Source organism: Streptomyces sp. NPDC048211 (assembly GCF_043202315.1).
Classification (GTDB): Bacteria; Actinomycetota; Actinomycetes; order Streptomycetales; family Streptomycetaceae; genus Streptomyces.
In genome coordinates this window covers 1209896-1267429 of the sequence record NZ_JBIDAD010000001.1, presented here as the reverse complement: position 1 = coordinate 1267429, position 57534 = coordinate 1209896, and the positions used below count along the sequence as shown (strand labels likewise).

The following is a 57534-nucleotide window of genomic DNA, read 5'->3' as shown; positions in this document are numbered from 1 at the left end:
CGTTCTCCAGCAACAAGCAGATCCTCGGCATCGCGGGCGCCGACCACCCGTTCAACGCCTACCGCCGCTACGGCGTCCCCGTGGTGCTGGCCACCGACGACCCGGGCGTCTCACGGATCGACATCAGCCACGAGTACCAGTACGCCGCCCAGACGTACGACCTCGGCTACACCACGCTGAAGGACCTGGCCCGCGCCTCACTGGAGTACGTCTTCCGTGACGGCCGCAGCCTGTGGGCCGCCGGTTCCGCGGCCTCCGGCTACCGCCCGGTCGCGGCATGCGCCGGCAGCCGCCCCGGCAGCGTCCGCCCGGGCGCGCGTTGCGCCGCCTACCTCGCGGACAACCCGAAGGCCGCGACGCAGTGGCGCCAGGAGACGGCCTTCGCCTCCTTCGAGCGCACCCACGGCGGCCGGGCCTGAACCTCGCACCCGGCCGGCGGCCGCCACCCGGCTCTCCGGGCGGTGGCCGCCGGCCCGTGTTCAGCGCGGGCGCGGGATCAGCCAGGAGGGCAGCAGGGCCGTGGCGGCGGACACGAACAGGCGCCGCTCACGCGGGGCGGGAAGCGAGAGCCACGCCTCGACGATGCCCACCTCGCCGTGCGCCATGAACCGGCTGGCGGCCTCGACGCGCCAGGCGAGCGGGCCCTCCTGGCCGGGGACGGCTTCCGGATCGCGCTCCAGCAGGGTGGAGACGGACGCGGTGAAGTGCTCGACCAGCAGGTGATGGAGGGCTGCGCTGCGGTGGCCCACCAGGCCGACGGTGTACAGCGCGTCGTGGTGCTCCAGGTGGTCGAGCAGGGCACCGGAGGCCCGCTCCCAGATCTCGTGCACCGGCAGTTCGGCCGCCAGGACGTCGGAGATCCACACGGCGCGGACCCCGTCGAGCTCCTCGTACAGCACCTGCTCCAGGACCGCCGCCGGGCTGCCGGCGTGCTTGTAGAAGGTGGTCCGGTTGACGCCCGCCTCGCGCACCAGGTCCGCCACCGCGATGTTCTCCACCGGCTGCTCGGAGGCCAGCCGCAGGACGGCCTCCCGCAGACGGTTGCGGGTGCGCCGGACGCGCACGTCGAGCGCGGGCTCACCGCTCGGCGCGCCCGTCGGCGCGCGGCCGTCGGACGCCGGGGAAAGTGGGTGGTCCTGCGGGTCTCCTGACACGGCCGAAGTCTAACGCACCCCCTCCCACATGCTCTGATCAACAGGTGTCTCTTTTCTTTCGGACGATTCGGTGCTTCAATCGGAAACGTGGCAGAGCGGCCCGATATCCCATGAACCGGGCGTGCCACGACCGTGCCCGGACCGGCCCGCTCACCGAGCCCACCGGACCCCGCGCGGCCTTCTCCTCGGCATCGCCGCACCCGGCGGCGCCGATGGTTCGGACGAAAGAAGCAGCATCATGAAGGCATCTGTCACCAAGGGCCTGGGCCAGGGTTTCGTCGTGGAGGACATCGACCTCGCCGACCCGATCGGACACGAGGTCCGCATCCAGGTGCAGGCGTCCGGCCTGTGCCACTCGGACCTGAGCGTCGCCACGTTCATCGGCGGTGAGTTCCCCGTCGTCCTGGGCCACGAGGTAGCCGGCGTGGTCACCGAGACCGGCCCGCAGGTCACCCAGGTCAAGGTCGGCGACCATGTCGTCGGCAGCCTCATCCAGTACTGCGGCTCCTGCGTGAACTGCCTCAGCGGCAGCACCCACATCTGCCTGCGCCCCGAGGCCACGCTGCGGACGCCGGAGCAGCCCTCCCGGCTGAGCTGGAACGGCGCACCGGTGGCGCAGGGGATGGGCCTGGGCGGCTTCGCCCACGAGGCCCTCATCCACGAGAACCAGCTCGCGGTCGTCCCCCAGGACATGCCGTGGGCCCCGGCCGCGCTCATCGGCTGCGGCGTGCTCACCGGCGCCGGCGCCGTGCTCAACAGCGCAAACGTCCGGCAGGGCGACACGGTCGTCGTCATGGGGGCCGGCGGCGTCGGGATGAACGCGGTCAGCGGCGCCCGGATAGCCGGTGCCGGCACGATCATCGTGACCGACATCGAGGACGGGAAGCTGGAGCGCGCCAAGGCCTTCGGCGCCACCCACGTCGTCAACTCCCGCTCGGTCGACCCGGTCGAGGCCGTCCGCGACATCACGGGCAACGGCGCGGACCACGTCTTCGACTTCGTCGGCGTGCGCCCCGTCACCGCCCAGGGCATGCAGATGCTCGGCAAGGGCGCGGGGCTCTACCTGATCGGCGTCGGCGGCAACGACGCGGGCGTCGACGTGTCCGCGATCGCCGCGCTGACCAACTCGCAGAAGGTGCAGGGCGTCTACATGGGCTCCTCGAACCTGAAGCGGGACATCCCCTTCTACGCCTCGATGTACCTCCAGGGCCGGATGAACCTCGACGACCTGGTCTCCAAGGAGATCGGCCTCGCCGACATCGAGGAGGGCTACGAGGCCCTGAAGGACGGCACGACCGCGCGCGTCGTCATCACCGACCTCTCCTGACCGCCGCGCGCCCCAGGGGCCGTACGGAGCCGCTCCCCCGGAGTGGCTCCGTACGGCCCCCGGCCTCCGGTCCGCGACTGCGGGGTCAGGCCTTCGCCACCGGCCGGTACGTGCACACCTGCACGCCCGCGTCACTCGTGGCGTGCGAGACGAGTTCCAGCGTGCGCAGCCCGCCGTCCGCGGGGAAGATCGATTTTCCGCCGCCGAGCAGCACCGGCATGATCACCAGCCGGAGTTCGTCGACGAGGCCCTCGGCCAGGAGACCGCGTACGAGGGTGGGGCTGCCCATGACCAGCAGGTCGCCGCCGTCCTTCTCCCGCAGGTCCCGGATGCGCCCCGCGCATTCCTCGCCGGGGATGCGCTCGGTGTTGTTCCACGTCAGGTCGTCGTCGCCCAGGGTGTCGGTCACGACGTACTTCCCGATCGCGTTCATCCGGTCGGCGAACGGGTCGCCGGCCCGCCCGGGCCATGCCGCGGCCATCGTCTGCCAGGTGCGGCGGCCGAACAGCAGGGCTTCAGCACCCTTCATCGAGGCGTCGAACGAGCCGCCCACCACCTCCGGGTCGAAGAAGGGGTGCGACCAGCCGCCGTGGGCGAAGCCGCCGTCCGTGTCCTCCTCCGCACCGCCCGGCGCCTGCACGACGCCGTCCAGGCTGATGAACTCGCTGATGACGATGCGCATGTGACTGTCTCCTCGTAGACCGTGGTTCAGGTGTACAGGCAATGAGACTTCGGCGCCGCCCGGAAGTCATCGCGAGACACGGGATGATCGGGCGGCGCGCGGAAACCGCCCGGCCGGACGCCTGACGAACCCTGCCTGCTCACAGGCCCGGACGCCGCCACCGGCTTCAGCAACAGGGGTGCGCCCGGCAACAATTGACGGCCGTTCCTGCCGGTCGGTCGCTTTGATCCGGGTGGGCAATACATGGATCATTCCTGCCGACGGACAACCCTTACTCCGGAGGCACTTCGATGAGACCGACCCGCGCCGCCCTGCTGATAGCCGCGACCGCTCTGACGCCCGCTCTCCTCTTCACCGCACCGGCCTTCGCCACCGCCGCGTCCGCGCCGGCCGCGACCGTTGCGTTCACCACGCCCGTCACCACCACGCCGGCCACGGCCTGCCCGGCCGTCCCGTCCGACACCGGCACTCCGGTCGACGAGATGACGGAGGACGAACTCCGGGCCGCGATCCAGGACATCCTCGCGGACGAGAACGCCGGCAAGGGCGTCCGGCGCGAGGCCGACGCGGCCCTCGGCGGCACGGTGGACGCCCTGCGCGCCTTCCTGAAGACAGGCTGCCCAGCGGCCCAGGCCGAGGACGACACCGTCACGGTCTTCCGCATCCTCAACGTGGCGACGCAGAACGGCGACAAGAGGGTGATCAAGGAGGTAAACGACCTCCTCGACAACCGCACCCCCGAAGCGCTGCGTGCGTTCCTCGAGACGGGATACGCGCAGGCCCAGGCCGAGGACGATTCCTTCGCTGTCGTCCGCATCCTTTACGTCGCCACGCAGAACGGCGACAAGAGGGTGATCCGGGAGGCCAACGCCACCCTCGACGACAGCAGCCCCGAGGTGGTGAGCTACTTCCGGTGGACCGGGTACCGGCTCGCCCAGGCCGAGGACGACTCCGTGTACATCGTCCGCATGCTCACGAACCCGGACATCAGCGACGCCATGTACGACGCGATCCAGGCGGTCCTCGACGACAGCAGCCCCGAGGCCCTGCGGTACTTCCGGACGGTCGGCCAGTACGAGATCGACGGCTGATCGCAGCCGCGGGGAGCCCTCGCCGAGACTGACGCCGTGCGGGGCACCCGGGCGGATCCGCGGATCCGCCCGGGCTTGTCCTCGCGCCGCTTCCCCGCGTCCTCAGAAACCGCCGCCCCCGAAGTCCCCGCCCCCGCCGAAGCCCCCGCCGTCGCCGAACCCGCCGCCTCCCCCGTCACCGAAGCCGCCCCCGCCGAAGCCGGACGAGTCGAAGTCGGAGCCGGAGAAGTCGCCGCCGGAGAAGTCACCACCGCCGAAGTCGCCGCCGCCGTACTCCGCCGCGTAGGCCGGGGTGGAGAGCATCGAGCCGAGCATCGTGCCGACCAGCAGACCCGGGAGCAGGCCGCCGCCGAAGTAGCCGCCCGCCCAGGGGCCGTAGGCCGGGCCGGCCTCCCAGTACGGGCGCCTGCTGCCGTCGCCCATGTCGACGGTCCGGCTCATCGGGTCCTCGCCGCTCCGCAGCCGTACCTCGTCGGCGCCGCAGACCGGGACCTCGCGGGCCGTGCCGCCCGACGGGGTCCAGCGGACGTCGGCGACCGAGGGGCCGTGGCGCGGGTCGAAGAAGCAGGGCGGCCGCCGGGCGGGAAGCTCGGCGCCGGTGCGGCGCGCGTCCAGGACGGCCAGCGAGTAGCGCCCGTCCTCCAGGGCCTGGGTCACCCCGCGCACGTCGGAGGGGTGCCGGGCCTGTTCCATGCGGGATTTCGCGCTCTCGTAGGAGTCGAGGGCGCGTTCGTAGTCGGCGCGCATCGTGTCGTCGGCGCCGGGCTCCGAGGGCTGGAAGTCGAGCCGCTCCAGGGTCTCTCCGTACGCCGTGATGTCCTCGTCGACGACGACCCGGAGCTTGTCCAGGGCGGCCTGTTCCTCGGCCTCCTTGCGCCTGCGGTTGCGGCGCACGATCGTGTACGCCCCCGCGCCGCCGATGACCACCACCGCGCCGACCGCGATCAGTCCGGCGGTGGCCGAGCCGCCGCGGGAGGAGGAGGCGCCGCCCCAGGAGCCGGGAGCGCTGCCGCGGGCCTGCTCCACGGCCCGGTCGACGAAGGAGTTCAGCTGGGCCGCGGCGGACGTGTCCGCACCGGGCGCCTTCACGGCCGCGGTGAGGTTCTGGACCGCCTGCTGCGACATCACCTGCGGGTCGGCGCCCGCGTTGAAACCGTCACCGAGGCGGATCGCGTAGACGCCGGTGATCCCGGTGTCGGTGCGCAGGGTGCGGAGCACGCTGTCCTCGGGGAAGGCGGGGCTCTGCGGCAGCACGGCCACGAAGACGGGCTTGTCCGCGTCCTTGATCTTCTTCGTCAGCGCGTCGGCCTGGCTCCGTGAGAGCTGTCCGGCCGCGGCCGGATCGACGTACACCGGGCCCTTGCGCAGGGCCTGGGCGACCTCGTCGACGGTGGACGCCGTCGAGGCACCGGGCGCCGCCGGTGCGGCGGGGGCCAGGAGCAGCGCGACCGCCGACAGCAGGAGGAGAAGCCCCGCCAGGAGTGCCGGGACCGTGAAAGAGGGGAACGGCCTGTTCCGCATGGTTCAAAGCTAACCCGAATGAGCGAAAAGTGCGGGCGGGCGGCCGCCGCCGCCCGCCCGCACCGGCTCAGGCGGCCCGGTACGCCGCCCGCAGCTTCGCCACCGCGCCGGTCAGGTCACCGGTGAGCAGCAGGTGGTCGGCGTCGGCGAACGGCTTGGACACCGCTTCCGTCACCTTCCCGCCGATCTTCTGCTGGACCAGCAGCCGGGCCTGGCCGACGATGGTCCGGCCCACGTCGGTCCGGCCGAGGCCGGTCTTCTCCGCGACCTGGGCGGCCAGCGCGAGTGCGCCGAGCGTGAGCTCGCCGCCGGCCGGGGGCTTCTTCAGGGTGGTGAGGCCCCAGCCGTACGGGAACTGCGGGTCGTACGCCGCGTCGCCCACGTTGATCGGCAGCTGCGCCTCGGACTTCGGCCAGGTCACCGGAAGCTGCCCGGTGAAGGCGCGCTTGCCGAAGAGCACGTCGGCCACGCCGTCGCCCTCGGTGCCCGGCAGCCAGGAGGCCACCAGGGCGTCGATGCCGTCGAGCCGGTCGCCGATGAGCTGCGGGCGGCCCGAGACGACCAGGACGGCGCACTTCATCGCGGCGCAGACCTTGTCGACCGCGGCCTTGTCGGCGGCGGACAGCTCCAGGTCGTGGCCGTTGCCGACGTCGCCGACGCCTTCCGCGTACGGGGTCTCGCCGACGACCACGACACCGACGTCGTAACCGTCCGTGGCCGCCGACGCGTCCTTGGAGTACGTGACCGAGGCGGCGTCCTTCTTCATGGCCGACAGGATCGTGGTGCCCGGAGTGATGTTGCCGGACGAGCCCTGCCAGCTGACGGTCCAGCCGCCGGCCTGGTTGCCGATGTCGTCGGCGTTGGAGCCGGCGACGTACACCTTCTGCGTGGACTTCAGCGGCAGCACGCCGCCGTCGTTCTTCAGCAGCACCTGGGACTCGGCCGCGGCCTCACGGGCCACGGCGCGGTGCTCGGCCGAGCCGACCTTGTCGAGGTTGGACGTGTCGGCGTAGGGCTTCTCGAACAGGCCCAGCCTGAACTTCTGCGTGAGGATGCGGGAGACCGCGTCATCGATCCGGGCCTGGGCGATGCGGCCCGCGGTGACCTCGTCCTGGAGCGTCTTCGTGAAGTCCTTGTACGCCGTCGGGACCATGATCATGTCGAGACCGGCGTTGACCGAGGTGCGGACGTCGCTCGCGTAGTCGCCGGGGATCTGGTCGATCGCCTGCCAGTCGCTGATGACGAAGCCGTCGAAGCCCATCCGGTCCTTGAGCACGCCGTTGATCATCGCGGCGTTGGCGTGCATCTTCACCGGGCCCTCGTCGTCCCCGAGGATGTCGAGCGAGGAGTACGACGGCATGACCGTGCCGACCCCGCGCTTGACGGCCTCGTCGAACGGGGCGAGGTGGACGGCTTCGAGCTCCTGCCGGGTGACCTTGGTGACGCCCTGGTCGATGGGGTACGAACCGGTGGTGGAGGAGCCGTACTCCGTACCTCCGTCGCCCACGTAGTGCTTGGCGGTGGCCAGCACCTTGTCGTTGCGGTCCAGGTCCTTGCCGGAGGCCGCTCCCTGCATGCCCTGGATCACCGTCTCCAGGGACTCGACGAGTGCCGGGTCCTCGCCGTACGCCTCGTAGGCGCGGCCCCAGCGGTCGTCGCGCGAGACGCAGAGGCAGGGGGCGAAGTCCCACGGGATGCCGGTGGCGCGCACCTCGTTGGCTGTGACGGCGCCGGTCTTCTCGACGGTCTTCGGGTCGCGGGTCGCGCCGAGGCCGACGTTGTGCGGCATGATCGTCGAGCCGATCACGTTGTTGTGGCCGTGCACCGCGTCCACGCCGTAGATCAGCGGGATCTGGAAGCGGGTCGCCTGGGCGCGCAGCTGGTAGGAGTCGACCATCTTCGCCCACGCCGCGGGGGTGTTGGGCGTGGGTACGGAGCCGCCGCCGGAGAGCAGCGAGCCGAGGTCGTACGTGGCGATGTCGCCCTGCGAGGAGAGCGCGTTGCGCTCGGCCTGCGTCATCTGGCCGGCCTTCTCGGCGGGCGACATCCGGGCGAGCAGGTCGGCGACGCGCTGCTTCACGGGCAGCTTCGCGTTCTGGTAGGGCAGCCCGTGGGCGTCGATGACGACCTGCGGGTTCTCCTTCGGCGGCCTGGCGCCGGTGACGGTGAGTTCGAGCGGGACCGTCTTCGCGGAGGCGGCGCCGGTGATCTTCTTCGTGGTGACGGAGACCCGGTGCGTGGTGCCGGACGCGGTACCCGCAGGGAAGGTGTACGTACCGCTGACCGGCGCGTAGTCGGTGCCGGATGCGGCGCTGCCGCCCTTGGTCTCGTACGCGACGGTGACGGGCTCGTCCAGCGGGAGCGATCCGGTGGTGGCGACGGAGAGGTCGATGCCGGCGGTCTCGCCCTGCTTGACGGGGTGCACGGCCGCGTCGGTGACGACGCTCGCCTTCAGCGCGGCGTCGGCCTTGCCGTACAGCTCCACACCGTCCATGGCGAACTTGCCGGGAGCCCCGGGCGGCAGGGTGAGGGCGTAGCCCCACATCTCGTTCAGGCCGAGGACCTGGTCGATCCCTCCGACGGGCTGGTAGTCGCCGCGGTAGGTGAAGTCGGCGAACGGGATCTCGACCTGGTGCCAGCCCTCCCAGTCGTCGGTGAAGGAGGTGGTCCAGAGCTCGGAGGCCTCGCCGTTGGCGCCGCCGTCCTTGATCTCGAAGCTGATCTTCTTGCCCGAACCCGGCGGCAGGGGCGCGGTGTTCTGTCCGTACCACCAGAACCGGATGCCCTTGTGGGCGGACCAGTCGTGGGCGGGCTGGTCGGCGGCGTAGTCGTGGCTGAGGCCGCCGTAACCGCTGATGTCGAAGGTGCCTTCGAGGACCTTGGCGCCCTCGGGGGCGTCCGCGCGCTCCTTCAGCGCCAGGGTGGGCGGGTCGTCGGCGTCGCCGCCCCAGGTGAAGATGCCCTCGGCGGGCTGGTTCGCGAAGGGGACCTCGCCCTCGAACCGGTCGACGGCGACGGGTGCCGGTTCGTCCGCCGCGGCGGGCGCCGCCGCGCTGGGGACGGCCCCGGCGAGCAGGCCGGCCAGGACGGTGGCGGCGGCCAGTGCGGCCGTCGCGGGTCTCGCCCGGTGACGGGTGCGTGGTGGCATGTGCGGCTCCTCGGTGCGGTGACCGCGCGCGGCACAGCGGGGTGCGGATGCCGTGCCGCGCGCGGGGTGCGGGTGTGACCGGAGTGCGGGGGGTGGTGGTCCGGATGGGGCCCTGGGGTGCGGGGCCTGTTACTTCTTCTGCTCGACGCGGACCCAGTCGATCTCCGCCTGGACGCCGCCCTGGGCGACGCGGTCGACGCTGGACTGCGGAAGGCCCCAGTAGGGCGTGGTGACCTTGTTCCAGCCGGCGGGATACGCCCCGCCGAGGGCCAGGTTGAGGATCACGTACTGGTTGTGGTCGAAGACCCACTGACCGCGGGTGGATTCCAGCTTCTGGCGCGAGGTCGTCTGGACGACCCGGTCGTCGACGGTGAACGTCATGCCCTCGGGCGTCCACTCGACGCCGTAGGTGTGCCAGGCGTCGGCACGGCCGCCGTTCGGGTAGGTCTGCTGCTTGCCGATGTTGCCGTCGGCCGAGTAGCCGGGGCCGTGCAGGGCCGAGCTGGTCCAGTCGCCGTAGCCGATGTTCTCCATGATGTCCGTCTCGCCCGAGCCGGGCCACGAGACGGAGGGGTCGTCCACGTTGCTGCCGAGCATCCAGAAGGCGGGCCAGAAGCCGTCGCCGACCGGCAGCTTCATACGGGCGCTGACCTTGCCGTAGGTGAAGTCGAACTTGGTGTTGGTGTCGATCCGGCCGGAGGTGAAGTCGAAGGTGCCGTTGGGTGTGGGGGTGCAGCCCTTGCAGTACTTCGCCTTCAGGACGAGGGCGCCGTTCTCGGTGCGGATGTTGTCCGTCGAGTCGACGTAGGCCTGTGACTCGCCGTTGACGGGGCCCATCTCCGTCCCCGTGCGCACCACGCGCCACTTGGAGCGGTCCAGGCCCGAGCCGGTGAAGTCGTCGAAGAACGTGGTGCTGTACGCACCGCCCGGGTTCTTGGGCAGGGCCGGGTAGGCGGCGTTGGCGCTGCCGCCGGTGCCCCATACCTGGAACTCGTAGAGGGAGTAGCCGAACTGGGCGGTGGACGGTGCCGGGTTGTAGAACGAGCGGCGTTCCACGCCGAGCATCCGGACGTAGCGGCCGGTCGCCGGGGTGGGCAGGTTGACGGTGTCGTGGCGTCCGGCGGCCTCGCCCGGCGCCTTCACATCGGCGCGGCGGGCGGCGACGTCGGCGGCGGAGGGCTGGTAGACGGTGCGCCAGGTGCGGTTGTCGTCGGAGACCTGGATCCGGTAGTCGACGGCGTACGCCGCCTCCCAGTACAGGTCGACGGTGGAGATGGTGGAGGTGGCGCCGAGGTCGACGCCGACCCAGCGGTTCGCGTTCCAGTCGCTCGACCAGCGCGACTGGTCCGCCTTGAGGTCGGCCGGCCAGCCGCCGTCGGTGACGTACGCCGGAGAGTTGCCCGCGTGCTGGTAGAGGTCGCCGTACGCGGGGTGGTTCAGGGCGAGGTTGGTGCGGGTCGTGGAGGCGGGGGCCTGCTCCCCTCCGTACACCTTGAAGGAGTAGAGGGAGTAGCCCCAGGCGGTGGCGCGCTGGATGCCGCGCATCCGGACGTAGCGGCCGGTGACCTCCTGCGGGTAGGTGTGCGCGGTGACGCTGCCGCCGGTGCCGTCGTCCTCGGTGTAGAAGGTGGTCCAGTCGGTGCCGTTCTTCGACACCTCCAGGACGTACTTCTTGCCGTAGGCGGCCTCCCAGTCCAGGGTGACCTGGCTGATCCGGAGGGTGGAGCCGAGGTCGACCCGGATCCAGGCGTCGTCGGCGAAGTTGCTCGCCCATCGGGTGGTGCCGTTGCCGTCGGCGGCGCCCCCGGGTCCGGTGGCGCCGTTCTCGCTGCCGGACGCGGTGACGGCGCCGGGGTCGGCGGTGTAGGCGGCGGCCGCCCGGTCGGTGTCCCAGGCCGCGGCCTGCGCCGCCGGCCGTGGGGCCGGGGCCGGGGCGGCGAAGGCCATGGGGGCGGCGAGGGCGATCAGAGCGGCGGTGGTGGCTGCCAGAGTCGTACGAGAGGGCACGGTGGGGCTCCCGTTCGTATCCGTGGAGGCGCGGCTGCGCGCGCGGGCGCAGCTACGCGTTGCGGGTGAGGCGGATGGTGTCGCGATACCACTTGGCGCTGTCCTTGAGCGTCCGCACCTGTGTGTCGTAGTCGACGCGGACGATGCCGAATCGCTTGTCGTAGCCGTAGGACCACTCGAAGTTGTCCATCAGCGACCAGGCGAAGTACCCCCGGACGTCGGCCCCTTGTGCGCGGGCGGCGGCGACGGCGGCGATGTGGTCGGCGAGATAGGTGGTGCGGTCGGCGTCGTGGATCCCACCGTCCGCGGAGACGGTGTCGTCGAAGGCGGCGCCGTTCTCGGTGATGACCGTCGGGAGTCCGTAGTCCTTCTCCAGACGGACGAGCAGGTCGGTGAGGGCGGTGGGGGTGATCTCCCAGTCCATGGCGGTACGGGGCAGGTCACGCTCCACGACCCGGGTGACGGGCAGTCCTTCGGCGTCGGCCGTCGCACCGTTCTCGGTCACGCCGGAGAACAGCGTGCCGCGGTAGAAGTTGACGCCGAGGACGTCCAGCGGGGTGGAGATGATCTCCAGGTCGCCGTCCTGGACGGGGAGTTCGATGCCCTGGGCGGCGAGGTCGGTGACGATGTCCTCGGGGTAGGCGCCCTTGACGACGGGGTCGAGGTAGAGCCGGGCGCCGAGCCCGTCGGCGCGGCGGGCGGCCTCGGCGTCCTCGTGGCTGTCCGTCTCGGGGGTGGCGGTGCCGAGGTTGAGGGTGATGCCGAGTTCCAGCTCGTTGCCGCGGGCCGCGGACTGTTCCCGCAGGTACTGCGAGGCGAGGCCGTGGCCGAGCAGGAGGTGGTGGACGGCGTGGATCGCCTCGCCGAAGTTCTTCCGGCCGGGGGCCTGGTTGCCGTACGCGTAACCGAGCATCGCCGAGCACCACGGCTCGTTCAGCGTGGTCCAGTGCTTCACCCGGTCGCCCAGCGCGTCGTAGGCGAGGGCGGCGTACTCGGCGAAGCGGTAGGCGGTGTCGCGGGCCGGCCAGCCGCCGGCGTCCTCCAGCTCCTGCGGCAGGTCCCAGTGGTAGAGCGTGATCCACGGGGTGACGCCCTTGGCCTCCAGCTCGTCGACCAGGCGCTTGTAGAAGTCCAGGCCCTTCGCGTTTGCGGGGCCGCGGCCGCCGGGCTGGATGCGGGGCCAGGCCAGGGAGAAGCGGTATGTGTCGACGCCCAGGTCGGCGATCAGCGAGACGTCCTCGGGCATCCGGTGGTAGTGGTCACAGGCCACGTCGCCGTTCTCGCCGCGGACGACCATGCCCGGCACCCTGCAGTACGTGTCCCAGATCGACGGCGTTCTGCCGTCCTCGGCCGCCGCTCCCTCGATCTGGTAGGCGGCTGTGGCGACGCCCCAGCGGAAGTCGGCGGGCAGACCGGGCACGGCCTGGGCGGCGATCTCGCGGGCGTATGCCTGAGGGGTGACGAGGTTCATGGTTCTCCTGTGGTGTGCGGTGCGTAGGTCGCTACGGGCGGGCGACCGCGGGGGCCGGGGCTTCCTGGTGCAGCCAGCAGGCCACGGAGCGGGAGCCGTCCCCGCCCGGTGCGGCGAGCACCGGGACGTGGGTGTCGCAGCCCGCGACCTTCTTGGCGCAGCGGGGGTGGAAGGCGCAGCCGGCCGGCATCGCGGACAGGTGCGGGGGCGAGCCGGGGATGCCGCTGAGCTCGCGGCGGGGGCCGTGGAGCGCGGGGAAGGAGTGCAGCAGTCCGTCGCTGTAGGGGTGGCGGGGGTCGCGGTAGATGTCGGACGCGCCGGCCTCCTCGACGATCCGTCCGCCGTACATGATCGCGATCCGGTCGGAGAACTCGATGAGGAGGGAGATGTCGTGCGTGATGAAGACGACGGAGAAGCCGAGCTCCTCGCGGAGCCTGACCAGCTGGCGCAGGATCTGGCGCTGCATGACGACGTCGAGCGCCGTCGTGGGCTCGTCCATGATGACGATCTCGGGCTCCAGCGCGAGGGCCATCGCGATCATCACGCGCTGGCGCATGCCGCCGGAGAGCTGGTGCGGGTAGGCGCCGAGCCGGTCGGCGGAGATGCCGACCAGGCTGAGCAGTTCCTGCGCCCGCGCGGTGCGTTCGCTCTTCTTCATCTCCGGTCGGTGTGCCTGGAGTACGTCGGTGAGCTGGCTGTGGACCGTGTGCACCGGGTTGAGGGAGTTCATCGCGCCCTGGAAGACGATCGACAGCTCCGACCAGCGGAAGGCCCTCAGCTCGGCGGCCGACAGGGTCAGCAGGTCGAGGGCCTCGCCGTCGCGCTGGTGGTAGTGCACCTCGCCGCCGGTGATCACACCGGGCGGCGAGAGCAGCCGGGTGACGGCGTAGGCCAGGGTGGACTTGCCGGAGCCCGACTCGCCTGCCAGGCCGAGGACTTCGCCGCGGTGCAGGGTGAGGTCGATGTCGCGCAGCGCGTGCACGGCGGCCGCGCCGGTCCCGTAGTCCACGTTGAGGCCGCTGATGGTGAGGACGGGCTCGCTCATGAGCGGGGCTCCTTCTTGGACGTGCCGGTACGGGCCACGGGGGTGAAGCCGACGCGCATGCGGACCTTCCGGGAGCCGCCGGTCTCGGTGCGCAGACGCGGGTTGACGAACTCGTCGATGCCGAAGTTGATGAGGGCGAGCGACATGCCGAGCAGGGCGATGCAGAGCCCGGCCGGGACGAACCACCACCACGCGCCCTGGGCGAGGGCCTGGTTGGACTGCGCCCAGAACAGGACGGTCCCCCAGTTCCAGTTGGAGATGTCGGCGACGCCGATGAAGGCGAGCGTGATCTCGGAGAGGATCGCGAAGATGACGGTGCCGACGAAGCCGGAGGCGATGACGGCGGTCAGGTTGGGCATCACCTCGAAGAAGATGATCCGCCAGGTGGACTCGCCGGTGGCGCGGGCCGCCTCGACGTAGTCGCGGCGGCGCAGCGACAGCGTCTGGGCGCGCAGCACCCGGGCGCCCCAGGCCCATGAGGTCACGGCGATGACGAAGGCGATCAGCAGGTCGCCGGTGTCGGACACGAAGCTGGCGATGATGATGATCAGCGGCAGTCCGGGGATGACCAGGAAGACGTTGGACAGCAGCGAGAGCACTTCGTCGGCGGTGCCGCCGAGGAAGCCGGCGCTGACGCCGATCAGCACGGACAGGATCGTGGCGATGATCCCGGCGATGAAGCCGACGACGAGGACGCCGCGGGTGCCGACGAGGATCTGCGAGAGCACGTCCTGGCCGGTCTGCGTGGTGCCGAACCAGTGGGAGCCGGACGGCGGCTGGAGCAGTTCGTTGCTCATCGTGTCGGGGTCGTACGGGGCGATCCACGGTCCGATGACGGCGATCAGCACGAAGAAGAGCAGGATGCCGAGTCCGATGACGGTCTTGCGGCCGCGCAGGAAACGGAACTTGCGCTTGCTCGCTGCCGGGGTCTCGGTCGCGTCGAGGACGGCGACCTCGGTGGCGGTGACGGCCATGGGCCCTACGCCTCCCTTCGGGTACGGGGGTCGAGGAGCATGTAGAGCACGTCGGCGAGGAGGTTCGCCGCGAGGACGGAGAGCGTGATGATCAGGAAGACGCCCTGCATGAGGGGGTAGTCCTTGGCGCCCACGCCCTGGAAGAGCTGGTAGCCGATGCCCGGGTAGGAGAAGACCATCTCCACCAGGAGCGTGCCGCCGACGATGAAGCCGAGGGAGAGGGCGAAGCCGGAGATGTTGGGCAGGATCGCGTTGCGTGCCGCGTAGCCGAACATCACCCGGCGCTCGGAGAGCCCCTTGGCCTGGGCGACCATCACGTAGTCCTCGCTGGACACCGTCACCATCATGTTGCGCATGCCGAGGATCCAGCCGGCCACCGCGCTGAGCACGATCGTGAGGCCGGGCAGCACCCCGTGGTAGAGCGCGCTGGAGATGAACGGCCAGTCGAAGGCGGGCACCAGCGAGTTGTCGTAGCCACCGTCGGCCGGGAAGAGCGGCCACTTCACGGCGAACAGCGAGATCGCGATGAGCCCGAGCCAGAAGTACGGGATGGCGGAGATGAACGTGGTGACGGGCAGCAGGCTGTCCATCCAGGAGCCGCGCCGCCAGCCGGTGAAGACCCCGATGCCGGTGCCGAGCACGAAGCTGATCAGTGTGGTGATGCCGACGAGCGCGAGCGTCCACGGCAGCGACTGGGCGATGACCTCGCTCACCGGGGTGGGGAAGAAGGTGAAGGAGAGCCCGAGGTCGCCGTGGAACAGGTGCGACCAGTAGTCGGTGTACTGCTCCCAGATCGACTGCTTCTTGTCGAGGCCGAACAGGGCCTTCAGCGAGGCGATGGCGCTGGTGTCCAGCTGGCCCTGGAAGCGGGCGATGAGCGACTGGACGGGGTCACCGGGCATCATGCGCGGGATGAGGAAGTTGATCGTGATGGCGGCCCAGGCCGTGACCAGGTAGAAGGCGAGCCGTTGCAGCAGAAACTTCACTTCGCAGCCTCCTTCTCGTGGTCGTCGGTGGGGGCTGTGCCGGTTCCCTCGTACAGCCAGCAGGCGGCCCACTGGCCGTCGGCCAGGTCGAAGCGCGGCGGCAGCTCGGTGCGGCAGCGCTCCATCGCCTTGGGGCAACGGGGGTGGAAGCGGCAGCCGGCCGGCGGGGCGATGAGCGACGGCGGCTCGCCGCTGCCGGCCTCCTCCTGCTCCTCCCCCGCGACCACCCGGTCCGGGTCGGGCGCCGAGGCGATCAGCAGCTGGGTGTAGGGGTGGGCGGGGTGCTGGGTGACGGTCTCGCTGTCCCCGCCCTCGACGATCCGGCCCGCGTACATCACCAGCGTGGTGTCCGCGAAGTAGCGGGCGGAGGCGATGTCGTGGGTGATGTAGAGGATCGCGAGGTGGAGGCGGTCCTTGAGGTCCTTGAGCAGGTTCAGGACCCCGAGCCGGATCGAGACGTCCAGCATCGAGACGGGTTCGTCGGCCAGCAGGACCTGGGGGTCTGCGCCGAGCGCGCGGGCGATGGCCACGCGCTGGCGCTGACCTCCCGACAGCTCGTGCGGGAACTTGTCCAGATACTGATGAGGAGGAGTCAGCTGGACACGGTTCAGCAGAGCGGTCAGGTTCTCTTCGAGCTCCGCCTCGCCGCTGCCCGCCCGGCCGTGGATCTTCAGCGACCGGGTGAGGTGGTAGCGCACGGTGTGCACCGGGTTCAGCGAGGCGAACGGGTCCTGGAAGATGAGCTGGACCCGGCGTACGTAACTGCGGAAGGACCGGCCACGTCCGGCCTTCACCGGCTGCCCGCCCAGGTGGATCTCGCCCGAGGTGAGCGGATACAGCTGCGCGAGCAGTCTGGCGACGGTGGACTTCCCGGAGCCCGACTCCCCCACCAGGGCCGTGACGGTGCCGCGCCGCAGCTCCAGCGAGGCGTCGTCGACGGCGTGGACGGTACGGCGCTTGCCCGCGAGGAGATCGCGGCCGGTGCGCCGCACGGCGAAGTGCTTGGTGACTCCGCGTGCTTCGAGCACGACTTGGTTCTTTTCGAACTGTTCAGACATGGCCGGTACCTGGATCCCTGCGTCCTACTTGGCGGGCTTGAGCTTCAGCACGATCTCCAGCGACGAGCGCTGGGTGTGCTGCGGGTCGGCGTACGGGTCGGCCTCGGTGGGCCAGCCCACCCAGTTCTTCGTGGAGTACTCCGCACCGACGGGCGCGGCCGCGGTCGGGATCATCGGCGCCTGCTCGACCATGATCTTCTGCAGGGTGTCCATCGCCGCGGTGCGCGCGGTGTTCGTGGTGGACTGGGCGAAGTCCTTCAGCGCCTCGGTCGCCTCGGTGCTCTTGAAGCGGCCGAAGTTGCCGGACTGGGAGGGCTTGCCGATGGGCTGGAGCAGCGCGCCGTCCATGATGTTCTGGTACATGTCGTACGGGGTGGCGCCGCTGTTGGTCCAGTGCAGCGTGGCGTCGAAGTTGCCGTTGGCGACGTCCGCGCCCCAGGCGTCCGCGGTCTGCGTCTTGACCTTGGCTTCGATGCCGATCTTCTTGATGTTGTCCTTGATGATCGACAGGCCGGTGATGTAGTCGTTCCAGCCGGCCGGGTCGGTGAAGGTGAGCTTCACGGGCTTGCCGCTCGGGTCCTTGAGGACACCGCCGCTGAGGGTGAAGCCGGCCTCCTCCAGAACCTTCTTGGCACCCTCGACGTCGGGCTTGGTGGTGGCGTTCTTGTAGGCGGAGGAGATGAAGGACTCACCGGCCGGCAGCGGGATGCCGGTGGGGTTGGTGATCTCCGGGTAGAGCGTCGCCTCGGCCTGGGTGTAGATCGCGTTGCGGTCGACGACCATCGCCATGGCCTTGCGCAGCGCCGGGTTGTCGAACGGCTTGCGGGCGGTGTTGAACCACAGGCCGTGGATGCCGAGGCCGGAGGGGAACCACAGCTTGTGGTTCTTCGGGTCCTTGGCGATGAACAGCTTCTTGTAGTCCGGCATGAAGACGAACGACCACTCGAGCTTGCCGCTGGCCAGCGCGGTGGTGGCGGCGTTGTTGTCGTTGTACGTGCTGTAGCGCAGCTCCTTGACCTTCGTCGACCCCTTCCAGTAGGTCGGCGTGGCGGTCAGTGTGGTGGTCTGCGGGGTGAAGGTCTTCAGCTTGTACGGGCCCGAGCCGACGGGCGTGCGGTTGGGCCAGGTCTCAGGGTTCTTGACCTTCTCCCAGATGTGCTTGGGCACGATGTACTGCTGGATGATCTTGTTCTGGTTGACGTACTGCGAGTCATCGAAGGTCAGGACGACCTTCTTGTCCCTGACCTCGACGCCGCCCCACGCGATGCCGTCGGCGTTGAGCGCCGGGTGCTTCTTCAGCAGGTTGAAGGTGAACGCCACGTCCTCGGCGGTCAGGGGCTTGCCGTCGGCCCACTTCGCCCTGGAGTCGAGGGTGAAGGTGACCTTGGTGAAGTTGAGGTCCCACTTCCAGTCGGTCGCCAGCCACGGGTCGGCCTTGTCGGCGGGCCGGATCTGGCTCACCATCGCCAGCGGCTCGTAGATCATCCAGCGGTAGCCGAGGGTGGCGCCCGCCGAGGTGTTCAGGAACGGGTTGCTGTTGTTCGTCTGCGGGCCGTCCGGCTTGCCGATGTTCAGGACACCCGAAGCGCCGCTGCCACCGCCCTTGTTGTGATTCGAGTTGGCTGACGAGCATCCGGCGGCGAGCGCGACCACCGCGGTGGCGAGCGCGGCCGCTCTGAGCGTGTGACGGCGTGCGGACATAACGACTCCAGGAGGGACTGGCGGGTCTGGGAGATCCGGAAACGGGCAGCGCTCGACGCGCCTGGTGAACGGGCGTTTGTGTTGCGGGCGTTGCGGGTGCGGTGGCGGGCCTTGGGGGTGCCCTGTCCGCTAGGGCGCCGAGTGGCGCACGACCAGTTCGGTGGGCAGCACGACCGGTGCGTCGGGTACGGGCGTGCCGCCGAGGTGGGAGAGCAGCATCCGTGCGGCCGTCTCACCCATCTGCCGGGTGGGCTGGCGCACGGTGGTCAGGGGTGGTTCGGTGTGCTCGGCCATCGGGATGTCGTCGAATCCGACCACCGCGATGTCGCCGGGCACGGTCCGCCCCGCGGCGCGCAGCGCCCGCAGCACGCCTGCCGCGGTGATGTCGTTGTGCGCGAACACCGAGTCGAACTCGACGCCGGAGGCGATGAGCTGTTCCACGGCCAGCCGGCCGCAGCGCTCGGTGAAGTCTCCGCGGACGACGAGGTCGGTGGGCAGGACGGAGACGAATCCCTCCAGCCGGTCGCGGACGCAGCCGAAGTCCTGCGGGCCGGTGATGACCAGGGGCCTGGTGCGGCCGGCAGCCCGCAGATGGCGGGCGGCCGACGCGCCTCCTTCGTGGTTGGTGGTCACGACGGAGGGGAACTCGGGGTGATGGCCGCGATCGTCGATCAGCACGATCGGCAGGCCGTCTCGGTGCAGTGCGGTGAGGTGGTCGAGGGTGTTCTCCGGTTCCACCACGACCAGTCCGTCGAAGGCGCGCGCCGACACCTGGCTGGTGAAGCGCTCCACGGACTCGGCCCCGCGGTTGCAGGTGAAGAGCAGCAGCCCGTAGTCGGCGGCCTCGACGGTGTCGACGACGCCCTGGAGCACCTCGCCCATCCACGGCCAGGTCAGCGAGGGCACCAGCATGCCGACCGTACGGCTGCTGCCGCGGGCCAGGCCGACGGCACCCGAGCTGGGTACGTAACCGAGCTGTGCAATCACTTCACGAACACGGGCTGCCGTCGAACCGTCCACTTCGCCCTTGGTGTTGATGACCCGGGAGACGGTCGTCTTGCTGACGCCGGCCTCGCGGGCGACATCAGCGATGGTGACACGCATCGGGGGCCTCCAGGACACAACAGGACAGAGCGAACGACCGGCTGCGGAACCGGTACCGCAACCGGTTCCGGAACCGGTACCGGCGTTGGTGGCGTGAGTTAACCCCGCTGGAACAGAGCCGTCAATACTTCACGTCGAGATTGGTCCGTACCCATCTTCCGAGCAGCTGGAAAGGCGCTTGTGTTCAAGTCCTGAACGCGCTTCCTCTTGACGTGGGCACGTAAGAGCAGTTCACTCCCGTGTCGTCCGACGGCACGTCCCCCACGCTCCCGCCGAGGAAGGCATCAGCCATGATCCGATCAGGAAGGGCGACCAGGGCGCTGCTCGCCGCCGTGCTCGCCACCGCCGGCCTCACCGGGCTCTCGTCCGGTACCGCGCAGGCCGCGGGCGAGACGGTGAACATCGCCCTGACCACCACCGATGACTCCGGTGGCCGTCATGTCACCCGGGGCCTGGAGGCGCAGACCCCGGTCGCGTTCGGTGCCGGCAACGGGGGCGGCGGTACGAACATCACGGTCGACGAGAACACCCGCTACCAGACCTTCACCGGCGGCGGCGCCTCGTTCACCGACACGGCGGCGTACCTGATGAAGAGCAGCGGGGCGCTGAGCCAGGCGACCCGGGACGCCACGATGAAGAAGCTCTTCTCCCCCACGGAGGGCATCGGGCTGTCGTTCGTACGCAATCCGATGGGCGGCTCGGACCTGGCGCGGTACGGCTACACGTACGACGACATGCCCGCCGGCCAGAGCGACCCGTCCCTCGCGAACTTCTCGATCGCACACGATCTGGAGGATGTGCTGCCCCTGACGAAACAGGCCAGGCAGCTCAACCCGGCCCTGACGACGGTGGCTTCCCCGTGGACCGCGCCGGCGTGGATGAAGGACAGCGGGCAGCTGAACGGCGGCTGGCTGAAGGCGGAGAACTACGGCGCCTACGCCGACTACTTCGTGAAGTACCTCCGGGCCTACCGGGACCAGGGCGTGCCGGTCGACTACGTCACCGCGCAGAACGAGCCGACGTGCTGCGGCGGCTATCCCTCGATGAGCTGGAACGGCTCCGGGCTCGCCTACTTCACCAAGAGCGAGCTGCTGCCGAAGCTGGCCTCCGCGGGCCTGGCCACCAAGGTGCTGGCGCACGACTGGAACTGGGACACCTACGACGCGTACGCCGCGGCCACCGTGGACGACGCGGCCGTGCGCAACCACCCCAACTTCGGCGGGGTCGCGTGGCACGGGTACGGCGGTGACATCGCCAAGCAGACGACGGTGCACAACCAGTACCCGACGATGGACGCGTTCCAGACCGAGCACTCGGGCGGCACCTGGATCGCCGACCAGCAGCGCGAAGACATGATGAACATCATCGATTACACCCGCAACTGGGCGAAGTCGGTGACCAAGTGGTCCCTGGCCGTGGACCAGAACCGCGGCCCGCACAACGGTGGCTGCGGCACCTGCGACGGGCTGATCACCGTGCACAACGGGGACGGCAGGAGCGGCCAGGTCGACTACAACATCGAGTACTACACCATGGGGCACCTGACCAAGTTCGTCCGCCCGGGAGCCTCCCGGATCTCCTCCACGGGCAGCTCCACCGTGCCCAACGTCGCCTGGCGCAACCCGGACGGCTCGAAGGCGCTGATCGCGTACAACGGCGGCGGCTCCGCCCAGCAGCTGACCGTCAACTGGGGCGGCAGCAAGTTCACTTACTCCCTGCCGGCCCGCACATCGGCGACCTTCACCTGGTCCGGGACGCAGTCGGGCGCACAGGCCGCCTCGGGAGCCCTGTCCGGCCCCGGCGGCAAGTGCCTGGACGCGACGGGCAACACCGGCGCCGACGGCACGCCCGCCCAGCTCTGGGACTGCACGGGCGGCGCCAACCAGCGCTGGACGGTCCAGGCCGACGGCTCCATCCGTACGCTCGGTGCCTGCCTGGACGTGACCTCGGGCTCGACGGCGAACGGCGCGAAGGTCCAGCTGTACACCTGCAACGGCTCGGCGGCGCAGCGCTGGACGTACAACGCTTCAACGGGCGACGTCGTGAACACGGCCGCGGACAAGTGCCTGGACGTGACCGACCAGTCGACGGCGAACGGGGCCCGCACCCAGATCTGGACGTGCACGGGGGCGGCCAACCAGAAGTGGCACCTCGGGTAGCCGACGCGTGCACGGCGGCCGCGGACCGGGTCCCGGTCCGCGGCCGTCGTGCGCCCGCCCTACTCCGTCGGCTCGATCCCGGCGCGCAGCAGCCCGAAGGTGTACGCGTCCTCCAGGGCCTGCCAGGACGCGGCGATGATGTTCTCGGCGACGCCCACCGTCGACCAGTCGGCGGTGCCGTCACCGGTCGTGATCAGGACCCGGGTGGTGGAGTCCGTTCCGGTGCGGCCCTCCAGGATGCGGACCTTGTAGTCCACCAGCTCCAGCTTGGCGAGCTGCGGGTAGATCCGTTCCAGGGCGACGCGCAGGGCCCGGTCGAGCGCGTTGACCGGGCCGTTGCCCTCGGCGGTGGCGACGATGCGCTCGCCCTTGGCCCACAGCTTCACGGTCGCCTCGTTGGCGTGGGTGCCGTCGGGGCGGTCCTCGACGATCGCGCGCCAGGACTCGATGCGGAAGTACCGGCGTACCCGGCCCTCGGCCTCGGCGCGCAGCAGCAGTTCGAACGAGGCGTCGGCCGCCTCGTAGGTGTAGCCGCCGAGTTCGCGCTCCTTGACCCGCTCGACGACCCGGCCGATGAGCTCGCGGTCGCCGCCGAGGTCGACGCCGAGCTCCTGGCTCTTGAGCTCGATGGAGGCGCGGCCCGCCATGTCGGAGACGAGCATCCGCATGGTGTTGCCGACCAGCGTGGGGTCGATGTGCTGGTAGAGGTCGGGGTCGACCTTGATCGCGGAGGCGTGCAGTCCGGCCTTGTGCGCGAAGGCCGAGACGCCGACGTAGGGCTGGTGGGTGGAGGGCGTGAGGTTGACGACCTCGGCGATGGCGTGCGAGATGCGGGTCATGTCGGCGAGCGCGCCCTCGGGCAGGACGGTCTTGCCGTACTTGAGCTCCAGCGCGGCGACGACGGGGAACAGGTTGGCGTTGCCGACCCGCTCGCCGTAGCCGTTGGCGGTGCACTGGACGTGCGTGGCGCCCGCGTCGACGGCGGCCAGGGTGTTGGCGACGGCGCAGCCGGTGTCGTCCTGGGCGTGGATGCCGAGGCGGGCGCCGGTGTCGGCCAGGACGGTGGCGACGACGGCCTGGACCTGGGCCGGCAGCATCCCGCCGTTGGTGTCGCAGAGGATCACTACGTCGGCGCCGGCCTCGGACGCGGCCTTGACGACGGACTTGGCGTACTCGGCGTTGGCGCGGTATCCGTCGAAGAAGTGCTCGCAGTCGACGAAGACCCGGCGGCCCTGGCCCACCAGGTGGGAGACGGTGTCGCGCACCATCTCCAGGTTCTCCTCCAGGGTGGTGCGCAGGGCGAGTTCCACATGGCGGTCGTGCGACTTGGCGACCAGGGTGATCACCGGGGCGCCCGACTCCAGCAGCGCCTTGACCTGCGGGTCCTCGGCCGCCTTGCCGCCGGCCCGGCGGGTCGCGCCGAAGGCGACGAGTTCGGCGTTCCTGAAGTCGATCTCCTGGCGCGCACGGGCGAAGAACTCGGTGTCGCGGGGGTTGGCTCCCGGCCAGCCGCCCTCGATGAAACCGACGCCGAAATCGTCCAGGTGCCGGGCGATGGTCAGCTTGTCCGCGACCGTCAGGTTGATGCCTTCACGCTGGGCACCGTCGCGCAGCGTGGTGTCGAAGACATGGAAACTGTCGTCGGTGGGCTTGGCCTTGGTGGTCATGCTGGTCTGACTCCTGTCGGATGAGTGGATCCGGACGATCTGACTCCACTTGCCCCCATCATCCCGCGCGCCTCGCCCCGGCCGGTGGTGAGGGCCGGAAAACAAAAAACCTCTCGCGGGTGCGAGAGGTCTGCGCGCGGGTCTGGGGCACGGTGGCCGCGCCGTACGTGGTGGTACGGGACGATCACTGCGGACCGGCGCGCCTGTTGCCAATAATCATGACGAACGAGGACACGGAAGCAGTCTGGCACAGGACCGCCTCCGTGCCCCGCCCCGTCTCAGGATGCGGGCGTGACGCTCGTCGCTCCGGCAGGCCGGGCCTGCTCCCCCGTCTGCCCCGCGGCGACCCGGTTCAGGTCGATGTCGCGGGTCTCCCGCATGGTCAGGTAGACGACCAGGGAGACCGCGGCGCAGCCGGCCACGTACCAGTAGAAGCCGGACTCGGCACCGGCGTTCTTGAACCACAGCGCCACGTATTCGGCGGTGCCGCCGAAGAGCGCGTTGGCGACGGCGTACGAGAGACCGACGCCCAGGGCGCGGATGCCGGTCGGGAAGAGCTCGGCCTTCACGCAGGCGTTGATCGAGGTGTAGCCGGTGATCACGAGCAGCGCGAGGAGCGCGAGTCCGAGGGCCGGCCAGAAGGTGTCGGCGTGCTTGAGCATCGTCATGATCGGCACGGTCAGGAAGGTCGAGCCGACGGCGAACGTGATCAGCAGCGGACGACGGCCGATCCGGTCGGACAGCATGCCGGCCAGCGGCTGGACGCACATGAAGACGAACAGCGCGCAGAAGCTGACGAGCGAGGCGGTGGACTTCTCCATGCCGGCGCTCTTGGAGAGGAACTTCGTGAGATAGGTCGTGTACGTGTAGTAGGCGACGGTGCCGCCCATGGTCAGCGCCATCACCAGGAACGCCTCGCGCCGGTGCTGCCACAGCACCTTCAGCGTGCCGCGGTCCTGCTGCTCGGCGGCGCCGGAGTCGGCGTACACCTCGGTCTCCAGCATGGAGCGGCGCAGGTAGAAGACGATGCCCGCGCCGAGCGCGCCGACGACGAACGGGATGCGCCAGCCCCAGCTGTGCAGCGCCGCCTCGGACATGTTCCGTTGCAGGAGGATCTGGAGGCCGAGGCCCACGAGCTGCCCGGCGGTCATGGACACGTACTGGAAGCTGGAGGCGAAGCCGCGCTTCTCGGGTGCGGACGCCTCGGTGAGGTACGTGGCGCTGGCCGCGTACTCACCGCCGACGGAGAGCCCCTGGAGCAGCCGGGCCACCATCAGCACGGCGACGCCGCCGTACCCGGCGACGTCGTAGGTCGGCGCGATCGCGATGAGGACCGCGGAGGCCGACATGAGGGTGACGGTCAGGGTGAGCGCGGCCTTGCGGCCCCTGCGGTCACCGATCCGGCCGAGCAGCCAGCCGCCGACCGGCCGCATGAAGAAGCCGACGGCGAAGATGCCCATCGTGTTCATGAGGTTGGCGGTCTCGTTGCCCTCGGGGAAGAACGAGTCCGCGAAGTACACCGCGAAGGTCGCGTACACGAACCAGTCGAACCACTCGACCATGTTGCCGGCGGAGCCGACCCAGATTTTCTTCCACTGCTCTCGTCCCATGGTTGGCACCGTGCCCGAACCGGTGGAAGTCCAACAAGGGTGCAGGGCGCAACGATCGCGCGTACTTACGTGCGTTTCGTTCACGACCGGGTGAGTGGGCCTCCGGCGGCCAGCGTCTCCTCGACGAACTCGGCCACGCGGGCCAGGGCCCGGTCCCGGCCGGTGCCGGGAAGGCCGACCGCCACATGGACGCTGAAGCCGTCGAGGAGGGCGCGCAGCCGCGTGGCGACGCGTTCGGCGTCGACCCGGCGCAGCTCCCCGCACGACCCTCCCTCGGCGAGCAGTGCCACCAGGTCACGGTGCCAGGCACCCTCGATGGCGGCCTGCCGGGCCCGCGCGTCGTCGTCGGCGTCGCGCGAGCGGTTCCAGACCTCCAGCCAGAGCGTCCAGTGCGGGTCGCGGTGGCCGTCGGGGAGGTAGAGGCCGATGTACGCGTCGAGCCGCTCCCGGACCGTCCCGGGCCCGGACAGCAGCCGGCGCCGCTCGGCCCCGAGCCGGTTCTCGCTCCACTCCAGGGTCTGGAGCAGCAGTTCGTCCTTAGTACGGAAGTAGTAGAGGAGGTGACCGCTGCTCATGCCGACCTCACGGCCGAGCCCGGCCATCGTGAGGCCGTCGAGGCCGCGTCCGGCGACGGTGGCCATGACGGCGGCGAGCACGTCCTCGCGGGGCGGGGCGGTGTTGCGGCGGCGCGGGGCGGTGGGCACGGTTCAGACCTTCGGCTGCTGCTGGGTGATGCAGTGGATGCCGCCGCCCCCGGCGAAGATCGCGCGGGCGTCGACGAGTGTCACCGTACGGCCGGGGAAGAGCCGGCGGAAAATCCCGGCGGCGAGCTCGTCGCGCGGGTCGCCGAAGGCGCAGAGGACGACGCCGCCGTTGCAGAGGTAGTGGTTGATGTAGGAGTAGTCGACCCATTCCCCGCCGGCCCGCAGCACGGTGGGCGCCAGGACCTCCACGACCTCCAGCGGCCGCCCCTTCGCGTCGGTGGCGGCGCGCAGGATGCGGACGGTCTCCCGGGTGATCCCGTGGTCCGGGTGGGCCGGGTCCGGCTGGACGTGGGCGACGACCGTGCCGGGCCGGGCGAAGGCGGCGACGATGTCGACATGGCCGAGTGTGCCGTACGTGCCGTAGTCGCCGGACAGCCCCCGGGGCAGCCAGATGGCCTTCTCGGTGCCCAGGCGGGCGTGGATCTCGGCCTCGACCTCCTCGCGGGTGCGGCCGGGGTTGCGTTCCTTGCCGAGCTGGACGGTCTCCGTGAGCAGGACGGTGCCCTCGCCGTCGACGTGGATCGCGCCGCCCTCGTTGACCAGGGGCGAGCCGTGCACGGGGGCCCCGGCGAGCTCGGCGACGGAGCGCGCGATGTGGCGGTCGTGCTCCCAGCGGGCCCAGCCCTGGGCTCCCCAGCCGTTGAACGTCCAGTCGACGGCCGCCAGTTCATCGCCGTCGGTGACGAAGGTGGGGCCGATGTCGCGCATCCAGGCATCGTCGAGCGGGCGCACCGCCAGCTCGATGTCCGGGCCGAGCAGGGCGCGGGCGCCGGCCTCCTGGCCGGGGCCGACGACCATCGTGACGGGTTCGAAGCGGCGCACGGCGTGGGCGACGGCGGCCCAGGCGCGGCGGGCCTCGTCGAGTTCGGCGGCGGAGGCGAAGGTGGGGTTGGGGCCGGGCCAGGCCATCCAGGTGCGTTCGTGCGGGGCCCATTCGGGGGGCATGCGGAAGGTCACGGAGCGGGGGTCCTTACAGGAAGTAGAGCCGGTTGAGGGAGACCGAGTCGGCGGGTTCGGAACTGAGCGGGTCTCCGTCCAGGGTGACCAGACCGCTGCGTCCGTCCACGTCGACCGTTCCGGTACGGGAGTTGAGGCGCAGGTCGGCGGGGCCGATGCCGCGTGTGCCCCGGACGCCGACACGTCGTCTGCGCGTCGGCATGGCGTCCGCTCCCAGCTGGGTGGCGGCCTGCGAGACGAAGGCGACCGAGAGATCGGCGGCGGTCGCCCCGTACGCGCCGAACTGCGGTCCGAGGACGAGGGGTTCGCAGGTGTCCGTGGCGGCGTTGGGGTCGCCGGTGACGCCGTAGGCGGGGAAGCCGGACTTCAGGACCAGTTGCGGTTTCGCGCCGAAGAACTCGGGCCGCCACAGCACGATGTCGGCCAGCTTCCCGGTCTCGATGGAGCCGATCTCGTGCGCGAGGCCGTGGGCGATGGCCGGGTTGATGGTGAGCTTGGCGATGTAGCGCAGCACCCGGGCGTTGTCGTCGCCCGGCCCGTCGCCCTCCATCGGGCCGAGCTCGGCCTTCATCTTCCCGGCCATGGCGAAGGTGCGGCGGACCGTCTCACCGGCCCGGCCCATGCCCTGGGCGTCGGACGAGGTGATCCCGATGGCGCCGAGGTCGTGCAGCACGTCCTCGGCCCCCATCGTCCCGGCCCTGATCCGGTCGCGGGCCATGGCGGCGTCGCCGGGCAGGTCCGTCTTCAGGTCGTGAACGGAGACGATCATCCCGTAGTGCTCGGCGACCGCGTCCCGGCCGAAGGGCAGGGTGGGGTTGGTGGAGGAGCCGATGACGTTCGGCACGCCCGCCATCTTCAGGACGTTGGGTACGTGGCCGCCGCCGCAGCCCTCGATGTGGAAGGCGTGGATGGTCCGGCCCTCCAGGACGCGCAGGGTGTCCTCGACCGACAGGCACTCGTTCAGCCCGTCGCTGTGCAGGGCCACCTGGACGTCGTACTCCTCGGCGACGCGCAGCGCGGTGTCCAGGGCGCGGGTGTGGGCTCCCATGTCCTCGTGGACCTTGAACCCGCAGGCCCCGCCCTCGGCGAGCGCCTCGACGAGCGGCGCCCGGTGGGAGGAGGAGCCGCGGCCCAGGAAGCCGATGTTGACCGGCCAGGCGTCGAAGGCGTTGAAGGCGTGGCGCAGGGCCCACGGCGAGTTGACGCCGACACCCCAGACCGGGCCGAACTCCTGGCCGATGACCGTGGTGACGCCGGAGGCGAGCGAGGCCTCCATGATGCGCGGCGAGAGCAGATGGACATGGGTGTCGACGGCGCCGGCCGTGGCGATCATGCCCTCGCCGGACACGATGGACGTACCGGTGCCGACGACGACGTCCACCCCGTCGAGGGTGTCCGGGTTCCCGGCCCTGCCGATCGAGGAGATCCGGCCCTCGCGGATGCCGATGGACACCTTCCGGATGCCCTGCACGGCGTCGATGACCAGCACGTTGCTGATCACGACGTCGCAGGTCTCCCGGACGGCGGCGGCCTTGAGGTGGAGGCCGTCGCGGGCGGTCTTGCCGAATCCGGCGAGGAACTCGTCGCCGGGCTTCTGGGCGTCGGACTCGACCCTGACGGTCAGCCCGGAGTCGCCGAGCCTGACCCGGTCACCGGCGCGCGGGCCGTGCACGGAGGCGTACTCGTACGGGTCGATGCTCATCGCGCGGCCCCCAGGTAGCCGCAGGCCACGGCGCGCCGCAGCGCCTCCTCGCGGGCGCCGGGCGCGTCGAGGGGGCCGTCGACCAGCCCGGCGAACCCGATCGCGACGCGCTCGCCGCCGATGGGCACCAGCCCCACCCCGACGCGCTCTCCCGGTCCGAAACGGACCGAGGATCCCGCGGGCACGGCCAGACGCATCCCGTACGCCGCCGCGCGGTCGAAGTCGAGCCGCGGATTGGCCTCGAAGAAGTGGAAGTGCGAGGTGACGGAGACCGGGACGGTCGCGGTGTTGTGGACGGTCAGCCGCAGCGCGGGCTCCGGCTCGGGCGCCGCCGGTCCGGGGACGACGGCGCCGGGCGCCTCGTCGCCGAGGCCCTCGCCCAGCGGCCGCGCGACCACGGCGAGCCGCGAACCGTCGTCGAAGACGGCCTCCACATGGACCTCGGTGACGACATCGGCGACCCCGGGCAGCACGTCGTCCGGGCCCAGCACCCGGCGCGCGGCCTCGATCGCCTCGGCGAGCCGGCGCCCGTCGCGGGCCGCCTCGCAGACGGTGTCCGCGATCAGGGCGGTGGCCTCGGGGACGTTGAGCTTCAGTCCGCGGGCCCGGCGGGCCCGGGCCAGCTCGGCGGCGCCGAAGAGCAGCAGCCTGTCACGTTCGGTCGGCGTCAGTCGCACGTCGTCGCACCTCCTGGTTAGAGCAGCACTCTAACCAGCAGGCTGGAGAAAATGAAACCCTTAGCAGGTAGGTTCGAGCATCGCTCCAAATCCTGGAGAGCAGAAAGGCCGCGCCCCCCGGGGGCGCGGCCTTTTCTGCTACGGGTGACCGGCTCGGCTAGCCGAGCGGGTGCATCCAGCCGTGGGTGTCCTCGGCGGTGCCGCGCTGGATGTCCAGCAGGCGCTCGCGCAGCTTGAGGGTGACCGGGCCGGGCGTGCCGTCGCCCTGGGTCCATTCGCCGCTCGCGCTCTTCACGGTGCCGACCGGGGTGATGACGGCGGCGGTACCGCAGGCGAAGACCTCGGTCAGGGTGCCGTTCGCGGTGTCGTCGCGCCACTGGTCGATGGAGACGCGGTTCTCCTCGGGCTCGTAGCCGAGGTCCGCGGCGAGCCTGAGGAGCGAGTCACGGGTGATGCCCGCGAGCAGGGAACCGGTCAGCGCCGGGGTGACGATCTTGTTCCCGTACACGAAGTACAGGTTCATCCCGCCGAGTTCCTCGACCCACTTGTGCTCGACGGCGTCGAGGTAGGCCACCTGGTCGCAGCCCTTGGCCGCGGCCTCGGCCTGGGCGAGGAGGGACGCGGCGTAGTTGCCGCCGGTCTTGGCGTCGCCCATGCCGCCCGGGACGGCGCGGACGCGGTCCTCGGAGAGCCAGATGGAGACGGGCTTCACACCGCCGGGGAAGTAGGCGCCGGCCGGCGAGGCGATCACCAGGAAGAGGTACTCGTTGGACGGCCGCACCCCGAGACCGACCTCGGTGGCGATCATGAACGGGCGCAGGTAGAGCGACTCCTCGCCGCCGTGGGCGGGGACCCAGGCCGCGTCCTGCTGGACGAGCGCGTCACAGGCCGCGACGAACGTCTCGACGGGCAGCTCGGGCATCGCGAGCCGGCGGGCGGACGACTGGAAGCGCTCGGCGTTGGCTTCGGGGCGGAAGGTGGCGACGGTGCCGTCGGGCTGGCGGTAGGCCTTCAGGCCTTCGAAGATCTCCTGGCCGTAGTGCAGCGTCATATTGGCGGGGTCGATCGACAGCGGCGCGTACGGGACGAGCTGGGCGTCGTGCCAGCCGCGGCCGTCGGTCCACTTGATCGTCACCATGTGGTCGGTGAAGTAGCGGCCGAATCCGGGCTTGACCAGGATCGCCTCGCGCTCCGCATCGGACAGCGGGTTCGAGGAGGGCTTGAGCTCGATCGTGGGCGTCGTCATGAGTGCTTGTCCTTCACCGGTTTTGTGTGTGTAGGACCACGCCCACGCCAGCTCCTGTCGGACAGGTGCTAGGACGTCCGAGCTTCGTGGCAAGCCACGGTCCCGTTCGATTATCTCTCGCGGGTGGCTGTGCACGAAATGACGTGAATGCGGTCCAGGGTTCGATGGTGACACCCGGGGCCGCACAGGAGAAGCCGCCGGGTGCGTGTGCGACCCGGCGGCTTCGTAAGGGAGTCGTCGGATCAGCCCGCTACGCGTACCGCGAGGGCGTCGCCGATCTCGTCGGTGCTGCGGGCGGTCCCGTCGCGCTCCGCGAGGTCGGCGGAGACTGCGTCCTCGATGCGCACGGCCTCGGCCTCGTAGCCGAGGTGGCGCAGCAGGAGGGCGACGGAGAGGATCGTGGCGGTCGGGTCGGCCTTGCCCTGGCCCGCGATGTCGGGGGCCGAGCCGTGGACCGGCTCGAACATCGACGGGAAGGCACCCGTCGGGTTGATGTTGCCGGAGGCGGCCAGGCCGATGCCGCCGGAGACGGCCGCGGCGAGGTCGGTGAGGATGTCACCGAAGAGGTTGTCGGTGACGATGACGTCGAAGCGCTCCGGCTGGGTGACGAAGAAGATCGTCGCGGCGTCGACGTGCAGGTAGTCGGTGGTGACCTGGGGGTACTCGGCCGCGACCTTGTCGAAGGTGTTCTTCCACAGGTGGCCCGCGTAGACGAGGACGTTGTTCTTGTGGACCAGCGTCAGCTTCTTGCGCGGGCGGGCGGCGGCCCGCTCGAAGGCGTCGCGGACGACGCGCTCGACGCCGAAGGCCGTGTTGAGGCTGACCTCGGTGGCGACCTCGTGCTCCGTGCCGGTGCGCAGCGAACCGCCGTTGCCGGTGTACGGGCCCTCGGTGCCCTCGCGGACGACGACGAAGTCGATGTCCGGACGGCCGGCCAGCGGGGTCGCCGTGTTCGGGAACAGCTTCGACGGCCGCAGGTTGATGAAGTGGTCGAAGGCGAACCGCAGCTTCAGCAGGAGCCCGCGCTCCAGCACGCCGGAGGGCACGGACGGGTCGCCGATCGCGCCGAGCAGGATGGCGTCGTGCCCCTTGAGGGCCTCCAGCTCCGCGTCCGGGAGGGTTTCGCCGGTGCGGTGCCAGCGCTGGGCACCAAGGTCGTACTCCTTGGTCTCCAGCTTCACGTCCTGCGGGAGAACAGCGTTGAGGACCTTGAGGCCCTGGGCCACGACCTCCTGGCCGATACCGTCACCGGGGATCACTGCGAGATTGATGCTGGAAGCCATGTCCGGCACGATACTGCGCGTCCCACCCCATGACACGTCACGTCCACTATGCGGACACATGGGCAGCTGTACGTGTACCGTTCACCTACTCGACGGAGTGCCGTCAGGGAACGGGTGGAGGTTGTCGCCCATGGACATCCCCCGCTTCGGCATCCCCGAGAAGCTCGCCGACCGCATGAGCATGGCCGAGCAGCACGACTACCTGCGGACCCGGCTGACCCGACGCGGTGTGCTGCGTACGAGCGTGGCGACAGCCGCCGTCGCAGGCGCCGGCCTCGGCACCTCGCTGGCCGCCTCGCCCGCCTACGCCACTCCCGCGGTCCTCACCTCGCACAGCACCACCCGGGTGGACGGCTCGCTGGTCGCGCCGTTCGGCCGGCACCTGGCGTACGGCGCCGACCCGAAGACGCAGATGGCGGTCTCCTGGCAGGTCCCCTTCGCGGTGCGCCGCCCGTACATCCGGATCGGCCTGAAGCCGTGGGCGCTGAGCCGGAAGATCGACGCCGAGGTGCGCCACCTCACCACGCCGCTGCTGAACGACGGCAAGATCGCGGCCGCCGAGCAGTACTACGTGCACGCGGCCCTGGAGCGCCTCAAGCCCGGCACGACGTACTACTACGGCGTCGGCCACGACGGCTTCGACCCGGCCGACACCCGCAACCTGGGCACGCTCGGCACCTTCACCACGGCGCCCTCGCGCGCCGGGACGTTCACCTTCACCGCCTTCGGCGACCAGGGCGTCAGCTACCACGCGCTCGGCAACGACCAGCTGATCCTGGGCCAGAACCCCGCCTTCCACCTGCACGCGGGCGACATCTGCTACGCCGACCCCTCGGGCTCCGGCCAGAGCAGCGACACGTACGACGCGCGCACCTGGGACCAGTTCCTGGCGCAGACGGAGACGGTCTCCAAGACCGTGCCGTGGATGGTGACGACCGGCAACCACGACATGGAGGCCTGGTACTCGCCCGACGGCTACGGCGGCCAGAACGCCCGCTGGACCCTGCCGGACAACGGCCCGGACCCGGTCAACCAGCCCGGGGCGTACTCCTTCGTGCACGGCAATGTCGGCGTGATCGCGCTCGACGCCAATGACGTGTCGTACGAGATCCCCGCCAACTTCGGCATCAGCGGCGGCAAGCAGACGCGCTGGCTGGACCGGCGCCTGGGTGAGCTGCGGGCCCGCCACGACATCGACTTCCTGGTCGTCTTCTTCCACCACTGCGCCTTCTCCACGACCAACGCACACGCCTCGGACGGCGGGGTGCGCGACGCCTGGGTGCCGCTCTTCGAGAAGCACCAGGTGGACCTGGTCATCAACGGGCACAACCACGTCTACGAGCGCACCGACGCGATCCTGAAGAACGCGGTGCAGCGCAAGGTGCCGATCGGCGAGCGCACCGACCCGACGCGGGACGGCATCGTGTACGTCACGGCGGGCGGCGCGGGCAAGGCGCTGTACAACTTCCCGGCGCCGGACAGCTACGAGGGGCATGTCGCGGACCGGGAGAGCGTGGACACGTACCACGTGGTCAAGGGCGGCGGTAAGGCCGTCGAGAGCGTGGAATGGTCCCGGGTGCGCTACACCGGGTTCTCGTTCCTCGCGGTGGAGGTGGAGCCCGGACGGAACGCGCGCATGAAGGTCACCGCGCTCGCCGAGTCCGGGGAGCGCATCGACCACTTCGAGATCAGCCGCGGCTGAGAGGCCGCGCCGAAGGGCTGTCCGGTTCAGTGACCGGTGGAGCCGCCGTTGTCCCTGCGGTCGAGCGCGCGCTGCAGGGCGGCGGCGGCATTCTGCCGCTCGGACTCGGTCGGGCGGTGGGTGTGACGGACGCGGCGGCGGACAGTGGTCTCGGCCATGGTGGATCGACTCCTTGAGATCGCGAGGATTTCGAGATCGAAAAATCGTGAACGTGATGTCGAGATCAGGGATTTCGAGGTGCCGGAAGGGGCGGGGAGCAGGCGCCGCAGGGGTTGCCTGCTTCGGGGCGCACGCTCACGACCGCCAGTCGCTTGATCTAGCGAGACGTTCGGCTTCTACAAAGCTAAGGCAGCCGTGCCGGTCTGTCTCCACAATTACTCGGACTTCCTACTATCTGAGACGGAGGTTTACGCCGGCTCACCCCCCGCTCACTCTCAGCTCCCTGATGAGCGCCCGGACGGCGAGCGATCGTCCCAGCTCAGGGGTGGTGACGTAGCCCACTGAACGCGTCGGCCGCTCCGGCCCGAGAGCAGCGATCGCGACCGTGTCCGGTGCTCCTTCCAGGGACAGTTCGGGCATGATCGCCATGCCGAGACCACGGGCCACCATCGAGAGCACCGCTCCGTCGTCCTCCGCCTCCACCGTCGCCGGGGGAATCCAGTCCTGGGCGGCCCACCATTCGCGGGTGTACGAGGTGCAGCTCTCCGCCCAGTCGAGCAGCGGGAGCGTCCGCGGCGCCGGATGACCGGCCGGGTGCACCAGCGCGTACGCCTCCTCCCGCAGCACTCCCCCGACCAGTTCCTCCGGTACGGGGGAACTGGCGCCGATCGTCGCGATCCCCAGGTCCGCACGGCCGTCCAGAACCTCGCCCGCGGTCCCCCGTCCCACTTCCCGGACCACCCGCACCCTCGGCTCGATCCCCGGGTGGCGGGCCCGGAGTCGTTCCAGGGCGGGTGGCAGCAGATGGAGAGCGGCGCTGCGGAAGGCCGCGATCCGCAGCGGCCCGGCCGGCACGCCCCCGCCCCCGGGTACGGCCGCCGCCGCTCGTGCCTCGGAGCCCATGACCTCCAGCAGTCGCAGCACGCGCCGGGCGTGCGCGACGGCGCTCGCACCCGCCGCGGTGGGCCGGGCGCCCTTCCGGCCGCGGTCGAAGAGGACCGCCCCGATCCTGCCCTCGCTGGTCCGGATCGCGTGGGAGACGGCCGACTGGGTCATGTCCAGCGCCACCGCGGCACCGGAGAAACTGCCGGCGCTCTCGACCGCGACGATGATCCGCAGTTCGTGCGGGCTCAGATCGGTCATGGTGTGGATCCCCCTCGTTCCCCGTTCCCGTTTCCATGAACGGCGTTCATGGAAACGGTCTTTCCATCGACGCAACCCTCTGCCGGGCCTATCGATTCCTTCCTACGGTCACTGCCATGACGACGACACGCACGGCCCTCGCCTTCCACCTGACCGCCCGCCCCACGGGATTCCCCACTCCCGGTCTCTTCTCCCTGACCGAGGCCCCGGTCCCCGTCCCCGGCCCGGGCGAGGCCCTGGTGGAGAACCTCTACCTCTCCGTGGACCCGTACCACCGCGAGGAGATGGACGGCGGCTGGGAACTGAACACCCCGTTGGAGGGCCGCGCGATCGGCCGGGTCATCGACTCCCGCGACCCCGCCCTCGCCGAGGGCGACCTGGTCTTCCACCGGCACGGCTGGCGCACCCACGCCCTGGTCACGGCCGGTGTCCACGGCACCCGCAAGCTCCGCTCGTACGAAGGGGTGCCCCTGACCGCCCATCTCTCCATCCTCGGCGGCACGGGCCTGACCGCCTATGTGGCGCTCACCCGCACACTGGAGTTCAGGGCGGGCCAGGACCTGTTCGTCTCCGCCGCCGCGGGCGGGGTCGGAACGGCGGTGGGCCGGATCGCCCGGCTCCTCGGCGCCGGACGGATCGTCGGCAGCGCGGGCTCGGCCGCGAAGGTCGCACGGCTGACCGGTGAACTCGGTTTCGACGCGGCCTTCGACTACCACGACGGCCCGGTCGGCGAGCTGCTGGCGAAGGCGGCACCGGACGGGATCGACGCCGTCGTCGACAACGTGGGCGGGGACCATCTGGAGGGTGCGATCTCCGCACTCCGCGACCATGGCCGGATCGCCTGGGTCGGCGCGATCGCCCAGTACCACTCCGCGGGCCGGCCTCCGGCCGCTCCGCGCAACCTCTACGACGTGGTGGGGAAGAGCCTGCGCCTCGAAGGTGTGCTGGTCCGCAACTACACGGACACACAAGGCGAGTTGGAGGATCTTCTGGTCCCGCATCTGCGGAGCGGCCGGATCGCTCCCGACGTCACGGTCGTCGACGGCTTCGAGCGGACCGTGGACGGCTTCCTGGGCATGCTGCGGGGCGAGAACACCGGCAAGATCCTGATCCGTACCGGAGCGGAGAGCCCGTCCGGCGGCTGACGACGCGGACCCTCACAGCACGTCCCCGTCCCGCCAGTCGAAGACCAGCACCTCCGCCGCGGGCGTCCCGCCCGACGGAACCGCGGCGCCCCCGGCCCCCCGGACGTACGTGCTGCCCTCCTCGTCCGGCAGCCGCTCCACCCCGTGCGGCCCCTGCACGGCGATCCGCCCGGGCCACACCGTCCGACGCGGACAGGGCCCCGAAGGCGTAGGCCCCGTCGACGACCTCCTCCAGCGCGGCCATCACCCGCCCGCCGAGCCCCTCCCGCCGCCGGTCGGCCCGGACGGCGACGCCTTCGACGTAGCCGACTCTGCGGGAGCGGCCCGCGTGGACCACCCGCCGCTGCACGACGCTGCCGTGCGCGAGCAGCCCACGCGCGTCGCGTACGTACGCGTGGATGCCGCCGAGCGTGTGGTCCCAGTCGTCCTCGCCGAACGTGCCCGCGAACGCGGTGTCCAGGAAGGCGTGGATCTCGTCGAGTGCGGCCGGGGCCAGCCGGCAGGTGTGCGCGGTGCGCAGGATCGGATCACTCATGCCGCCCAGCCTCCCAGGCACCTCCCCACCGGGTACTCAGCCGGCAGGTGAGTACCCGGACCGTGTCGAAAAGCTGTGCGGCGGACGAGAGTTGGTCCCATGAACGGCCTCTACGCTCTCAAGCCCTGGTACGCGGACCGGCTCTCCGGTGTCCGCGCCACGCTGGTCCGCCGCGAGGTGTCACCCGACACCCTCACCGCCGCCGGCGTGGTCGCCGCCGCCGGTGCCGCCGCCGCACTGGCCTGGCTGCCCGCCGGCCCCGCCGCGCTGCCGGTCGCCGTACTGCTCGCGGCCCGGCTCGCCTTCGCCAACCTGGACGGGGCGCTGGCCCGCGACACGGGCCGCACGACCCGGCGCGGAGCGGTACTGAACGAGCTCGGCGACCGGGTCGCGGACCTGGTCGTACTGGCGGGCTTCCTGGCGCTCGCGCCCCTGTGGCTGGTGGCCGTCGCCGCGCTCGCGGCGACGCTGCCGTCCTGGGTGTCGCTGGCCGGCGCCGCGGCCGGGGCGCCGCGGCGCAACGGCGGTCCGGTCGGCAAGACCGAGCGCTGCCTGCTGGTCGTGGTCGCCGCGGCGAGCGGCTGGACCGTCCCCGTACTGATCGTGATCGCCGCCGGCTCGCTGCTCACGGCGGCGCTCCGGCTGGCGGGGCTGTGGAGGGAGCTGGCATGAGCGCCGTACTGATCGCCGAGGAGGCGGCCGCGCGGGCGGTGCCGCTGGTCGCGGGTGTGCTGGGGGCGGGCGGGGTAGCCGTCGCGGTGCTCCCCTCGAAGGTGCGGATGCGGGCCGAACTGCGCAGGCGGTGGCGGACCTGGGCGCTGGTCGCGCCGGTGTTCCTGGGGGCGTACTTCCTGGGCGGCGGGGGTACGTACGCGCTGGCCGCGGGGCTCGGGGTGATCGCGGCGAGCGAGTTCGTCCGGATGGCGGGGCTGCGGCGCGGCGACCATCTGGTCCTGGCGGCGGCCGCTGTCGTCCTCCCGGCGCTGGCCTGGCTGGCTCCGGACGTCCTGGACCTGCGGATGGCGGCACTGCTGCTGGTCGCGGCCGCGCTGCCGTCCGTACTGGCCGGTGACGACCGCTCGGGCTTCACCCGGACCGCCCGCACGGCGTTCGGGCTGCTCTGGATCCCCGTCGCGCTGACGGGCCTGGTGACGCTCGGCGAGACGGGTGTCGCGGTGGGCCTCGCGGTGGCGCTCGGCGATGTGGGCGCCTGGTGCGGTGGTACGGCGCTGGGCCGGCGGGGTCCGCTCGCCCGGCCGCTGTCGCCGCTCTCCCCCAACAAGACCTGGGCGGGCGTCCTCGGCGCGGCCGCCGCGACGGCCGGACTCCTGCTCGTGCTCGGCGCGTTCAGCCTCCCCCTGTGGGCGGCGGTGGCCGGCGGCTGTGTGCTCGGCGATCTGATCGAGTCCATGGTCAAGCGCGAGTCGGGCGTGAAGGACGCGGGCAGCTGGCTGCCCGGCTTCGGCGGCCTGCTCGACCGGATCGACTCCCTGCTGGTGGCCCTTCTCCTGGCGATGGTGATGACGTGATGAGCACCCTCCTGAGCATCCCGGCCCGAGCCGTGCTCCCCCGCCGCTCCCGGGTCGCCGCCGCGCTCCGGCGCGGGCTGTGGTGGGGCGTGCTCAGCCTCACCGGCGGAGTCGAGCGGCGCGGCCGGCTGCCGCGCGGCGGCTGTGTCGTGGTCGCCAACCACGCCTCGCACGCGGACACCGCGGCCCTCCTCGCGGCGCTCGACGCCCGGCACAGCCCGGCGATCGGGGCGGCGGCCGACTACTGGTTCGCCTCCCCGTGGCGGCGCCGGATCTGCCGCAGGCTGGCGGCCGGCTTCCCGGTGCGGCGAGGCGGCGGCGGGATGGAGGACCTGCTCACGATGGCCGGTGAACTGCGGGCGGGCCGGGCGGTCGTGCTGTTCCCCGAGGGCACCCGGGCGGAGGACGGCACGCTGGGCACCTTCCACCGGGGCGCGCTCGTCCTGGCCGAGGAGGCCGGCGTACCGGTCGTACCGGTGGGGATCGCGGGGACGGACCGGCTGCTGCCCAAGCACGGACGGCTGCGTTCGTCGCTGGTCCGGGTGACGATCGGCGAACCCCTGCCGTCGGCCGTCTCCCCGGAGGAGGCCCGCGACGCGGTGGTGGCCCTGCACACGCGTGCGCTCGCCGAGCCGCTGAGGGACTCCGCGACACGGCGCCGGGTGGCGGCGGTCGTCACCTCGCGCCTGGGTGTGCCGCTGGCGTTCTGCTGGGCGTTCGCGGAGGCGCTGAGCTGGCCGCTGATGCCGGAGCTGCTGCTGGGCGTGGTCTGCGTGGCGGTGCCGCGCGCGGCGCTGCGGATGTCCCTGGGCGCGCTGGCGGGCAGCCTGGCGGGCGGCCTGCTGGCCCTCCACCTGGCCTCGGCCGGCGTTCACCTGCCCGCGCCACTGACGACGGACCGGATGCGGGCGGAGGTCCGGCACGAACTGGCCCTGGAGGGTGCGTCCGCCGTGCGCCACCAGCCGTGGAACGGCATCCCGTTCAAGGTGTACGGCGCCGAGGCGGGCCGCGCCGGGGTTCCGGCCGCCGACTGGCTCGTGGCCTCGGCGACGGCCCGTGGCTCCCGCACGCTGACGGTGGGCCTCGCGTTCGCCGGCTTCGGCCTCCTGATGCGCCGCCACCGCCGCCGGTACGGCCGCTACCTGGCGGTGCTGGGCGGCGGGTTCGCGGCGGGGCTGTCCCTGATCGTGCACGGCTGGGGGTGAGCCGTGCGCCCCGTACATGGAAACCGCCCCCCGGCCGGCAGGGGAACCGGGCGGGAGGCGGTGTTCGGGGCGGGGCAGTGCCCCGGAGGGCGTCAGCCCTGGTGGGGGTAGGTGTACTCGGTCGGCGGGACCAGCGTCTCCTTGATGGCCCGGGTCAGGGTCCAGCGCTGGAGGTTCTGCGGGGCGCCCGCCTTGTCGTTCGTACCCGAGGCACGGCCGCCGCCGAAGGGCTGCTGGCCGACGACGGCGCCGGTCGACTTGTCGTTGATGTAGAAGTTGCCCGCGGCGTACCGCAGCTTCTCCATCGTGTGCGCGGCCGCGGCGCGGTCGTTCGCGATGACGGCACCGGTCAGGGCGTAGTCGGAGACCGACTCCATCTGCTCCAGCATGGCGTCGTAGTTCTCGTCCTCGTAGACGTGCACGGCGAGGATCGGGCCGAAGTACTCGGTCGTGAAGACCTCGTTCTCGGGGTCGCTGCACTCGATGACGGTCGGGCGGACGAAGTAGCCCACCGAGTCGTCGTACGTGCCGCCCGCGATGATCGTGCACGCCGGGTCGGCCGCGGCACGGTCGATGGCGGCCTTGTTCTTCGCGAACGAGCGGTCGTCGATGACGGCGCCCATGAAGTGCGACAGGTCGGTGACGTCGCCCATGGTGATGGAGTCGACCTCGGCCGCGAACTTCTCCTTGAAACCGGAGTTCCAGATGGAGGCGGGGACGTAGGCGCGCGAGGACGCCGAGCACTTCTGGCCCTGGTACTCGAAGGAGCCGCGGGTCAGCGCGGTCTTCAGGACGGCGTGGTCCGCCGACGGGTGGGCGACGACGAAGTCCTTGCCGCCGGTCTCACCGACGAGCCGCGGGTAGGTGCGGTAGTTGGCGATGTTGTTGCCGACCGTCTTCCACAGGTGCTGGAAGGTGGGGGTCGAGCCGGTGAAGTGGATGCCGGCCAGGTCGCGGTGGTTCAGGGCCACCTCGGAGACCGCGATGCCGTCGCCGGTCACCAGGTTGATGACGCCCTTGGGCAGACCGGCCTCCTCCAGGAGCTGCATCAGCAGCACGGCGGCGTGGGTCTGCGTCGGGGACGGCTTCCAGACCACCACGTTGCCCATGAGGGCGGGGGCGGTGGGCAGGTTGGCGGCGATGGCCGAGAAGTTGAACGGCGTGATCGCGTAGACGAAGCCCTCCAGCGGGCGGTGGTCCATGCGGTTCCACACGCCGGCGGAGTTCGCCGGGGGCTGCTCGGCCAGGATCTGGCGCGCGTAGTGCACGTTGAAGCGCCAGAAGTCGACGAGCTCACAGGGGCAGTCGATCTCGGCCTGCTGGGCGGTCTTGCCCTGGCCGAGCATCGTGGAGGCGGCGAGCGTCTCGCGCCAGGGGCCGGAGAGCAGCTCGGCGGCGCGCAGGATGATCGCCGCGCGGTCGTCGAAGGCCATCGCGCGCCAGGCCGGGGCGGCGGCGAGGGCGGCGTCGACCGCGTCCTGCGCGTCCTGCTCGGTCGCGCCGGCGTACGTGCCGATGACGGCCTTGTGGTTGTGGGGCTGCACGACGTCGAAGCGCTCGCCGCCGCCCATCCGCTTCTCGCCGCCGATGGTCATCGGCAGGTCGATCGGGTTCTGGCTGAGCTCCTTGAGCTTCGCCTCCAGGCGGGCGCGCTCCGGGGAGCCCGGGGCGTAGGAGTGGACCGGCTCGTTGACCGGCGCGGGGACCTGGGTCACAGCGTCCATGAGTTCCGTTGCTCCTTAGGTAGAGAGGTGGAGGGGGCTCAGCCCTTGGTGAGGATGGAGCGGCCGAAGAACAGCAGGTTGGCCGGCTTCTCCGCGAGGCGTCGCATGAAGTAGCCGTACCAGTCGGTGCCGTACGCGGTGTAGACACGCATGCGGTGGCCCTCGGCCGCGAGCCGGATGTGCTCGTCGCTGCGGATGCCGTACAGCATCTGGAACTCGTACTCGTCGAGCTTGCGACCGGCCTTGCGGCCCAGCTCCTGGGCGATGGCGATCAGGCGCGGGTCGTGGGACCCGATCATCGGGTAGCCCTCGCCCTCCATCAGCGTCTTCAGGATGCGGACGTACGCCTTGTCGATCTCGGCCTTGTCCTGGTACGCGACGGAGGCGGGCTCCTTGTAGGCGCCCTTCACGATGCGCACGCGGCTGCCGGCGTCGGCCAGGCGGCGGGCGTCGTCCTCGGTGCGGAAGAGGTAGGCCTGGATGACGCAGCCGGTCTGCGGGTAGTCCTTCCGCAGCTCCTCGTGGATGGCGAACATCGAGTCGAGGGTGGTGTGGTCCTCGGCGTCCAGGGTGACCGTGGTGCCGATCGCTGCGGCGGCCTCGACGACCGGGCGGACGTTGGCGAGGGCCAGCTCGTGGCCGTTCTCCAGCGCCTGGCCGAACATGGAGAGCTTGACGGACATCTCCGCCTTCGTGCCCAGGCCGAGGTCCTTGAGGCGGCCGATGAGCTCCAGGTAGGCGTCGCGCGCGGCGGCGGCCTGCTCGGGAGTCGTGATGTCCTCACCGACCACGTCGAGGGTGACCTCAAGGCCCTTGCCGGTGGCGTCCTCGATGACCGGGACGACGTGCTCGACCGTCTCACCGGCGATGAACCGGTCGACGACCTGCTTCGTGCCCGGGGCGGCCGAGATGAAACGGCGCATCTTGTCGCTGCGTGACGCGGCGAGAATCACGGGACCCAGCACGGGGCACCTCCACGGAAAGTACGAACGAAGGCCGAACCGCTACAAGTGCCCGATAGGGAACAGAAGCGGTACAGCACGGAGAACCACCGTGAAATCTAAGGATCCCTCCGATCCTGTGCCATCGACAGCTGTCACGCATCCGTGCCCTGGATCTCAGACATATGTCTGAAGGGGTGCGAGAATGGCCGGGTGAAGGGCGATTACCAGGAGCTGGTCGACGAGATCTCCGCGCTGCTCGGCGTCCCCGCGACGCTGGAGAACCGTGACTTCGGCCTGGTCGCCTTCGGGGCACACGACAGCGACGACGACACGGCGATGGACCCGGTCCGCACCCGTTCGATCCTGACCCGCCGCTCGACCCCCGCGGTCCGCGCCTGGTTCGAGAACTTCGGCATCACCCGCGCCACCGGCCCCGTCCGCATCCCGGCCGCCCCGGAGGCCGGTGTCTACCGGGACCGGATCTGCCTGCCCGTACGCCATCGGGGTGTCGTGCTCGGTTACGTATGGCTGCTGGACGCCGACCCGGGGCCGACCGACCATCAGCTCGACGCGGCGATGGACGTGGCGGCCCGGATCGGGGCGCTGCTCTCCGACGAGGCACGGGCGGGCACGGACCTGTCCCGGGAGTTCGGCGCGGTCCTCACGGCGGGGCGCGGCTGGCAGCGCGACATGGCGGTGGCCGCGCTCGCCGAGGCGCTCGGGCCGGACGCGGAGGGGCTGCACACGGTGGTGTGTGTGACGCCGTGGCCGGACGAACCGCCCTCGGTGCGTACGGTGCCGTCGGCGGCGGCCCTGTCCGGCGCGACCTCGCCGGGCCTGGCGGGGTCCCCGGCGCTGGCCGCGCTGGTCCGCCTGCGGTCGCACGACGTCCTGGACCCCGCGCTCACCGCCGCCGACCGGCTGCGCACCACCGCGGGGACGGCCGCCACCGCCGGGATCGCGGTTCCGCGCCGCGGACTCGCCGAACTGGCCGACGCCTGGCACGAGGCATCGGCCGCGGCCCGGGCGGCAGCGGCGGAGACCCGGTTCGGCCCGGTCGCCGAGTGGGCGGCCATCGGCCCGTACCGCCTGCTGACCGCGCTCACGCCCGGCGCGCTCCCGGACCGCTCGGTCCGCCCGCTGCTCAGCCCACCGCACCGGGATCTGGCCCGTACGGCGGAGGTGTTCCTCGACTGCGCGGGCCAGGCGTCCCGGACGGCCGCCGAGCTGGGCATCCACCGGCAGACGCTGTACTACCGCCTCTCCCGGGTCCAGCAGCTCACCGGCCTCGACCTGAACGAGGGCGAGGACCGGCTGCTGCTGCACATGGCCCTGAAGACCTCCCGGCTCTGAGGTCCTTCCGGAATCCGCCACAGGGCCCTCGCAACACGCGGTCGACCCGGCCCGACGCCCAGGACATCGGGCAGTGACGGCGCCGGGCGACAGCATCCCGGCGGCGCCACGGCCACCGTCCGCACGAAGGCGTCGACGGTGTCGTCGCCGCAGGGCGAAACCCGGCCGCCGCACCCGAAGCCGCCCTCGCGGTCTCCGATCGTCGTGGCCGCGCCACTGCGGGCGGCCGGCTCCAGGGCGGCCGCCCCCGTCGTTCAGTGGTCGTTGTTCACGACGTGCGTGACGTCGCCGACCGGGCCCGAACCGGACTTGGTCAGGTACATCCGGAACCTGATGTCCACCTCGGGCAGGTTGTGGAAGGCGATGCCGTCGCCGGCGTTGGCCGTCTGCACGTCACCGGCGCCCGACGCCTGCAGGGTGTACAGGAGTTGACCGGTGCCGTCCATGAACACGCCGAGGAGGACGCTGTAGCCGTCGGCGTCGAAGTCGGTCAGGTAGACGTAGTCGCCGTGCTCGGCGAAGCACAGGCGTCCGCCCTGGTCGACCGAGCCGATCGAGTCCGACTCGTCGGTGTACCAGACGTGGTCGCAGTCGACGGCCTGTGCGGGGGAACCGACGGCAACGGTTCCGGCGGTGGCGAGGAGAGCCGCCGCGCCGGCGACGAGCAGTTGCTTCATGCGCATGAGTGGAACCTTTCGAGCGGAAGGAATCCGGGTCGGCCGGCGGACACGGCCCGGCCGATCAGTCGGCATGATCATGCCAGAAGCGGCGATCGCCGCCGCCGACGCCTCCGGTTGCCGGCCTACGCGCCCGGCGGCGCGTCACATGAGGCAACTGGCGTCGAGGGCGCCCGGAATGAATCCGCGTCGAGGACTCCTCAGGACGGCCCCGGGCGGACAGCTGCCGCTGGCGGACCGTTGCGGACGGCTCGGATTCCGCGCCGGCTCCGCCCCGCACAAGCACCCGCGCCGCGCCCGAGAGACCGACGTGCCCGGTGCGCTCCCGCAGATCACGGGGTACGGAGGCGGGCCCGCAGATCACGGGGTACGGAGGCGGGCGCCGGTCCGGGGCCCGCGCGCCCGCGCGCCCGCCCGTTCGTTCGTCCGTCCGTCCGTCCGTCCGAGGAACCTGCGGGTCCGCCGGTCGCTACGCCGCCCGCTCGTCCGTGCCGGGCACCTTGGCGGTGGACAGGGCGATGCGGTTCCAGGTGTTGATGGTGAAGATCAGCGCCAGGAGTCCGGCGAGCCGCGTCTCGTCGAACACGGCCGCCGCACGGGCGTAGACGTCGTCGGGGACTCCGCCGCGGGAGACCAGGGTGACGGCCTCGGTCAGCGCCAGCGCGGCCTGCTCCTCCGCGGTGAAGAAGTGGGCCGCCTCCCGCCAGAGGGCCACCATGTGCAGCCGCTCCTCGCTCTCCCCCGCCTTGCGCGCGTCGGTGGTGTGCATGTGGAGGCAGTAGGCGCAGCCGTTGAGCTGCGAGGAGCGGATCTGTACGAGTTCGACCAGGGCGGGGTCCAGGTCCTGGCGTGCGGCGGCGTCGAAGCCGATGAGGGCCTTGAACGCCTTCGGGGCGGCCTTGGCGAAGTTGAGGCGAGGGGCGGCGACTGCTGCTTCGTGGTTCGTCATGTCCTCTACGTTATGAGCCGTAAAGACCTCGCGTAGGGTGCATTTTCATGTCGGATTCATGGGTCAATTCCGCGGAGCGGATCGGCAGCGATCTGCTCCTCGACCTGGCCGGACCGGGCAGCCGCCGGGCCGTCCTCATCCGCGCGCTGCGCGACGCCGTACGGGACGGGAGGCTGGCCCCCGGGACCCGGCTGCCGCCCTACCGGTCGCTCGCCGCCGATCTCGGCCTGGCCCGCAACACGGTCGCCGACGCCTACGCCGAGCTGGTCGCGGAAGGCTGGCTGACCGCCCGTCAGGGTTCCGGGACCCTGGTCGCCCGGCGCGCCGCGCCCGTGGCGTCCGCCCGCGTACCGAAGAGGCCGCCGCACCGTCCGGCGGGCCCGGTCCACGACCTGCGGCAGGGCAGGCCGGACGCCGGTTCGTTCCCGCGCACCGCCTGGCTCTCCGCCTCCCGGCGCGCCCTGAACGCGGCGCCGAACGACGCCTTCGGCCCCGGTGACCCCCAGGGCCGGATCGAGCTCCGCCGCGCTCTCGCCGACTACCTGGGGCGCTCGCGCGGCGTCCGCACCACTGCCGAGCGGATCGTGATCTGCTCGGGATTCGCCCATGCCCTGCGGCTGCTGACGGGGGCCGGTGTCCTGCACGGCCCGCTGGCCGTGGAATCGTACGGGCTCGGTTTCCACCGGTCGGTCCTGGACGCCGCCTCGGTGCGCACGGTCCCGCTGGCACTCGACGAGGACGGCGCGCGCGTCGACGAGCTGACCGGGCTGTCCGGTGTACGGAGCGTCCTGCTGACTCCGGCTCATCAGTTCCCCACCGGAGGACCACTGCATCCGGAGCGCCGCTCGGCCGTGGTCGACTGGGCGCGCGCCCGGGGCGGCCTGGTCGTGGAGGACGACTACGACGGGGAGTTCCGGTACGACCGGGAGCCGGTGGGTGCGGTGCAGGGACTGGATCCGGACCGGGTCCTCTATGCCGGCTCGGTCAGCAAGAGCCTGTCACCGGCGGTCCGCCTGGGCTGGATGGTGCTGCCGGAACGGCTCGTCGACCGGGTACTGGCCGCGAAGGGCGAACGTGAGGCCTGGGCGAGCGTGCCGGACCAGCTGACCCTCGCCGAGCTGATCACGTCGGGCCGGTACGACCGCCATGTCCGCAGGATGCGCCGGAGCTACCGCGAGCGCCGTGACCGGCTCGTCGCGGCCCTCGCCGAGCACGCCCCGCACATCACCCCCACCGGCATCGCGGCGGGTCTGCACGCCGTCCTGCGGCTGCCGCCCGGCACCGAGCAGTCCACGGTCAAGGCCGCCGCCTGGCAGGGCCTCGCCCTGGACGGACTGGACGGCTTCCGCCATCCGGCCGCGACGGCGACGGCCCCGGACGGCCTGGTCGTGGGCTACGCCGCCCCGCCGGACCACGCGTTCACGGCCGCGCTGGAGGCACTCTGCCGGGCGCTGCCGCCGGCCTGACGGAGTCCGTGGGCGCGCTTCGCGGAGCCGGCCCCGGGGACACGGCCTACAGCCAGGGCGGCGGGTCGGGGGCGACGATCGGGCGGTCGCTGACGACGGCGGCCATGACCAGAGGGGCGTCCCCGTCGCTGTGCCCGACGCTCACCGCGACCCACCGGCCCTGTGCGGACACCGGTCCCCACGCGCTCAGGTCGCCGTAACAGTCCTCGTCGAGCAGCGCCTCGAACAGCGCCGGTACGGAAGCCGGTTCGCCGTGCTCCCTGAGGAGCAGCGCCACATGGACCGCCACCCGGTGGTGGCCTCCCCAGCGGGCCTCCAGCTCCCCGACGAGCGCGGCCAGTTGCGCCTCGGCCGCCTCCTCCGCCTCGTCCGCCCCGTCGTCGGGGGAAGCGCCCTCCCAGAGCGGAACGATCCGGAAGCCCTGCCCCGTGGTGACCGTCCACTCGCCCGTGACCGGGTCCCCGTGGGCCTCCGTCGGCCCGGCGGCCGGCAGGGGCGCGGTCAGCAGGGCGTCGATGTCGGCGACGGCCCGCGCGATGTCGAAGGTCTCCCCCGCCCGGGCGCTCATCGCGGGCCGCCGTTCCTTCGGGGTTCCTGGACTCGCCGCCTCATCCGCCACCACTCCCTGCCTGCGCCGACTCCCGGGCTACGTCGACGACGTTACCGGGTGGGCGCGCACGGAACGGAGGAAAGGCTGCCCCGCCCTCCCCGGCGGGATCCGCTCTCAGGCGGAGGTGTCCGGGGCGGTGGGGCCGACCCGGCCTTCCAGTACCGCCTTCAGCCCGTCCGTCAGGTCCTGTGCCGAGGGCGCCGATTCGCTGTCCATCAGCCACTGGACCATGACGCCGGCAAGCAGCGCCTGGCAGAAGAGCCCGGCCACGCGCGCCTTCTCGGGGTCGGTCCCGGGGTCGATGCCCAGCATGTTCTCGGCGAGGCCGTCGCGGCCCTCGCGCTGCGGGCCGGCGAGGGCCTTCTGGAGCTCGGGGTCGGAGTCGATCCGGGAGATGACCTCCATCTGGAGCTGCCAGACGGCGCGGGTCTGCTCATAGCTGCCGATCACCCGCTCCCAGGTCTCGCGGAACTGGTCGAGCGGCGCCGGGGGCACCTCGTGGGCGCTCTCGTCCGCGTCACCCTCCTTGGTCAGCACGTCCCCCCACTCCTCCGTCACCTTGAGGAAGGCGAGGTTGAGCAGGGCCTCCTTGGAGCCGTAGTGGTAGCCGATGGAGGCGAGGTTCGTTCCCGAGGCCGCCACGATGTCACGCGCCGTCGTCCGGGCGTACCCCTTCTCCAGCAGGCAGCGCTTGGCGCCTTCGAGCAGATCCTCACGATGTCCCATGACAGCAGCGTACCCGGCATGTGGACGTTTGTGTAAGACGCACGTCTACATGCCGGGTGCGGTCGGTCCGGGAGCGGCCCCGGACCGTAAGGAATCAGGCGGTGAGGTTCACCGAGCGGGCCGAGGCCGCGCCGATCTCCGAGGAGATCTCGGTCAGCACCGACACCGGGACGTCGTCGTCCACGGTGAGGACGACCAGCGCCTCGCCACCCGCGGCGGCCCGGGAGACCTGCATGCCCGCGATGTTCAGGCCGGCCTCGCCGAGGATCTTGCCGACCGCGCCGACGACGCCGGGGCGGTCGTCGTAACGCAGCACGACCATGTGGTCGGCGAGCGCCAGGTCCACATCGTGCTCGCCGATCGCGACGATCTTCTGGAGGTGCTTGGGGCCGGCCAGCGTGCCGGAGACCGCGATCTCCTCACCGCTGGACAGCGTGCCGCGCACGGTGACCACGTTGCGGTGGTCGGGCGACTCGGAGCTGGTGGTGAGGCGGACCTCGACACCGCGCTCCTGCGCGAACAGCGGGGCGTTCACGTACGAGACGGTCTCGTCGACGACGTCCTCGAAGACGCCCTTGAGCGCGGAGAGTTCGAGCACCTTCACGTCGTGCTGGGTGATCTCGCCGTACACCTCGACGTCGAGGCGGGCCGCGACCTCGCCCGCGAGGGCGGTGAAGATCCGGCCGAGCTTCTCGGCGAGCGGCAGTCCGGGACGGACGTCCTCGGCGATGACGCCGCCCTGGACGTTGACCGCGTCCGGCACGAGCTCACCGGCGAGCGCGAGGCGCACCGACTTGGCGACCGCGATGCCGGCCTTCTCCTGGGCCTCGTCCGTGGAGGCGCCGAGGTGCGGGGTGCAGACGACCTGGTCGAACTGGAAGAGCGGGGAGTCCGTGCAGGGCTCCTTGGTGTAGACGTCGAGGCCGGCTCCGGCGACACGGCCCTCCTTGAGGGCGGAGGCGAGCGCCTCCTCGTCGACGATGCCGCCACGCGCGGCGTTGACGATGCGCACCGAGGGCTTCACCTTGTGCAGCGCCTCGTCGCCGATCAGGCCGAGCGTCTCCGGGGTCTTGGGGAGGTGCACGGTGATGAAGTCGGAGACCTCCAGCAGCTCGTCCAGCGAGAGGAGCTTGACGCCCATCTGCGCGGCACGCGCCGGCTGGACGTAGGGGTCGTACGCGACGATCTTCATGCCGAAGGCCGACATGCGCTGCGCGACCAGGACGCCGATGCGGCCGAGGCCCACGACGCCGAGGGTCTTCTCGCTCAGCTCGACGCCGGTGTACTTGGAGCGCTTCCACTCGCCGTTCTTGAGGGCGGTGTTGGCCTGGGGGATGTTGCGCGCGGTGGCGACGAGCAGGCCGCAGGCGAGCTCGGCGGCGGTGACGATGTTGGAGGTCGGTGCGTTCACGACCATGACGCCGGCCTTGGTGGCCGAGGAGACGTCGACGTTGTCCAGACCGACGCCCGCGCGGGCGACGACCCTCAGCTTCTTCGCGGCGGCGATGGCCTCGGCGTCGACCTTGGTGGCGGAGCGCACCAGGATGGCGTCGACATCGACGATCGCGGGGAGGAGCTCGGCGCGGTCCGCGCCGTTGCAGTGCCGGATCTCGAAGTCCGGTCCCAGGGCGTCCACCGTGGCGGGCGACAGCTCTTCAGCGATGAGTACGACAGGTTTCGAGCTCACGTGAGTCCTCACAGATCCAGTGCGGACGGCCGTCCCGACGGCCGCAGGCGGTGGAGGGGCTTGCCGCGTGGAAGACGCACGACACTGTGGGCCTGACGCGTGTATGTGTGGAGAAGTGTAGTCATGCGCGACGACGCATACTGCGCCCCGTTGGAAGGATCACCCACATGAGGCTGGACGACTTGTACACACGTACGACGCCGCCTCTTCCAGCGGTGAAGCAGGAACAACGCCGAAGGGGCGGGTCCGGGACCCGCCCCTCAGGCATCGGGGTTACGCGTCGTCGTCGTTGACCCAGCTCATGAGCTTGCGGAGCTCACGGCCGGTGGTCTCCAGCAGGTGGTCGCTGTCGGCCTTCTTGTACTCGTTGTACTTGGGCAGACCGTTGTGGTACTCGGCCATCCAGGCGTTGGCGAAGGTGCCGTCCTGGATCTCGGCGAGGACCTTCTTCATCTCGGCCTTGGTGGCGTCGGTGATGATCCGCGGGCCGGTGACGTAGTCGCCCCACTCGGCGGTCTCCGAGATGGACCAGCGCATCTTCTCCAGGCCGCCCTCGTACATGAGGTCGACGATGAGCTTCAGCTCGTGGAGGCACTCGAAGTACGCGATCTCCGGCTGGTAACCGGCCTCGGTCAGCGTCTCGAAACCGGCCTTGACCAGGGCGGCGGTGCCACCGCAGAGGACGGCCTGCTCACCGAACAGGTCGGTCTCGGTCTCCTCGGTGAAGGTCGTCTTGATGACGCCGGCGCGGGTGCCGCCGATGCCCTTGGCGTACGACAGGGCGAGCTCCAGGCCCTTGCCCGTGGCGTCCTGCTCGACGGCCACGATGCACGGAACGCCGCGGCCCTCCTCGTACTGGCGGCGGACCAGGTGGCCCGGGCCCTTCGGGGCGACCATGCAGACGTCGACGCCGGCCGGCGGCTTGATGAAGCCGAAGCGGATGTTCAGGCCGTGGCCGAAGAACAGCGCGTCGCCGTCCTTGAGGTTGTCCTTGACGGACTCCTCGTAGACCTGGGCCTGGATCGGGTCCGGAACCAGGATCATGATGACGTCGGCCTCGGCGGCGGCCTCGGCCGGGGTCACCACGCGCAGGCCCTGCTCCTCGGCCTTGGCCTTGGACTTGGAGCCCTCGTGCAGACCGACACGGACGTCGACACCCGAGTCGCGCAGCGACAGCGCGTGGGCGTGGCCCTGGCTGCCGTAGCCGAGGACCGCGACCTTGCGGCCCTGGATGATGGACAGGTCGGCATCGTCGTCGTAGAACAGCTCGGCCACTGGGTCTTCTCCTTGGTGTGCAGGTGTTGCGTCCCACCGTACGGCGGGGTGCGTCAGTTACGTTTTCGGGTCTCGCCATGCGAGCGGCGCGGCGGGCCCGGAATGATTTACGCGGTGCGGTCGAGGGCGCGCAGCGACCGGTCGGTGATCGAGCGCGCGCCACGTCCTATGGCGATGGTGCCGGACTGGACGAGCTCCTTGATGCCGTACTGCTCCAGCATCTTGAGCATCGCCTCCAGCTTGTCGGCGCCTCCGGTGGCCTCGATCGTGACGGCCTCCGGGGAGACGTCCACGGTCTTGGCGCGGAACAGCTGGACGATCTCGACGATCTGGGAGCGGGTCTCGCTGTCGGCGCGGACCTTCACCAGGACGAGCTCACGCTGGATCGCAGCGGACGGCTCGAGTTCGACGATCTTCAGGACGTTGACCAGCTTGTTGAGCTGCTTGGTCACCTGCTCCAGGGGCAGGTCCTCGACATTCACGACGATGGTGATGCGGGAGATGTCGGGGTGTTCGGTGGTACCGACCGCGAGCGAGTCGATGTTGAAGCCGCGGCGGGAGAACAGGGCGGTGATCCGGGCGAGGACACCGGGCTTGTTCTCGACCAGGACGGAGAGCGTGTGCTTGGTGGACATGGAAGTCGGTCTCTCTCTGTCTCTCAGTCGTCTTCGTTGTCGCCGAAGTCGGGGCGGACGCCGCGGGCTGCCATGACCTCGTCGTTCGAGGTGCCGGCGGCGACCATCGGCCACACCATGGCGTCCTCGTGGACGATGAAGTCGATGACGACCGGGCGGTCGTTGATCGAGTTGGCCTCGGCGATGGCCTTGTCCAGGTCGGCCGGGTCCTCGCAGCGGATCGCGTAGCAGCCCATGGCCTCGGACAGCTTCACGAAGTCGGGCACCCGGGTGCCCTTGGCCGCGTTGCCGTCCGTGTCGGCGCCGGAGTGCAGCACGGTGTTGGAGTAGCGCTGGTTGTAGAAGAGGGTCTGCCACTGGCGGACCATCCCGAGCGCGCCGTTGTTGATGATGGCGACCTTGATCGGGATGTTGTTGAGCGCGCAGGTGGTGAGTTCCTGATTGGTCATCTGGAAGCAGCCGTCGCCGTCGATCGCCCAGACCGTGCGGTCGGGCATTCCGGCCTTGGCGCCCATCGCGGCCGGGACCGCGTAGCCCATCGTGCCCGCGCCGCCGGAGTTCAGCCAGGTGGCGGGCTGCTCGTACTGGATGAAGTGCGAAGCCCACATCTGGTGCTGACCGACGCCCGCCGCGAAGACGGTGCCCTCGGGTGCGAGTTCACCGATCCGCTGGATGACCTGCTGCGGCGAGAGACTGCCGTCCTCCGGCAGGTCGTAGCCGACCGGGTACGTCTCGCGCCAGCGGTTGAGGTCCTTCCACCAACTGGCGTAGTCGCCGGTCTGGCCCTCGGTGTGCTCGGCCTGGACCGCCTGGACCAGGTCGGCGATGACCTCGCGGGCGTCCCCGACGATCGGGACGTCGGCCGCGCGGTTCTTGCCGATCTCCGCCGGGTCGATGTCGGCGTGGACGATCTTGGCGTACGGGGCGAAGCTGTCCAGCTTGCCGGTGACCCGGTCGTCGAAACGGGCGCCGAGGGCGACGATCAGGTCGGCCTTCTGCAGCGCGGTGACGGCGGTGACCGAACCGTGCATGCCGGGCATTCCCACGTGCAGCGGGTGGCTGTCGGGGAACGAGCCGAGCGCCATCAGCGTGGTGGTGACGGGCGCTCCGGTGAGCTCGGCCAGCACCTTCAGCTCGGCGGTGGCCCCGGCCTTCATGACGCCGCCGCCCACGTACAGCACCGGGCGCTTGGCCTGGGTGATGAGCTTGGCGGCCTCGCGGATCTGCTTGGCGTGCGGCTTGGTCACCGGGCGGTAGCCCGGCAGGTCCATCACAGGCGGCCAGCTGAAGGTGGTCTGCGCCTGGAGCGCGTCCTTGGCGATGTCGACGAGGACCGGGCCCGGACGGCCGGTCGAGGCGATGTGGAAGGCCTCGGCGATCGTGTGCGCGATGTCCTCGGCGCGGGTGACCAGGAAGTTGTGCTTGGTGATCGGCATGGTGATGCCGCAGATGTCGGCTTCCTGGAAGGCGTCCGTACCGATGGCGGCGGAGGCCACCTGGCCGGTGATCGCGACCATGGGAACCGAGTCCATGGCCGCGTCGGCGATCGGGGTGACCAGGTTGGTGGCGCCCGGCCCGGAGGTGACCATGCAGACGCCGACCTTGCCGGTGGCCTGGGCATAACCCGTGGCCGCGTGACCCGCGCCCTGCTCGTGGCGGACCAGGATGTGGCGGACCCGGGTGGAGTCCATCAGCGGGTCGTACGCCGGCAGGATGCAGCCGCCGGGAAGGCCGAATACGGTGTCGGCCCCGACTTCCTCGAGAGAACGGATGAGTGACTGCGCGCCCGTGAGGTGCTCAACGGTGGCGGACGGCGATCCGCCGCTACGGGCCCGCGGCTGGGGATGGTGGGCCCCGGTGGCCTGCTCGGTCATCGGCATTCTCTTCTCGAAGCTGAGGGTTTTAGCGAGTGTTTTGCAAGGGTTTGACTGGTGCCGGTGCAACAAAAAACCCCTCGTGCCGTGAGGCAAGCGAGGGGAGCGCGTCGGTGCGGTCTGCAGGGTGTCATCGAGGACCCCTGCTTCAGCCGACGCGCTTTCCAAGTACGAGAATTCGGGTGCGCATGGCATTGACCCTCTCTCCGACGCACTCGACGTGTCAAGTGGGTGGGACGGGCGTCTCACCATGTGAGCCGGTGAGCAGCGGGATCGAGCCGCCCGCCAGGACGGGCTGAGCAGCGGGACTGCCGGGCACCGGGAACGTGCCGCGGACCAGGGCGCGGCGCAGCCGGTACTCGTCCAGCGGACCGGAGAAGGCCATGCCCTGGCCGTGCGTACAGCCCATGGCGCGCAGGGCGAGGACCTGTTCGGGGACGTCGACACCGTCGGCCACGGACTGCATGCCGAGGTCGCAGGCGATCCGCAGCAGCCCGCTGGTGATCTTGTGCAGCCGGGCGGACTCGACGACGCCCTCGACCAGGCCGCGGTCCAGCTTCAGTACGTCGATGGGGAGGCGGCGCAGGGCGTTGATCGCGGCGTAACCGCTGCCGAAACCGTCCAGCGCGATCCGTACGCCGAGGCGCCGCAGGGCGACCAGACGCTGTTCGAGCTCGTCGAAGGGGACCCGCGGGTCGCTGTCGGCCACCTCGATCATCAGCGCCCCCGACGGCAGCCCGTACCGGGTGAGCAGTGCCTCGACGGACCCGAAGGGCAGCCCCTTGTCGAGCAGCCTGCGGGCGGAGAGCCGGACGGCGACGGATACCTGATGGCCGGCCCTGGCCCGGTCGGCGGCCTGCTCGACGGCCTCTTCGAGGAGCCAGCGGCCCAGTTCGGCGGTGCGGTCGCTGTCCTCGGCCACGCGCAGGAACTCGGCGGGCGTGAAGAGGATGCCCTGGGCGGAGCGCCAGCGGGCCTGCGCGGCGACCGCGGCGACGGAGCCGCTGGCCAGATGGACCACGGGCTGGTGCAGCAGGGCGAACTCGCCGTCGCGCAGGGCGGTGCGCAGCCGGGCAGCCAGCTCGGAGCGGCGCACCACCTCGGCCTGCATCTGCGGGGCGTACAGCTCGACGCGGTCCTTACCGCCGGCCTTGGCGCGGTACATGGCCAGGTCGGCGTTGCGCATGAGGTCGTTGGGGGTGATGCCGGGCTCGGCGAAGGCGACCCCGATGGAGGCGGTGACCCGGACCTCGCCGGCGCCGATGCGGTAGGGCTGGGAGAGCGTGAGGCGCAGCCGGTCGGCGATCTCGTGGACCTGGTACTCGCGGGCGGCCTGGTCGCGTCCGCCGTCGCCGACGATGAGGGCGGCGAACTCGTCCCCGCCGAGGCGGGCCGCGGTGTCCCCCGCCCGGACGGAATCCGTCAGGCGGCGGGCGGCCTGGATCAGGAGCTCGTCGCCCGCCTGGTGGCCGAGCCGGTCGTTGGCCGCCTTGAAGCCGTCCAGGTCGATGAAGAGGACGGCGGTGCCCGCGTCGCCCGCCCGGCGGCCGCCGAGGACCCGGCGGACCCGGCCGGTGAAGAGCGCCCGGTTGGGCAGGTCGGTGAGCGGGTCGTGCTCCGCGTTGTGCTGCAACTGGGCCTGCAGGCGCACCCGTTCGGTCACGTCGCGGCTGTTGAGGATCAGGCCGCCCTGGTGGCGGTTGACGGTGGACTCGACGTTGAGCCATTCACCGGCGCCGGAGCGGAAGCGGCACTCGATGCGGGTGGTGGGTTCCTCGCCCGGTGGGGCGGCGAGGAACCGGCGCACTTCGTGGACCACGCCGCCGAGATCCTCGGGATGGATGATCGAGGAGAGCTCGGAGCCGATGAGGTCGTCCGCCTCGCGTCCGTAGACTCCGGCGGCGGCGGGGCTGACGTAGCGGAGTATGCCGGTCGGGGCGGCGATCATGATGACGTCGCTGGAGCCCTGCACCAGCGAGCGGAAGTGGTTCTCCTTCTGGGCCAGTTCCTGGGTGAGGGCGATGTTGTCGACGAGCATGATGCCCTGCCGCACGACCAGCGCGAGCACCACCGTGCACCCGGTGAAGACCACGACGCGGTCCACCCGCCGGCCCTCGATGACGTTGTAGAGGATGCCCAGGGTGCAGACCGCGGCGGCGAGGTACGGGGTCAGCGCGGCCAGCGATCCGGAGATGGGGCGGCTGGTGGTACGGGGCGCGGAGCGCTGCCGGTCGGTGTCGTCCTCGTCCCGGACGACTCCCCAGGGGGCGTACGCCAGGAGCAGCGATCCGGCGAACCAGCCGGCATCGAGCAACTGGCCTGAATGGTAGGTCTGGCGCAGCAGCGGGGAGGTGAACAGCGCGTCGCACAGGACGGTGAGGGCCAGCGCGGCGATGGCGGTGTTCACGGCGGCGCGGTTGACGCTGGAGCGCCGGAAGTGCAGCGCGAGCACCATGGAGACCAGCACGATGTCGAGCAGCGGATAGGCCAGCGAGAGCGCCGCGCGGGCGACGCTGGCGCCCTCGACGTCCGCCACGTGCGCGGTGTGGGCGAGAGCGAGGCTCCAGGAGAGCGTGAGGAGCGATCCGCCGATCAGCCAGGAGTCGAGAGCCAGGCAGACCCAGCCGGCCCGGGTGACGGGGCGCTTGGCGAGGACAAGCAGTCCGACGATGGCGGGCGGCGCGAAGCAGAGGAAGAAGAGGTCGGCCAGGGAGGGGCTGGGCACCTGGACCCCTCGCACGAACTCGTACCAGCCCCATACCCCGTTGCCCGCCGCCGCCATCAGGGAGGAGAGCGAGAACAGCAGCCAGGCCGGCCGGAACCTGTTGTCCGCGGAGCGCGCGAACAGGAAGCAGGAGACGGCGGCGACCAGGGCGGCCGCGCTCAGGCCGAAGTCGCCCATGAACACCGCGAGTCGCTCCGAGCCCCAGCCCACCGCCGCACCCACCGCGTATCCCGCGCAGACGAGGCCGAGGAGGAGCCGGGGAACCACCGCGGGCGCCCGGTCCACGGCCGGCCGACGGGCCAGGAACGCCCCGCGGGCGCTCGCCGGCGCGCTCACCGGGGTGCCCCCGATGCCGCCGGCCGACTGCGGCGCCGCCGCACCTGACGGGCCGTCGGCAGTCGTCGGCCGGTCTGCCGTACCGGATCGTTCACCCATCGGCCGTACATCGCCCGTCGCCCCCTCGCGTGTGGCTTCCTCCCCGGCGCCGCCCCTTCCACGACGCAGACCCCCTTTCGGGACGATACACCAGACCCGTCACACAGGGACATAGTTCCTCTACTCTCCGTGACGACCTGCCCAGTTGTCGCCACGGAGGGGAGCGGATCGTGCCCGCAGCGTGTTCACCCGGTGGTGCGTACGACGTTGTGCACCGGCTCCCCCGCGGCGAAGCGGCTGAGCTGTCCGGCGAGCAGGCGCTTGGCGCGCGGCAGGAACGCCGAGGTGCTGCCGCCGACATGCGGTGTGATGAGGACGTTCGGAGCATGCCAGAGGGGATGGCCGGAAGGCAGCGGTTCGGGGTCGGTGACGTCGAGGGCGGCGTGCAGCCGGCCGGACTCGAGTTCGGACAACAGGGCCTTGGTGTCGACGACTCCGCCGCGGGCCACGTTCACCAGCAGCGCCCCGTCCCGCATCGCGGCGAGGAAGTCCGCGCCGACCAGCCCCTGCGTGGACGGGTTCAGCGGGGTGGACAGAATGACGATGTCGGCCTCGGGCAGCAGCGCGGGCAGGTCGTCGAGTGTGTGTACGGGCCCGCGTGCGGTTGTCCGTGCGGAGCGCGCGACGCGCGCCACCCGCGCGCACTCGAAGGGCGCGAGCCGGTCCTCTATGGCCGAGCCGATCGATCCGTACCCGACGATCAGGACCGACTTGTCGGCGAGCGCCGGGTAGAAGCCGGACCGCCACTCCTCCTTGTCCTGGCCGTGCACGAATCCGGGGAACCCGCGCAGCGAGGCGAGGATCAGCGCGAGGGTGAGCTCGGCGGTGGAGGCCTCGTGGACCCCCTTGGCGTTGCACAGCCGGACGCCCGCGGGCAGCAGTCCGAGACCCGGTTCCACATGGTCGATGCCCGCGGAGAGCGTCTGCACGACCTGGACCCCGCCCATGCCGCCGAGCGGACGGACCGCGACCGCCGGTCCCTTCATGTAGGGGACGACGTAGAAGGCGCAGTGCGCGGGGTCGGCGGGGAAGTCCTGCCCACCGTCCCAGAAGCGGTAGTTGAGGCTGTCGGGAAGCCCTTCGATCTCGTCGGCCTCGAAGGGCAGCCATACGTCGGGAACATCGGCGGAGTGCGTGGTGGAAGTCATGGTCAGGAGGCTATGCGAAGCCCGGCCGGGCACAGAGGTTAGCTTGGGGGGTGCGGTGCGAGGGAGGGTTCGGGGAGTTGGAGCGCAGAAGTCTCGGTGCGGCGGCGCTGGCCGTGGGCGCGGTCGGTCTCGGCTGCATGCCGATGAGCTGGGCGTACAGCGCCTCGCGCCGGCGTGGTGACGAGGCGTTGCGCGCGGTGCACGCGGCGCTGGACGCGGGCGTCGACCTGTTCGACACGGCCGACATGTACGGGCCGTTCACCAATGAGCTGCTGGTGGGACGGGCCCTGAAGGGGCGCCGTGAGCAGGCCTTCCTCTCCACCAAGTGCGGACTGCTGGTGGGCGATCAGCACATCGTGGCCAACGGCCGGCCGGGCTACGTACGGCGGGCCTGTGACGCCTCCCTGCGGCGCCTGCAGACGGATGTGATCGATCTGTACCAGCTCCACCGGGCCGACCCCGAGGTGCCCGTCGAGGAGACCTGGGGCGCGATGGCGGAACTGGTGAGCGCGGGCAAGGTGCGGGCGCTCGGGCTGTGCGCGGTCGGTGCCGGG

The 57534-nt window shown here is 71.0% G+C and carries 46 protein-coding genes and 1 pseudogene (2 of these 47 only partly in view); 12 read left to right on the top strand and 35 right to left on the bottom strand.

Going from position 1 to position 57534, the window contains the following annotated elements:
* On the top strand, positions 1-419 hold the final stretch of the coding sequence (locus tag ACGFZA_RS05775) for an adenosine deaminase (protein WP_393677348.1). It extends 1204 nt beyond the left edge of the window; only the last 419 of its 1623 coding nucleotides appear in the window; its start codon lies off the left edge, out of view; its stop codon occupies positions 417-419.
* Between the two features lie 60 nt (positions 420-479).
* Here ACGFZA_RS05775 and ACGFZA_RS05770 read toward each other — a convergent pair whose 3' ends face one another.
* Entirely contained in the window at positions 480-1154 is a 675-nt protein-coding gene (locus ACGFZA_RS05770; RefSeq protein ID WP_393677346.1) for a TetR/AcrR family transcriptional regulator, read from the bottom strand.
* A 238-nt stretch (positions 1155-1392) separates the two neighbouring features.
* Here ACGFZA_RS05770 and ACGFZA_RS05765 point away from each other — a divergent pair, with 238 nt between their 5' ends.
* Positions 1393-2481, top strand: a complete 1089-nt coding sequence (locus ACGFZA_RS05765) for a zinc-binding dehydrogenase (protein ID WP_393677343.1) — start codon at positions 1393-1395, stop codon at positions 2479-2481.
* Between the two features lie 85 nt (positions 2482-2566).
* Here the strand turns inward: ACGFZA_RS05765 and ACGFZA_RS05760 are convergent, their stop codons facing one another.
* Entirely contained in the window at positions 2567-3163 is a 597-nt protein-coding gene (locus ACGFZA_RS05760; protein ID WP_385284009.1) for a dihydrofolate reductase family protein, read from the bottom strand.
* Positions 3164-3453: 290 nt separating this feature from the next.
* On the opposite strand from ACGFZA_RS05760, the gene ACGFZA_RS05755 reads away from it, so the two are divergent.
* Complete coding sequence (locus ACGFZA_RS05755) at positions 3454-4254, top strand: ALF repeat-containing protein (protein WP_385284012.1); 801 nt, start codon at positions 3454-3456, stop codon at positions 4252-4254.
* A 102-nt stretch (positions 4255-4356) separates the two neighbouring features.
* On the opposite strand, the gene ACGFZA_RS05750 is transcribed toward ACGFZA_RS05755, so the two are convergent.
* From ACGFZA_RS05750 to ACGFZA_RS05705, 10 genes are all read right to left on the bottom strand, one after another.
* Positions 4357-5775 carry a hypothetical protein gene (locus ACGFZA_RS05750; protein ID WP_393677341.1) on the bottom strand — a complete coding sequence of 473 codons (1419 nt, stop codon included), beginning with the start codon at positions 5773-5775 and terminating at the stop codon, positions 4357-4359.
* 67 nt (positions 5776-5842) lie between these two features.
* Positions 5843-8923, bottom strand: coding sequence for a glycoside hydrolase family 3 N-terminal domain-containing protein (locus ACGFZA_RS05745; RefSeq protein ID WP_393677339.1), 3081 nt, complete (start codon positions 8921-8923; stop codon positions 5843-5845).
* Positions 8924-9052: 129 nt separating this feature from the next.
* Entirely contained in the window at positions 9053-10930 is a 1878-nt protein-coding gene (locus tag ACGFZA_RS05740) for a discoidin domain-containing protein (protein WP_385284020.1), read from the bottom strand.
* 52 nt (positions 10931-10982) lie between these two features.
* Positions 10983-12401 carry a GH1 family beta-glucosidase gene (locus tag ACGFZA_RS05735; protein ID WP_393677336.1) on the bottom strand — a complete coding sequence of 473 codons (1419 nt, stop codon included), beginning with the start codon at positions 12399-12401 and terminating at the stop codon, positions 10983-10985.
* A 31-nt stretch (positions 12402-12432) separates the two neighbouring features.
* Entirely contained in the window at positions 12433-13446 is a 1014-nt protein-coding gene (locus ACGFZA_RS05730) for an ABC transporter ATP-binding protein (protein ID WP_393677334.1), read from the bottom strand.
* Entirely contained in the window at positions 13443-14420 is a 978-nt protein-coding gene (locus ACGFZA_RS05725) for an ABC transporter permease (RefSeq protein ID WP_385284028.1), read from the bottom strand. The genes ACGFZA_RS05730 and ACGFZA_RS05725 overlap by 4 nt, the downstream gene beginning before the upstream one ends.
* 5 nt (positions 14421-14425) lie before the next feature.
* On the bottom strand, positions 14426-15406 hold the full coding sequence (locus tag ACGFZA_RS05720; protein WP_385284031.1) for an ABC transporter permease: 981 nt from the start codon (positions 15404-15406) through the stop codon (positions 14426-14428).
* Positions 15403-16464 (bottom strand): ABC transporter ATP-binding protein, encoded by a 1062-nt coding sequence (locus tag ACGFZA_RS05715; RefSeq protein WP_385284034.1) that lies wholly within the window; start codon positions 16462-16464, stop codon positions 15403-15405. The genes ACGFZA_RS05720 and ACGFZA_RS05715 overlap by 4 nt, the downstream gene beginning before the upstream one ends.
* A gap of 24 nt (positions 16465-16488) precedes the next feature.
* Positions 16489-18165 (bottom strand): ABC transporter substrate-binding protein, encoded by a 1677-nt coding sequence (locus ACGFZA_RS05710; RefSeq protein WP_385284037.1) that lies wholly within the window; start codon positions 18163-18165, stop codon positions 16489-16491.
* A 129-nt stretch (positions 18166-18294) separates the two neighbouring features.
* A complete protein-coding gene (locus ACGFZA_RS05705; protein WP_385284040.1) occupies positions 18295-19269 on the bottom strand; it encodes a LacI family DNA-binding transcriptional regulator in 975 nt (324 codons plus the stop codon).
* Positions 19270-19559: 290 nt separating this feature from the next.
* Between ACGFZA_RS05705 and ACGFZA_RS05700 the strand changes: the two genes are divergently transcribed.
* Positions 19560-21428 carry a lectin gene (locus ACGFZA_RS05700; RefSeq protein ID WP_385284043.1) on the top strand — a complete coding sequence of 623 codons (1869 nt, stop codon included), beginning with the start codon at positions 19560-19562 and terminating at the stop codon, positions 21426-21428.
* A gap of 59 nt (positions 21429-21487) precedes the next feature.
* Here ACGFZA_RS05700 and cimA read toward each other — a convergent pair whose 3' ends face one another.
* From cimA to ACGFZA_RS05660, 8 genes are all read right to left on the bottom strand, one after another.
* Positions 21488-23095, bottom strand: coding sequence for a citramalate synthase (gene cimA, locus ACGFZA_RS05695; protein WP_385284046.1), 1608 nt, complete (start codon positions 23093-23095; stop codon positions 21488-21490).
* Positions 23096-23373: 278 nt separating this feature from the next.
* Positions 23374-24705, bottom strand: a complete 1332-nt coding sequence (locus tag ACGFZA_RS05690; protein ID WP_385284049.1) for an MFS transporter — start codon at positions 24703-24705, stop codon at positions 23374-23376.
* An 80-nt stretch (positions 24706-24785) separates the two neighbouring features.
* Positions 24786-25409 carry a TetR/AcrR family transcriptional regulator gene (locus tag ACGFZA_RS05685; RefSeq protein WP_385284052.1) on the bottom strand — a complete coding sequence of 208 codons (624 nt, stop codon included), beginning with the start codon at positions 25407-25409 and terminating at the stop codon, positions 24786-24788.
* A 3-nt stretch (positions 25410-25412) separates the two neighbouring features.
* Positions 25413-26414, bottom strand: coding sequence for an agmatine/peptidylarginine deiminase (locus tag ACGFZA_RS05680; RefSeq protein ID WP_393677654.1), 1002 nt, complete (start codon positions 26412-26414; stop codon positions 25413-25415).
* Between the two features lie 25 nt (positions 26415-26439).
* On the bottom strand, positions 26440-28128 hold the full coding sequence (locus ACGFZA_RS05675; protein ID WP_385284055.1) for an urease subunit alpha: 1689 nt from the start codon (positions 28126-28128) through the stop codon (positions 26440-26442).
* Complete coding sequence (gene ureA / locus ACGFZA_RS05670; RefSeq protein ID WP_393677328.1) at positions 28125-28805, bottom strand: urease subunit gamma; 681 nt, start codon at positions 28803-28805, stop codon at positions 28125-28127. Before ureA ends, ACGFZA_RS05675 begins: the two co-directional genes overlap by 4 nt.
* Positions 28806-28962: 157 nt before the next feature.
* Entirely contained in the window at positions 28963-30051 is a 1089-nt protein-coding gene (locus tag ACGFZA_RS05665) for a branched-chain amino acid aminotransferase (protein WP_385284061.1), read from the bottom strand.
* A gap of 242 nt (positions 30052-30293) precedes the next feature.
* Entirely contained in the window at positions 30294-31334 is a 1041-nt protein-coding gene (locus ACGFZA_RS05660; protein ID WP_385284064.1) for a 3-isopropylmalate dehydrogenase, read from the bottom strand.
* Between the two features lie 130 nt (positions 31335-31464).
* Between ACGFZA_RS05660 and ACGFZA_RS05655 the strand changes: the two genes are divergently transcribed.
* A complete protein-coding gene (locus ACGFZA_RS05655; protein ID WP_385284067.1) occupies positions 31465-33036 on the top strand; it encodes a purple acid phosphatase family protein in 1572 nt (523 codons plus the stop codon).
* A 26-nt stretch (positions 33037-33062) separates the two neighbouring features.
* Here ACGFZA_RS05655 and ACGFZA_RS05650 read toward each other — a convergent pair whose 3' ends face one another.
* Positions 33063-33194 carry a hypothetical protein gene (locus tag ACGFZA_RS05650; RefSeq protein WP_261991728.1) on the bottom strand — a complete coding sequence of 44 codons (132 nt, stop codon included), beginning with the start codon at positions 33192-33194 and terminating at the stop codon, positions 33063-33065.
* Positions 33195-33453: 259 nt separating this feature from the next.
* Complete coding sequence (locus tag ACGFZA_RS05645) at positions 33454-34338, bottom strand: LysR family transcriptional regulator (RefSeq protein ID WP_385284073.1); 885 nt, start codon at positions 34336-34338, stop codon at positions 33454-33456.
* A 116-nt stretch (positions 34339-34454) separates the two neighbouring features.
* Between ACGFZA_RS05645 and ACGFZA_RS05640 the strand changes: the two genes are divergently transcribed.
* Positions 34455-35483, top strand: coding sequence for an NADP-dependent oxidoreductase (locus ACGFZA_RS05640; RefSeq protein ID WP_393677323.1), 1029 nt, complete (start codon positions 34455-34457; stop codon positions 35481-35483).
* A 12-nt stretch (positions 35484-35495) separates the two neighbouring features.
* Here ACGFZA_RS05640 and ACGFZA_RS05635 read toward each other — a convergent pair.
* Positions 35496-36018 (bottom strand): annotated as a pseudogene (locus ACGFZA_RS05635) (GNAT family N-acetyltransferase).
* A 99-nt stretch (positions 36019-36117) separates the two neighbouring features.
* Between ACGFZA_RS05635 and ACGFZA_RS05630 the strand changes: the two are divergent.
* From ACGFZA_RS05630 to ACGFZA_RS05620, 3 genes are read left to right on the top strand one after another with little or no spacing between them, the layout of a single operon-like run.
* Positions 36118-36690, top strand: coding sequence for a CDP-alcohol phosphatidyltransferase family protein (locus ACGFZA_RS05630; RefSeq protein WP_393677321.1), 573 nt, complete (start codon positions 36118-36120; stop codon positions 36688-36690).
* Positions 36687-37547, top strand: coding sequence for a phosphatidate cytidylyltransferase (locus ACGFZA_RS05625; protein ID WP_393677318.1), 861 nt, complete (start codon positions 36687-36689; stop codon positions 37545-37547). The genes ACGFZA_RS05630 and ACGFZA_RS05625 overlap by 4 nt, the downstream gene beginning before the upstream one ends.
* The gene (locus tag ACGFZA_RS05620) at positions 37547-38752 is read left to right on the top strand and encodes a lysophospholipid acyltransferase family protein (RefSeq protein WP_385284088.1); all 1206 of its coding nucleotides are present in this window, start codon (positions 37547-37549) and stop codon (positions 38750-38752) included. Before ACGFZA_RS05625 ends, ACGFZA_RS05620 begins: the two co-directional genes overlap by 1 nt.
* A 92-nt stretch (positions 38753-38844) precedes the next feature.
* Here the strand turns inward: ACGFZA_RS05620 and pruA are convergent, their stop codons facing one another.
* Together pruA and ACGFZA_RS05610 are read right to left on the bottom strand one after the other, a co-directional pair.
* Complete coding sequence (gene pruA, locus ACGFZA_RS05615; protein WP_385284091.1) at positions 38845-40476, bottom strand: L-glutamate gamma-semialdehyde dehydrogenase; 1632 nt, start codon at positions 40474-40476, stop codon at positions 38845-38847.
* 38 nt (positions 40477-40514) lie between these two features.
* Positions 40515-41441, bottom strand: coding sequence for a proline dehydrogenase family protein (locus tag ACGFZA_RS05610; RefSeq protein ID WP_385284093.1), 927 nt, complete (start codon positions 41439-41441; stop codon positions 40515-40517).
* Between the two features lie 189 nt (positions 41442-41630).
* Between ACGFZA_RS05610 and ACGFZA_RS05605 the strand changes: the two genes are divergently transcribed.
* Positions 41631-42773: a PucR family transcriptional regulator gene (locus ACGFZA_RS05605; protein ID WP_393677315.1), complete on the top strand. Its 1143-nt coding sequence runs from the start codon at positions 41631-41633 to the stop codon at positions 42771-42773.
* A gap of 254 nt (positions 42774-43027) precedes the next feature.
* Here ACGFZA_RS05605 and ACGFZA_RS05600 read toward each other — a convergent pair whose 3' ends face one another.
* Entirely contained in the window at positions 43028-43456 is a 429-nt protein-coding gene (locus ACGFZA_RS05600) for a hypothetical protein (RefSeq protein WP_385284099.1), read from the bottom strand.
* 463 nt (positions 43457-43919) lie between these two features.
* The gene (locus tag ACGFZA_RS05595) at positions 43920-44399 is read right to left on the bottom strand and encodes a carboxymuconolactone decarboxylase family protein (protein ID WP_393677312.1); all 480 of its coding nucleotides are present in this window, start codon (positions 44397-44399) and stop codon (positions 43920-43922) included.
* 47 nt (positions 44400-44446) lie between these two features.
* Here ACGFZA_RS05595 and ACGFZA_RS05590 point away from each other — a divergent pair, with 47 nt between their 5' ends.
* Complete coding sequence (locus tag ACGFZA_RS05590; protein ID WP_393677310.1) at positions 44447-45865, top strand: PLP-dependent aminotransferase family protein; 1419 nt, start codon at positions 44447-44449, stop codon at positions 45863-45865.
* Positions 45866-45911: 46 nt separating this feature from the next.
* Here the strand turns inward: ACGFZA_RS05590 and ACGFZA_RS05585 are convergent, their stop codons facing one another.
* The 8 genes from ACGFZA_RS05585 to ACGFZA_RS05550 all read right to left on the bottom strand — a co-directional run bounded on the left by ACGFZA_RS05585 (position 45912) and on the right by ACGFZA_RS05550 (position 56980).
* Positions 45912-46433, bottom strand: a complete 522-nt coding sequence (locus ACGFZA_RS05585) for a hypothetical protein (RefSeq protein WP_393677308.1) — start codon at positions 46431-46433, stop codon at positions 45912-45914.
* A 156-nt stretch (positions 46434-46589) separates the two neighbouring features.
* A complete protein-coding gene (locus ACGFZA_RS05580) occupies positions 46590-47201 on the bottom strand; it encodes a TetR/AcrR family transcriptional regulator (protein WP_393677306.1) in 612 nt (203 codons plus the stop codon).
* A gap of 94 nt (positions 47202-47295) precedes the next feature.
* Complete coding sequence (gene serA, locus ACGFZA_RS05575) at positions 47296-48888, bottom strand: phosphoglycerate dehydrogenase (RefSeq protein WP_385284113.1); 1593 nt, start codon at positions 48886-48888, stop codon at positions 47296-47298.
* Between the two features lie 273 nt (positions 48889-49161).
* A complete protein-coding gene (ilvC, locus tag ACGFZA_RS05570; protein ID WP_385284115.1) occupies positions 49162-50163 on the bottom strand; it encodes a ketol-acid reductoisomerase in 1002 nt (333 codons plus the stop codon).
* A 107-nt stretch (positions 50164-50270) separates the two neighbouring features.
* The gene (ilvN, locus tag ACGFZA_RS05565; protein ID WP_136329340.1) at positions 50271-50798 is read right to left on the bottom strand and encodes an acetolactate synthase small subunit; all 528 of its coding nucleotides are present in this window, start codon (positions 50796-50798) and stop codon (positions 50271-50273) included.
* A 23-nt stretch (positions 50799-50821) separates the two neighbouring features.
* On the bottom strand, positions 50822-52678 hold the full coding sequence (locus tag ACGFZA_RS05560) for an acetolactate synthase large subunit (protein ID WP_385284118.1): 1857 nt from the start codon (positions 52676-52678) through the stop codon (positions 50822-50824).
* A gap of 217 nt (positions 52679-52895) precedes the next feature.
* The gene (locus ACGFZA_RS05555; protein WP_393677302.1) at positions 52896-55832 is read right to left on the bottom strand and encodes a putative bifunctional diguanylate cyclase/phosphodiesterase; all 2937 of its coding nucleotides are present in this window, start codon (positions 55830-55832) and stop codon (positions 52896-52898) included.
* A 185-nt stretch (positions 55833-56017) separates the two neighbouring features.
* Positions 56018-56980 carry a 2-hydroxyacid dehydrogenase gene (locus ACGFZA_RS05550; protein WP_385284123.1) on the bottom strand — a complete coding sequence of 321 codons (963 nt, stop codon included), beginning with the start codon at positions 56978-56980 and terminating at the stop codon, positions 56018-56020.
* 113 nt (positions 56981-57093) lie between these two features.
* Here ACGFZA_RS05550 and ACGFZA_RS05545 point away from each other — a divergent pair, with 113 nt between their 5' ends.
* A protein-coding gene (locus ACGFZA_RS05545; RefSeq protein ID WP_385284148.1) for an aldo/keto reductase crosses the window boundary here: on the top strand, positions 57094-57534 show its 5' end (the start). Its footprint extends 516 nt past the window's final position; 441 of the gene's 957 nt are visible here — the first part of the coding sequence; it begins with the start codon at positions 57094-57096; its stop codon lies beyond the right edge, outside the window.

Coding starts and splice junctions, on each gene's coding strand:
- ACGFZA_RS05765 (WP_393677343.1), top strand. CDS start 1,393: ATGAAGGCATCTGTCACCAAGGGCCTGGGCCAGGGTTTCGTCGTGGAG.
- ACGFZA_RS05760 (WP_385284009.1), bottom strand. CDS start 3,163: ATGCGCATCGTCATCAGCGAGTTCATCAGCCTGGACGGCGTCGTGCAG.
- ACGFZA_RS05755 (WP_385284012.1), top strand. CDS start 3,454: ATGAGACCGACCCGCGCCGCCCTGCTGATAGCCGCGACCGCTCTGACG.
- ACGFZA_RS05750 (WP_393677341.1), bottom strand. CDS start 5,775: ATGCGGAACAGGCCGTTCCCCTCTTTCACGGTCCCGGCACTCCTGGCG.
- ACGFZA_RS05745 (WP_393677339.1), bottom strand. CDS start 8,923: ATGCCACCACGCACCCGTCACCGGGCGAGACCCGCGACGGCCGCACTG.
- ACGFZA_RS05735 (WP_393677336.1), bottom strand. CDS start 12,401: ATGAACCTCGTCACCCCTCAGGCATACGCCCGCGAGATCGCCGCCCAG.
- ACGFZA_RS05730 (WP_393677334.1), bottom strand. CDS start 13,446: ATGAGCGAGCCCGTCCTCACCATCAGCGGCCTCAACGTGGACTACGGG.
- ACGFZA_RS05725 (WP_385284028.1), bottom strand. CDS start 14,420: ATGGCCGTCACCGCCACCGAGGTCGCCGTCCTCGACGCGACCGAGACC.
- ACGFZA_RS05715 (WP_385284034.1), bottom strand. CDS start 16,464: ATGTCTGAACAGTTCGAAAAGAACCAAGTCGTGCTCGAAGCACGCGGA.
- ACGFZA_RS05710 (WP_385284037.1), bottom strand. CDS start 18,165: ATGTCCGCACGCCGTCACACGCTCAGAGCGGCCGCGCTCGCCACCGCG.
- ACGFZA_RS05705 (WP_385284040.1), bottom strand. CDS start 19,269: ATGCGTGTCACCATCGCTGATGTCGCCCGCGAGGCCGGCGTCAGCAAG.
- ACGFZA_RS05700 (WP_385284043.1), top strand. CDS start 19,560: ATGATCCGATCAGGAAGGGCGACCAGGGCGCTGCTCGCCGCCGTGCTC.
- cimA (WP_385284046.1), bottom strand. CDS start 23,095: ATGACCACCAAGGCCAAGCCCACCGACGACAGTTTCCATGTCTTCGAC.
- ACGFZA_RS05690 (WP_385284049.1), bottom strand. CDS start 24,705: ATGGGACGAGAGCAGTGGAAGAAAATCTGGGTCGGCTCCGCCGGCAAC.
- ACGFZA_RS05680 (WP_393677654.1), bottom strand. CDS start 26,414: ATGCCCCCCGAATGGGCCCCGCACGAACGCACCTGGATGGCCTGGCCC.
- ACGFZA_RS05675 (WP_385284055.1), bottom strand. CDS start 28,128: ATGAGCATCGACCCGTACGAGTACGCCTCCGTGCACGGCCCGCGCGCC.
- ACGFZA_RS05665 (WP_385284061.1), bottom strand. CDS start 30,051: ATGACGACGCCCACGATCGAGCTCAAGCCCTCCTCGAACCCGCTGTCC.
- ACGFZA_RS05660 (WP_385284064.1), bottom strand. CDS start 31,334: ATGGCTTCCAGCATCAATCTCGCAGTGATCCCCGGTGACGGTATCGGC.
- ACGFZA_RS05655 (WP_385284067.1), top strand. CDS start 31,465: ATGGACATCCCCCGCTTCGGCATCCCCGAGAAGCTCGCCGACCGCATG.
- ACGFZA_RS05650 (WP_261991728.1), bottom strand. CDS start 33,194: ATGGCCGAGACCACTGTCCGCCGCCGCGTCCGTCACACCCACCGCCCG.
- ACGFZA_RS05645 (WP_385284073.1), bottom strand. CDS start 34,338: ATGACCGATCTGAGCCCGCACGAACTGCGGATCATCGTCGCGGTCGAG.
- ACGFZA_RS05640 (WP_393677323.1), top strand. CDS start 34,455: ATGACGACGACACGCACGGCCCTCGCCTTCCACCTGACCGCCCGCCCC.
- ACGFZA_RS05630 (WP_393677321.1), top strand. CDS start 36,118: ATGAACGGCCTCTACGCTCTCAAGCCCTGGTACGCGGACCGGCTCTCC.
- ACGFZA_RS05625 (WP_393677318.1), top strand. CDS start 36,687: ATGAGCGCCGTACTGATCGCCGAGGAGGCGGCCGCGCGGGCGGTGCCG.
- ACGFZA_RS05620 (WP_385284088.1), top strand. CDS start 37,547: ATGAGCACCCTCCTGAGCATCCCGGCCCGAGCCGTGCTCCCCCGCCGC.
- pruA (WP_385284091.1), bottom strand. CDS start 40,476: ATGGACGCTGTGACCCAGGTCCCCGCGCCGGTCAACGAGCCGGTCCAC.
- ACGFZA_RS05600 (WP_385284099.1), bottom strand. CDS start 43,456: ATGCGCATGAAGCAACTGCTCGTCGCCGGCGCGGCGGCTCTCCTCGCC.
- ACGFZA_RS05595 (WP_393677312.1), bottom strand. CDS start 44,399: ATGACGAACCACGAAGCAGCAGTCGCCGCCCCTCGCCTCAACTTCGCC.
- ACGFZA_RS05590 (WP_393677310.1), top strand. CDS start 44,447: ATGTCGGATTCATGGGTCAATTCCGCGGAGCGGATCGGCAGCGATCTG.
- ACGFZA_RS05585 (WP_393677308.1), bottom strand. CDS start 46,433: ATGAGCGCCCGGGCGGGGGAGACCTTCGACATCGCGCGGGCCGTCGCC.
- ACGFZA_RS05580 (WP_393677306.1), bottom strand. CDS start 47,201: ATGGGACATCGTGAGGATCTGCTCGAAGGCGCCAAGCGCTGCCTGCTG.
- ilvN (WP_136329340.1), bottom strand. CDS start 50,798: ATGTCCACCAAGCACACGCTCTCCGTCCTGGTCGAGAACAAGCCCGGT.
- ACGFZA_RS05560 (WP_385284118.1), bottom strand. CDS start 52,678: ATGCCGATGACCGAGCAGGCCACCGGGGCCCACCATCCCCAGCCGCGG.
- ACGFZA_RS05555 (WP_393677302.1), bottom strand. CDS start 55,832: ATGGGTGAACGATCCGGTACGGCAGACCGGCCGACGACTGCCGACGGC.
- ACGFZA_RS05550 (WP_385284123.1), bottom strand. CDS start 56,980: ATGACTTCCACCACGCACTCCGCCGATGTTCCCGACGTATGGCTGCCC.